Source organism: Deinococcus arcticus, from assembly GCF_003028415.1.
Lineage (GTDB): Bacteria > Deinococcota > Deinococci > Deinococcales > Deinococcaceae > Deinococcus > Deinococcus arcticus.
This window is the reverse complement of record NZ_PYSV01000001.1, coordinates 397210-453073: the sequence shown is the minus strand read 5'-3', so window position 1 is coordinate 453073 and position 55864 is coordinate 397210. Positions and strand designations below refer to the sequence as shown.

Sequence of the window (55864 nt, the reverse complement as noted above, 5' to 3'; positions counted from 1 at the left end):
CGACGCCGAGCGCGCCGCCCGCGACGTGCCGGCTGGCGTGCGGGTGTATCCCCTGAGCCGCCGAGACGCCAGCGTGGCCGATCTGGCAGGCCGCGCCGACCTGATTGTGCTGACGGCCGGTGAACTGCCCCACGGCCTCGTGCAGCCCTACCACACGGTCATTGACCTGACCGGCCACGCCAACGTGAGCGGCACGGGCGCCAGCAGCCTGGACCTGCGCCCCCTGCCCCTGCGCCGCCTGGCCCGCCAGCTGGCCCACGCCACCGGGCAGCGGTTTCACCCCCAGGAACTGGAAGGCGCGCTGCACGCGCTGGAATAGGGCTGTGGGAAAAGAGAAAAGCGTCGCCCCCTCCGCACTGTCGGGAGGGGGCGAACACTTGCGGCGCTTCTTGAGCGCCTACTGGGTGCTCCTGGGGTCCAGCACGTCGCGCAGGCCGTCGCCCAGCAGATTGAAGCCCAGCACCGTCAGGAAAATGGCCAGCCCCGGGAACACCATGGTCCACGGCGCGTCAATGTAGTACTGGCGGCTGTCGCTGATCATGGTGCCCCATTCCGGCAGGGGCGGCTGCGCGCCAATGCCCAGGAAGCCCAGGGCCGCCACCTCGATGGTTGCCGTGGCGATACTCAGGGCGCCCTGCACAATCAGCGGCGAGAGGCTGTTGGGCAGCACGTGCCGGAAGATCATGCGGCCCTGGCTGGCGCCCAGCGCCCCGGCGGCCTGCACGAATTCGCGTTCGCGCACCGAGAGCACCACGCCGCGGGCCAGTCGCAGATACACCGGCACCTGCACCAGCGACACCGCCAGCATGGCCGTCACCAGTTGCGGGCTGTTCAGGGCAAACAGCCGGTCCAGGCCCGCAATCAGCAGCGGCGGGTTATCGCTGGAAAAGATGCTGGCAAACCCGATGGCCAGCAGAATGCTGGGAAAGGCCAGCATCACGTCGGTCAGGTAGCCCAGCACCGAGTCCAGCCAGCCGCCAAAGTACCCGGCCAGCACCCCCAGCAGCGAGCCGATGACCAGCGCCAGGACCGTGCTGACCACGCCCACCTTCAGGCTGATGCGCGTGCCGTGCAGCACACGGGTCATGATGTCGCGGCCCAGATTGTCGGTGCCCAGCGGCGCGGCCCAGATGTTGACCTGACCGGTCACCGGGTCGGTGTAGGTTTCGGCCACCTCCTTGTTCCACAGCGCCGTCACGCTGGGGGGTTTCAGGGTCATGCGGTAATTACGGTCGGTGGTGGGGTCGTAGGGCTTGATGACGCTGGCAAAGACGGCCAGCAGCACGAAAACGGCCACGATGAGGGCGCCCACCTTGCCGGGCACGGAACGGCGGAAGCGCCGCCAGAAGATGCTGTCCGTTTTGCGCTTGGGAACGGGAACGGTTGCGGTTGTCATCTCTCCCAGCTCCTTTAGCTGTACTGAATGCGGGGGTCCAGCGCCGCATAGCTCAGGTCCACGATCAGGTTGGCCAGGCTGACCACCAGCGCCGCGAAAATCACGCCGCCCTGAATGATGGGATAGTCGCGCTGACTGATCGCGTCGTACACCCACGAGCCGATGCCGGGCCACGAGAAGATGGTCTCGGTCAACACGGCGCCGCCCAGCAGCGCGCCTGCCTGCAGGCCAATCACCGTCACGACCGGCAGCAGGGCGGTGCGCAGGGCGTGGCGCAGGGTCACGTTGCGGCTGGTCAGGCCCTTGGCGCGGGCGGTGCGCACGTAATCCTGCCCTAGCACGTCCAGCATGGAGGAGCGGGTAATCCGGGCAATGATGGCCAGCGGAATGCTGCCCAGCGCGATGGCCGGCAGAATCAGGTGGCGCAGGGCGTCCCAGGCGGCGGCCGGTTGCCCACGCAGCAGAGCGTCCAGAATATTGAAGCCCGTGATGGGCTGAATGTCATAGTCCGTGCCCAGGCGGCCACTGGGGGGCAGCCAGCCCAGCTTGACTGCAAAGAAATACGACAGCAGCAGGCCCAGCCAGAACACGGGCATGCTGACCCCCACCAGCGAAATGGTGGTGGCCAGGTTGTCCCACATGCTGTTGCGCCGCAGCGCCGCCACGATGCCGGCAGGCATGCCAATGAGCAGCGCAAACAGCAGCGCCGCGATGCTCAGCTCGGCGGTGGCGGGAAAGCGGGCCCTCAGGTCCTCCCAGACTGGAATGTTGCTTTTCAGGCCCGAGCCCAGGTCGCCCTGCAGCAGCGCGGCCATGTACTTGGGGTACTGGGCGTCTAAGGGATTGGCCGGATTGAAAAACCACGGCTTGTTCAGGCCCAGCTGCTCGCGCAGGGCCGCCGCCGCTTCTGGCGTGGCGCGCTCGCCCAGCATGGCGACCGCCGGGTCACCGGGAATGGAACGCACAAACACAAACACCACCAAGCTGATGCCCAGCATGACCAGCAGGGTCCGCAGCAGGCGGCGAATCAGGTAACTGCCCAAAGCAGACCTCCAGAGGGAAAGGGGGCGAGGAGAAAGGCGCGCCTGGAAAGAAGCTGTGGCACGGACGAACAGGAAAAGCAGTATTGGCGCACAGTGTAGCGGGAATCACACCTGGGGCGCCCAGACGCGGACCGCCCACTGTCCGACCAGCAAAGACCGCGCCCCAGACAGGAGGCGCGGTCGGTGGAAAGCGGCTGATACGGATTCCGTGCGTTTCCGTCACATCCGGGAAGAAGGGGGATGTTGCTCGCCTTCGGCGCTGTTCCAGTCCAACTCCCGGAACTCCGTCTCTTTTCCCTCTCCCTGCGGAAAGCGGCTTACTTCTTGCCGGTAATGGAAATGGTGTTGAACGCCTCGCTGCCCAGGGGGCTGGGAATCCAGCCACGGACGTAGGTGCGTGCGGCGGCCAGCGGGTTGGAGTGCACCATGGGAATGCGGTAGGCCGCGTTGTAGGTGATTTCGTGCAGCTGCTGGTACACCTTGGCCTTGGCGGCCTGGGTCGCGGCGGCGCGGCCCTGCTCCAGCAGGCTCTGCACGTTGGCCGGGTTCCAGTTGATGTCGTCCGAGGCGTTGGCGCCGTAGTAGGCCCCGTAGAAGTTGTCGGGGTCCCCGTAGTCGCCGGTCCAGCCGATCATGTACATGTCGAAGCCGGGTTCCTTGTTGCGCTCTTCCAGGTACTTGGCCCAGTCCTGCGTTTTCAGGTTCACCTTGATGCCAATGGCCGAGAGGTCAGCGGCAATCGCCTCGGCAATGGGCTTGGGCGTGGGGAAATAGGGGCGGCTGACGGGCATGTACCACAGGTCAATGGTAAAGCCGTTGGGGTAGCCGGCCTCGGCCAGCATGCGCTTGGCGGCCTGCGGGTCAAACTTGTAGTCGGCCGGGACCTTGGGGCTGTTGGCCCAGCTCATCACGGGCGGCAGGAAGCTGGCGTTGCTGACGCCCAGGCCGTTCCAGAAGGCGTCCACGATTTCCTTCTTGTTGATGGCCATGGAGATGGCCTGACGCACCTTGTCGTTTTTCAGGTACTGGTTGCGGTTGTTCAGCGCCACGAAGCCCACGTTGAACGAGGGGCGCTTGACGGCCACGAGGTTCTTGTCAGCCTGGATGTTTTTAAGGCTGTCGGGAGTCAGCTCGTTTGCAAAGTCAATGGTGCCGGCCTTCAGTTCGTTCAGGCGCTGGCTGGCATCCTTGATGTTGCGGATGACGAGCTGATCCACCTTGGCCTTTTCGCCCCAGTACAGCTTGTTGGGCAGCAGGGTCACGCGGTCGCCGGTGCGCCAGCTCTGGAAGATGAAGGGGCCGGTGCCCACGGGCTTGCTGGCCGGGGTGCCGTACTTGGCGCCTTCCTTGCGGATGGCCGCCGGGCTGGCAATGCCGAAGTACCCGGCCGCCAGCACGTTGGGCAGAATGGAAGACGGCTTGTTCAGTTCCACGCGAACGGTGGAATCGTTCACCTTGACGATGTTCTTGATGACGGCCGTGGCGTCGCCCTTGTAGCCGCCCAGCAGCTCGCCCATGATTTCAAAGGTGCGGCCCTGGTCGCGGAAGCCGTAGGGGTGCGCCTTGTCCCACCAGCGGCCCAGGTTGAACACCACGGCGTCCGCGTTAAACGGGGTGCCGTCGTGGAAGCGCACACCCTTGCGCAGCGTGAAGGTCCACTGGGTGTTGTTGGCGTTGGGCGTCCACTTGGTGGCCAGGCCCGGAATGAGGTCCGTGGTGCCGTTCTTGAAGTCCACCAGGGTGTCGTAAATCTGGCGCTGCACAAGAATGGAAATGCCGTCGGTGATGTTGCCGGATTCCAGGCTGACGGGTTCACCGTTCCCGCCGAACACCAGGGTCGCGGCGGAAGCGCCGCTGAGGGTCGAGAGCAGGGCAGTCAGAAGCAGTTTCTTCATGGAACCTCCGTCACGGGCCAGTGTCTGCGGGTGCCCCTGGCATCCGCCCACACGCCGTGATGAAAAACAGTCAAACGTGCGTTCAGGGTAGGGGCCGCCCTGTAGGGTGTCAAGCGCGCGCCTTCTGTCTGTTCACGGTCTCGGGACCGCCGGGCCCCCGGCGCGCTGGATTTCGCGTGGCCCTTGGGCGCTCACCCGGATCACGCGCCGGAGGGTCATACGGATTCCGTTCATTTCCGTAACATCCGGGAAAGAGCCGGATGTTCCTCCAATTCCCGGAAATCCGCATCTTTTCCTGCTCCCTTCGGTCGAAAAAATTCCGTAACTCGTTACGGAATTTTTCGGAACCCGTATCAGTTGCGGGCTTTCCCCCCGAGGCTGGCCCCCCCTGGCCCCCGCCTGCCGTACGCTGCAAGCTGTGACCCCTTTGCCCCTGCCCGGCGAACTGCTGATGGTGGACATCCCCGGCCCTGGCCTGGACGACGACACCGCCGCCCACCTGAAGCGGCACGGCATCCGCAGCGTGTGCCTGTTCGGCAAGAACATACAGAGTGAGGCGCAGCTGCGCGCCCTGTGCGCCGATCTGCGCGCGGTGATGGGCGACCGTGCCCTGATCGCCATGGACCACGAGGGGGGCGCCATCCTGCGCCCGGCCTTCTGGCCCTTTGCCCCGGCGGCCATGGGCCTGGGGGCCGCTGACGACCCCGCCCTGACGCAGACCGTGAACGCGGCCCTGGCCCGGCAACTGCGCCGGGTGGGGCTCAACTGGAACTTTGCCCCGGTGCTGGACGTGAACGTGAACCCAGCCAATCCGGTGATTGGCGAGCGGGCGTTTGGCGACGACCCGGCGGCGGTCACCCGGCATGGCCGCGCGGCGCTGCGGGGCCACGCCGGGGCCGGGGTGGCCGCCTGCGTGAAGCACTTTCCCGGTCACGGCGACACGGTCCTGGACAGCCACCTCGCCCTACCCACCGTGCACAAGACCCGCGCCGAACTGGACGCCACCGAACTGGCCCCCTTCCGCGCCCTGCTGCCGGAAGCCCCGGCCCTCATGACTGCCCACATCGTGTATCCCGCCCTGGACCCCGAGCGGCCCGCCACCCTGTCGCGGACCATCCTGACCGACCTGCTGCGCCGCGACTGGGGCTATGACGGCGTGATTGTGACCGATTCCATGGGCATGCAGGCCATAGATGGGCATTACGGGCGCGGCGAGGCGGCGGTGCTGGCCCTGAGCGCCGGCGCCGATCTGGTGATGGCCCTGGGCCGCCGTGAAGCGCAGGACGCCACCCTGGCGGCGGTAGACGGGGCCCTGGCGGGTGGCCGCCTGGACCCCGCGCAGATGGCCGCCAGCCGGGAACGCCTGCGCGCGCTGGCCCAGGCGTTCCCGGCCCAGGCTGTGCCCACGCCTGACCCCGCCGCCGACGCCGCGCTGTTCTCCCACGCCTGGGCGGCTGGCCTCACCGCCTACCGCACGCCCCAGCCCCCGCCGCCCGGCTCGCGCGTTCTGCTGGTCGCGTGGCGCGCCCCCGAGCGCCACAACGTCAGCGAGGCCGGCGCCGACGCCGAGACTCTGGCCCGTGAACTGGGGCAGGTCTACGACGTGGCGCTGCACCCCTTCGAGCGCCCCGAGGACCTGGACTGGGCTGCGCTGCGGGCCGCTGGCCGGCCAGTGATTCTGGCCACCACCGCCCGCCACCGCTCGCCCGCTCTGGTGGGTGTGACGCCGGATCTGCACCTCGCGCTGTACAACCCCTACGCCGCGCTGGATGTGGACGCTCCGGCCCTGATCACCTACGGCTTTCGCCCGGAAGCGCGCCGGGCCCTGCTGGCATGCCTGCGCGGCGAGCAGGCCGCCGGTGGGAAAGCACCGTTCTGACAGGCCGGGACGTGAAGGCGCCCTTCTGCCCCGTTCACGTCCCGGCCTGTCCGCTCACCTACGCTCGCGCCATGAAGATTTCACCGTTCATGCCCCTGGAACCCATTCTGGACCGCATGGGCGCCCAGACCACCACCGACCGCGAGGCCCTCATCATGCGCGAGCTTCTGAGTGAGGCCCACGGTGGCCATGCCCTTGATGAGCTGCCCGAAGAGGAATGGCTGCGCCTGATGGGCCTGATGGAGCAGCGCAAACTGCAGGCCGACCCCGGCATGAAATAAAGGGCCGCAGACTGCCCTCAGCGCAGTTCCAGCCCGTTCATCGCCTCAATCAGTTTCAGCGCGGCGGTGTGATCGGCTTCTGGGCCCACCACGCCCGCCGCCCCGCGCATCAGGGCCGCCACCTGCGCCAGCACGGGCGCACTGCCCTTCACCGTGGCGGTCAGTTCGGCGGCAATGCCGGCGTCCTTGGCCAGCAGACCCAGGGCGAAGGTGGCCGGAAATTCACGGCTCAGCACCCGCTGCCCGATCAGGTTCTCGGAGGCGTTGCTGCGCCCACTGCTGGCGTTGATCACATTCAGGGCCGCGCCCAGGTCCACCCCCGCGCGCCCCAGCACCGCCAGTCCCTCGCCCGCCGCCCACAGGTTCACGGCCAGCAGGGCGTTGTTCACCGCCTTCACGGCAAAGCCTGTGCCGCTGCCCCCCACATGTACCACCTTGCCCGCAAAGGCCAGTTCGCCTTCTACACGCCGCAGGGCCGCCTCGTCCCCACCCACCATGACGGTCAGGGTACCTGCCTGCGCGCCGTTCGTGCCGCCGCTGACCGGGGCGTCCAGAAAGGTCACACCCACTTCGGCCAGCAGGGCACGCTGCCTCGCCGCCGCTTCCGGGTGCCCACTGGTGCAGTCCACCCACACGGTGCCGGGCCGCAGGTGAGGCTGCAGCGCAGCCAGCACCTCGTCCACCTCGGCGCTGGTGGGCAGGCAGGTCAGCAGCACGTCGGCCTGGGCCGCGGCCCCCAGGTCCACGGCCTCGCTGCCGTGCCGGGCGGCGTGGTCGGCGGCGCGCGCGGCCGTGCGGTTCCACACCAGTGCGCGCCCCCCCTGCGCCGAGGCCCGCCGTGCCAGATGTGCTGCCATGGGAAAGCCCATCGCGCCCAGTCCCAGAAATGCCGTGGTCGTCATGCCCGCAGGCTACGGCATGGCGCGGGAACAGGCGGTCGGTTCGCCGCCTTCAGGGCTCGCCCCCGGGCAGGCGCAACTCGTGGCCCTCACTTCCAAAGCGCTCACGCAGAAACCGGCCCTGGGTCAGCAGGCGGTCGGCGGCGGCGTGGTCGCGCCTGACAGCCTCGCGCACGCCGTCGTCCAGCAGGGTCAGCTGTTCGTGCAGCAGCACCTCGGCAGGCTGGCCCTGGCGCAGCAGGGTCCCCCGCGCTTCCGGGGTCAGGTGCAGGTAGGCGCGCAGCGTCTCGGGCAGATAGTGCTCGCGCGTCTGGGTCAGCAGGAAACTGGTGCGGGCGTCGCTGCCCTCGGCCCCCAGGGCGTCGGCCACCCGGCACAGCAGCGCCCACGCCTGGGCGCGGGCCGGTTCGGGCAGGCGCAGCGCCAGCGTCTCGGCGGCGTCGGGGATGGGGGCGGGCAGGGCAGGGGCCGCCCCCGGCTCCGGCCGGGCCGGGCGGCCTCCCGGCGGCAGCGCCCGCCCCCGCTTCGTGGTGTTGTCCACGTACACGATGCCCATAACCCCGGCAAAAATCACCATCAGAATCAGCACGGCGGTCATGGGCTCAGTTGCCGCTCTTCGGCTTGGTCAGGTTTGCCACGTCCAGCAGAAAGTTGCCGTCGCTGGGCAGCATGACGGTCTGAATCCCGGGGGCCAGCTTCTCGGCCACCGTCAGCTGAATCAGTTGCGGGTTCTCGCGCAGGGCCCGTCCGCGCAGCGACAGCGCCTCGGCCTCCCCGCGCGCCTTGGCCACCGACGCCTTGGCTGCGCCCTCGGCCTCCACCACAGCCCGCTGGGCGCTGATGTTGGCCTGCTGCAGCCGGTTTCTCTCCACCGCCACCTGCTGCTCGGCCGCCTGCTTTTGCTCAATGGCCTTGGCGATGCTGTCCGGAATACGCAGTTCACGCAGCAGCACGCTGTCCAGGACCAGATTGTTGCGCTCGAACACCTGCCGCAGCGCGCCCGTGATGCTGGCTTCTACCGCCCGGCGTTCGGTGCTGATGATGTCGGCCGCGCTGAACTGACCAATCGAGTCGCGCACCTTGCTGCGCACCTGCGGGCGAATCACGGTCTGCAGGTAGTTGCGCCCCAGTTCCTTGTGCAGAATGGCCGCCTTGTTCCGGTCAATACGAAACTGCACCGTCACGTCCGCCGTGATGTCCAGGCCCTCCTTGCTGCGCGCCCGGATGGCCCCCTCGTCCCCGTCGCTGACCGTGTGGGCCAGCGTCACCTCCTGCAGGCGGGCGTCGTAGAGGTTCACCCGGTCTACAAACGGCACCAGAAAATGAATGCCTTCTTGCAGCACCCCGCTCTTGACGCCGCTCAGGGCACTGAACACCACGCCCACGTAGCCGGCCGGAATGATCTTCACGCTCTGGCCCACCAGCAGCGCGGCGGCCAGCAGGCCGCCTATGGTCAGAGCCACCCGCCGGCTGGGGGGGCGCACCTGCAGCGGCGTGCCTGGGCGGGCCTTGGCCTTCACGTCTTGGTCGGTCATGCCCCCTGCTACGGTGTGGCGCGCTCGCCCGTTCCCGCTCCGGCCGTCTGGGCTTCGCGCAGATAGAACCACTGCCCGCCCTCCTGCTGGAACACGCTGCGCTCGCGGAAGCTGTAGCGTTCGCCGTCAGGCAGCTTCAGCTGCGCCGTGAATTCCACCTCGTCGCCCCCGGCGCGGTGAATGCGCAGCCCCACGTAGCGGGTGCCCGGCTGCAGCGTCAGGGTGCCCGGGCGCGTATCTGGGTGCCAGGTGCGCAGCACATAGCCGGCGTCTCCCAGCGCGTAGGCGCAGTAGCGCGAGCGCATCAGCGCTTCGGGGGTCTGGGCCCACCCGCCTGCGTGCAGCGGCGAGCAGCAGTGCGCGTAACTGCGCCCGGAGCCACACGGGCACGACTTGAACGGGGGATACACCAGCGCCATGCGCCCACCCTAGAGCATTTCCCGCAGGGGGCTTTGCGGGCGCGGGCGACGCCCCGGCTGCATAATCAGAAGCCATGACGGCGCCCGCACCCATCACCTCCCTGCAAAATCCGCAGATCAAGCGGCTGGTGCGTCTGCGCGAGCGGCGCGAACGCGAACGCAGCGGCACCATCCTGATCGAGGGCGCGCGCGAACTGGCCCGGGCCCTGCACGCCGGGCTGGCCCCCGAGGCTGTGTTTTCCTGCCCGGCTCTGCACAGCCCCGAGGCCGCCGCCCTGGCCCCCACCCTGGGCCTGGTGACCGAACTGAGCCGCGCCGCCTTTGAAAAAGTGAGCGCCCGGGAAAACCCCGATGGCCTGCTGGCCCTGGCGCCCACTCCGCACCCTGCCCTGCCCGAGCCCGGCCCCCAGGCGGTCACCGTGGTGCTGCACGGCCTGGAAAAGCCCGGCAACGTGGGCGCCATCCTGCGCAGCGCCGACGCGGCCGGGGCACACGGCATCCTGGTGCTGGGCCGGGGCGCCGATCCCTACGGCCCCAACGTGATCCGGGCCTCGCAGGGCAGCGTCTTTGCCCTGCCGGTGGCCGTGATGACCGAGGCCGACGCCCTGGCGTGGCTCTCGGCGCGCGGCTTTACCACCTTCGCCTGTACCCCGGACGCCCCGCGCACCTACTGGGACGCGCCCCTGACCGGCCGCGTGGCCCTGCTGCTGGGCACCGAGCACCAGGGCCTGCCCGTGGAGTGGCGCGGCGCCGACCACGCCCTGAGCATTCCCATGCAGGGCCGGGGCGCCGATTCCCTGAACGTGGCCACCGCCGCCGCCCTGATGCTCTACGAATGCGTCCGCCAGCGCCGCGTGCAAGGGAAGGCCATATGAGCGACCCCTACCGCGACTGGCTGAAAGCCCGCCTGAGTGTGGAACTGGGCGTGCGTGAGGCCGAGCAGGCCGTGCAGGGCGCCATTCAGCGCCGGGGCTGGCCCGCCATGCGCACCCTGGGCCCCCGCGACGTGGTGGCGGTGTTGCAGGACGTGTACGCCCTGATGCAGGGCACCTACGGCGACGCCCGCGCCGACAAGTGGCTGGAAAGCACCACCCTGGACCTCGCGCGCTTTGCCGAGACGGTGCCGGTGCCGGCCCAGCCCACCCCCGGGCCCATCGCGCCGGCCCCGGGCCCGGTGAAATGGGGCCGGCGCGCCCACGACCTGCCGCTGCTGCTGGCCCGCTCGCACGCCGAGATTGCCGGGCGCAGCCTCTCGGCCATTCGCCAGAACCCGGACCTGCGCGCACTGGAACGCGCCGCCGAGTGGGACGTGCAGGCCACCCAGGCCGAGGTGCGGCGCTGGGAAACCGAGGAGATGCTGAGCAAGCTGCGCGCCGACCACGCCCGCGTGGAGGTGGCCGATCAGGTGGCGGCGGCCGTGGCCCAGAGCGAACTGCTGCAGCTGAATGTGGCCGAACTGGAAGAGGCGTCGCGCGCCGGGCAGCCGGTGGCCGGACAGCTGGCCCACACCCGCCTGATGGCCAGCCAGACCGCCGCCTTTCTGGACGCCTTTACGCCCCTGATTGACCTGGGCGACGCCGACACCCCGCTGACCATGCTGGACATTGATCTGAACACGGCCCGCTTCTCGCTGGGCGTGCCGCTGCACCCCAACGTGCTGCGCGCCCGCCACACCCTGAACTACGCGCTGTGGCAATCCGGCGAAGCCGGGGAGAGTGCGCCCCAGGTGGCCCAGGCGCAGCGCGCCCTGCACGCCGCCCAGCAGGAAGCCCAGGCCCAGCTGGACGCCACCCTGGGGGCCGCCCGCGCCCATCAGGTTGCCCTGCGCGACCTGGCCGCCAAGGTCGAGATCCTGGAGCGGCGTGCCCTGCAGGTCTCGCAGCTGGGCGCCGACGACCTGAGCCTCGCGCGCGTGCGCCTGGAATGGCGCCAGACCCGCAGCGCCGCGCGCGTGCAGGCGCACCGCCTGGAAGAAGCGGTGCGCCTGCTTGAAGCGCTGGTCAGCGAGGGCTGGGGCTCAGGCTGAGCGGCGCCCGCCGGGCTCGCCCGGGCCCGGCACCCGCACAATCGTGACCATGTACCGGCCCAGCGCCTGAATGGCCGAGTAAAAGCGGTCAAAATCCACCGGCTTGACCACGTAACTGGCGGCAAAGGCCTCGTAGGAGCGCAGAATGTCTTCCTCGGCCTCGCTGGTGGTCAGCATGATCACCGGAATGGTCATCAGCTGGGGGTCGCGCTTGATCTCGCGCAGGAATTCCAGACCGTTCATGCGGGGCATGTTGATGTCCAGCAGAATCACATCGGGCCGGGGCATGGCGCCGGGCGTGCGCAGACGTTCCAGCGCCTCGACGCCGTCGCGGGCCACAGACAGCTCGTTGGTAATCCCCGCCTCGGCAAAGGCTTCCTGGGTGAGCAGGATGTCCGGCTCGCTGTCTTCGACCAGAAGAATCTGGATGGCGGTGGGGGAGGGGAAGGGGGCGTGCGTCATGGGTAGGAACCTCAGAGAAAGACTTGGGCGAAGCGCGGGGCGCTTCTGTCTTTCGTAGTGTGGCAGCGCCCTCTGAGCCCTGGCCCCAGCCGGGCTTTAGGCTCCGGCGACATGCCCTTGAGGCACCCTTGAAGCCTTCGTCAGCTTGCGCCACTTCCCATAGGCTCAGAGCCCATGACCACGCCTCCCCTGAACGTGCTGCAGTACGCCCTGGTGGGCGGCGCCGCTTTTCGCCGCCCCGACGACCTGCTTGCTGGCCTCACCTGGGCCGAGGCCACGCGGTCTGTGCCGGGCGCACCCTACACACTGGCCGAACTGCTGTTTCATCTCGCAGTCACCAGCCGCGCCAGCCTGGACCTCGCCTCTGGGCGTGCCCAGAGCTGGCCTGGGGAACTGAGTGTCTGGCCCACTGAAGCCCTGACCGAGGCCCAGCTGGCCCAGATCGTCACCGACCTGCAGGTGGCCCTGGCCGAGGCCCAGGTGCTGGCCCAGGACCCCTCTGGCCGCGCCCGCGACGTGCTGACCGATCTGGCCGCGCACAGTGCCTATCACTGGGGACAGGTGGCCCTGCTGCGCCGCCTGCACGGCACCCTGCCGCCCCCAGTGGTAGGCGCCAGCTCCACCAGTTCAACAAACGTCTGTTAGCCTGCGCCCCATGACCTGGCATCAAGAGCGGCAACTGGGCGACGTGCGCGTGCATTCCCTGACCGACGGGCAGTTTCGTCTGGACGGCGGCGCCATGTTTGGCAGCGTGCCCAAAGTCCTGTGGGACCGCGTGGCCCCCGCCGACGACCTCAACCGCATCCGGCTGCGCATCAACCCGCTGCTGATTCAGCTGGGAGACGAGAACATTCTGGTGGAAACCGGCTTCTGGGACCAGGGCGGCGAGAAGTTTGAAGGCATGTACGCCCTGGAGCGCGATGAAACGGTGTTCCGGGGCCTGGACGCCCTGGGCCTGGGCCCCGGGGACATTCACCTTGTCATCAACACCCACCTGCACTTTGACCACGCCGGGCGCAACGTGACCCTGACGGGCGAGCCCACCTTTCCGAACGCCCGCTACGTGGTGCAGGCGCAGGAGCTGCGTGACGCCCGCCACACCCACGAGCGCAACCGCGCCAGCTACGTTCCGGCCACCATTGACCCCATTGCCGACGCGGGCCTGTTTGAGGTGGTGGACGGCGAACACGAACTGCGCCCCGGTCTGAGCGTGCTGCCCCTGCCCGGCCACAACCTGGGCCAGCAGGGCGTGGTGCTGCGCGCAGGCGGGCAGATGCTGGTGTACGTGGCCGACCTGATTCCTACCCTGGCCCACGCGCCCACGCCGTACATCATGGGCTACGACCTGTACCCCGTGACCACCCTGGAAACCCGCAAACAGTACCTGGGCCAGTGGTTTGAAGAGGGCGCGCTGATCTGCACCCCCCACGACCCCGACGCGGCCTTTGCGAAGTTGCGGGCGAATCCGAAGGGGGGCTTTGTGCTCGAAGGAGTGTAGGACGTGGGGTGTGGGAGGTAGGGCCAGGAGTGCCCAAATTCCACACCCCCCTACGCCGGATGCAGCCCTGCAAACTCCAGACCCATCGTCTCCGGCCAGTCGAGGGCGACATTCAGGCTCTGAATGGCGTGGCCCGCTGTGCCCTTGACCAGATTGTCAATCGCGCTCATCAGGACCACGCGGCCAGTGTCCATGTCCATTTCAAAGCCCAGGTCGCAGTAGTTGGTGCCGTCCAGCAGCATGGGATCGGGGTAGCGGTGGATGCCCTTGGCCACCTTCACAATGCGGATAAACGGCTCCTGGCTGTAGACCTCGCGGTAGGCGCTCCAGACGTCGCGGTCGCTGTAGCCATCGGGAATCCAGGCGTGGGCCGTGGTCAGGATGCCGCGCACGCGCGGGGTAGAAATGGCGGTCAGGTGCAGTGGAAAGTGCCCGGGCAACTCCTGCTGCGCCTCGGCGGTGTGGCGGTGGCCCACAGGCTTGTACACGCGCAGGCTGCCCGCGCGCTCCGGGTGATGGCTGCTGTCCGTGGCGCTGGCGCCCGCCGCACTGGACCCCACCAGCCCGGTGGCAATGATGTCCCTGGGCAGCAGTACCCCCAGTTTCAGCAGCGGATACAGAGCGAGGATCACGCTGGTGGCAAAGCACCCCGCGCAGGCAATCCGGGTGGCGCCGCGCAGCTCTTCCCGGCGCAGTTCCGGGTTGCCGTACACCCATTCATGCAGCCGCTCTGGCGTGGGATGGGGCTGGCCGTAGGTGGCCTGATACGTGGCCGGGTCCTTCAACCGGAAATCTGCCGACAGGTCCACGATCACCTGCGCCTTGCCCTCAAACTCGGCCAGCCGCCCCGCCGCGTGCCCGTGTGGCAGCGCCAGCACCAGAATGTCGGCCTCCTCCAGCTCGGCGGCCCGGCGGAACTTGAGGTTGGTGCGCCCGCGCAGGTTGGGGTGAACCAGACCCACGGGGGTGCCTGCCTGGCGTTCGCTGGTCACCTGCGTGACCCTCAGCTGCGGGTGCCCCAGCGCCAGGCGCAGGAATTCGCCCCCCGCATAGCCGCTGCCGCCCACAATGGCGACTGTTTTCTGCTCATGCATGTTCATCGCCCCGCAGCATAGCTGAAGCCAGTGGGCCTTCCAAGTGAGAACCAATGCAGCCGGTTCTTCTGCCAAACGAAAAGCCGCCCCGGGGGTGGGGCGGCAGGCGAAGAAGGGCGGTGTTCAGGCCTTGGCTGGCATGCCCGTCTTGCGGCGCTGCTTCCATTCTTCCAGGAAGACCACCAGCGGCGAGACGATGTACATGCTGGAGTACGTGCCCACCAGGATGCCCACGAGCAGCACGAACGCGAAGTCGCGCAGCACCGGCCCGCCGAAAATCAGCAGGGTCAGCAGCGGCAGCATGGTGCACACCGAGGTCATCAGGGTGCGCGAGAGCGTCTGGTTGATGCTGGCATTCACAATCTCGCGGTAGGACTTGCCCCGCATCTCCTTGAGGTTCTCGCGGATGCGGTCCGAGACGATAATCGAGTCGTTGAGCGAGTAACCGATCAGGGTGAGCAGCGCGGCCACGCTGGCAATGGAGAATTCCAGGTTCAGCAGCGTGTACAGGCCCAGCACGATGCCCACGTCGTGCGCCACGGCCAGCACGCTGCCGATGCCCATGGTCAGGTCGAAACGGAAGGCCACGTACACCAGAATCAGGCCCAGGCCCAGCAGCATGGCGTAGATGGTCTTCTCGGTCAGCTCGCGGCCCACGGTGGGGCCCACGGTCTCAAAGGACTGCACCTCACCCTGCGGCAGCGCGGTGATGCCGGCCGACAGGCGCTTGATCTGATCGGTGCCCAGTTCCGGCACCTTCACGGTGTAGGCCGCGCCCTCGATCCCGGGCACCACCACGCGCTGAATGGTCGCGTTCTGCGCCGTCACCTGGGCCACGCCCGCGCCTGTGACGGCGGCGCGCACCTGTTCAGTGGTGGTGGCGGCGCTGGTTTTCACGGTCAGGGTGGTGCCGCTGGTGAAGTCCACGCCAAAGTTCAGGCCCTTGGTCAGCAGCAGAGCGCCGCCGCCGATGGCCAGCAGCACGCTCAGCGTGGAAATGATCGGCGCCGGCTTGATGAAGTCAAAACGCGGCTCGCGGAACCACTGCGGCGCGCTCATGTTGGGCCGGCGCTGCGCCAGCCACTGGATAAACCACTTGCCGAATACCAGGTTCGAGAAGGTGGAGGCCACCACGCCAATCATCAGCGTGACCGCAAAGCCCTTCACGGCGCCCGTGGAGTAGTTGTACAGCGCCAGCGCCGAGAGCAGCTGCGCGGTGTTCACGTCCAGAATGGCCGACGTGGAGTGGTTGTAGCCCCCGCCAATGGCATTCTTGATGCCCTTACCCCGGCGCAGCTCTTCCTTGATGCGCTCGAAGGACAGCACGTTGCCGTCCACCGCGCCGCCGATGGTCAGCACCAGCCCCGCGATGCCCGGCAGGGTGAGTGTGGCGCCGAAGCCTGCCAGCAGGCCCAGGATGATGATGGCCGAGAAGATCAGGCCCAGCGCGGCCACCAGACCGAACCAGAAGCCGTAGTACACGAACAGCAGCACAAAGATCAGCGCAATCCCCGCCAGCGAGGCCAGCGCGCCGCTGCGAATGGCGTCGGCGCCCAGGGTGGGCCCAATCGAGCGCTCGGCCTCGGTGCGGATCTTGATGGGCAGCGCGCCTGACTTGAGCACCAGGGCGAGCTGATTGGATTCCTCGGCGCTGAAGTTGCCGGTGATCTGCACGTCGCGGAAGAGGCGCTGCTGAATGGTGGCCACCGACTGAATCTGGTCGTCCAGCACCACGGCCATCAGCTTGCCCACGTTCTTGCCGGTGAAATCGCCAAAGGTCTGCGCGCCCTTGTCGGTGTTCTGGAAGGTCACCACCCAGCGCCCCGACTGCGGATCGGTGGCGGCCTGCGCGTCCCGGATGACCTCACCGGTGGCCTGCACCGGCCCCAGCTGCGCCAGCGTGTAGCCCCCGCTGCGCGGGTTGCGCTGCAAGAGCGCCTGATCCGGCTGCACGCCGTCTTGCACGATGCGGAATTCCAGCCGCGCCGTCTGCTTGATGATGGTGCGCGCCCGGTCCTGCACGGCGGGGGTGGCGCCCGGGATCTCCACGACCACGCGCTTGCCGCCTGCAATGGTCACGGTGGGCTCGGCCACGCCCAGGGCGTTGATGCGGTTCTCGATGACCGTTTTCACGCGGTCGAGTTCTTCACGGGTGGCCGCGCCACTCTCCGGGGCCAGCTCAATGCGCAGGCCGCCCTTGAGGTCCAGCCCCAGCGTCATGAACTGAAACTTGTCGTCCCACAGGCTCCACAGGTTGTCCTGGTGCTCCCAGGGACGCCAGATGTACAGCAGGCTGGCCAGCAGGGTCAGCACGAGCAGCAGGCCCGTCCAGGGGTTGGGCCGGCTGGCGGTGGGGGCGCGTTTGGCCGGGGGGCGGCGCCCATCTTTGTTGCGGTTATTGCCGTAGGTCACAGAAAAAACTCCAGAAGGGTCAGACCAGAGTGGTCAGAGAAGAGACGAGGCGGTGAAGGGGGCACAAAGCCCGGAGCGGCCAAGCAGGTGGGGCGCTACCCGCCGTCGGTCTGGCGGCGGCCCAGTTCGCTCAGCCCGGGGCGGCGCGCGGGCATGTCCCAGACCGGCGCTGCTGGCGCGGGCGCCGGTGGCACTGGTGGCAACCACACCGGCTCCGGCGGCGTGCCGGCGGTCATGGGCACCGGCGCCCCGGGTGCGGGGGCCGGGCGCAGTTCGGGCAGGGCAGAGGTCACGCGCCCGGCCGCGCTCAGGCCGCCGCTGTCGGGGGGCGGCGGCGGCGCCGCCCCCAGCAGCACCGCCAGCAGGGACAGCAGCGAGACAACCCCGGGCCACGCGCGCGCCGCCGGGCGCCACGTGCTCAGAAAGGTCATCGGGTCTCGCAAGGCGACCCAGGATAGCGCAACGGGCCTTTAGCCGCGACTTAACCGCCCAGCTGCACACTGCGCCCGTGGTGAACCGCCCAGGGCCACCACAGCCGCTCTTGTTGATTCCCCCTCTCTTCCTGTGCCAAGGAGCCTGACATGAAACGAATTCCCCTGATCGCCCTCGCTGCCCTGCCCCTGACCGCTGGCCTGGTCCTGGCCGGCAGCGGGAGCACTGCCCAGACCCCGCCGACGTCCCAGAGCACCCAGTCGGCCCCTGCGCCGCGCACTGCGTCCGGCACGGCGTACCACACCGTTTTTCTGCAGAAGCTGGCCGCGCAGCTGGGCATCACAGCGGAGAAGCTGCAGGCCGCCGCTGTAGCCGCCGGCAACGCCACCATTGACCAGGCCGTGAAAGCCGGCGATCTGCCCAGTGACCACGCCGCCGAGATGAAGCGCCACCTCCAGGAGCGCCCCCTGGGCTTTGGTGGGCGGGGCTTCGGTGGGCCCGGCGGCCGGGGCATGCGCGGCCACGACCATGATCACGGCCCGCGCGGCGCCCTGCCCGGCACCCAGGGGCAGGCGGCCCCCATCACCCAGTCCCCCAGCGGCACGTAGCGCCCTGACCAAACAGGAGAGCGGCGGCGGGGCACAAGCCCTTTGCCGCTGCTCTCCTGTTCCCGGCTGATACGGACTGCCGTCCATTTCCGTACCATCCGGGAAGAAGGGGGATGTTCCGCTCCTACGGAGCCTTTCAGGTCCAATTCCCGGAAATCCGCCTTCTTTCCTGCTCCCTCTGGTCGGAAAAGTTCCGCAACGTGTTACGGAACTTTTCGGAACCCGTATTACTTCAGCAGCTGCCGGCTGATCACCACACGCTGAATCTCGTTGGTGCCCTCGTAAATCTGATTGAGCTTGACGTCGCGCAGCAGCTTTTCCACGGGGTACTCGCCCACGTAGCCGTAGCCGCCGTGAATCTGAATGCCCTCGTTGGCGGCACTGAAGGCCATCTCGCTGCAGTAAGCCTTGGCAATGGCGCTTTCAAAGCCGTGCGGCAGGTCCTGGTCCACCAGCCACGCGGCCTTCTGGTACATCAGCCGCCCGGTTTCGATGCCCATGGCCATCTCCGCCAGCTTGAACTGAATGGCCTGAAAGGTGGCAATCGGCTTGCCGAACGCCTCGCGCTCCTTGGCGTACTTGATGCTCTCTTCCATGGCCCGCCGCGCAATGCCCACCGAGCCGGCGGCCACTGGAATACGGGTTTTGTCCAGCGTCTTCATGGCAATCTTGAAGCCGTCGCCCAGTCCGCCCAGCTGGTTGGCGCGCGGCACCCGCACGTTCTCGAACACCAGTTCACTGGTCAGAGAAGCGCGCTGGCCCATCTTGTGTTTAATCTTGTTCCACGAGAAGCCCGGCGCGTCCCTGGGCACCACCAGCGCCACAGTCGCCCGGTGCCCCCCCTGCTTGTCGGTGGTGGCGAAGACCACAGTGAAGTCAGCCAGCCCGCCGTTGGAAATCCACATCTTGGTGCCATTGAGCACCCACTCGTCGCCGTCCAGCACAGCGGTGGTGTGCATCCCGGCTGCGTCCGAGCCGTTGTTGGGCTCGCTCAGGGCAAAGGCAGCCAGCCCGGCCTTCTCGGTCAGCGGCCCCAGAAAGCGCTTCTGCTGCTCCTCGGTGCCGCCAATGAGCACCGGGGCAATGCCCAGCTCAGAGGCCATCAGGACGGTGTAGATGCCCATGCAGCCGTAGGCCAGTTCCTCGCCAATCAAGCACTCGTCGAACATGCCCAGGCCCAGGCCGCCCGCGTGCTCGGGAATGCTGGGGTTGAGCAGGCCCACTTCAAAGGCCTTTTCCACGACCTGCCAGGGCAGTTCTTCCTTCTGGTCGTACTCGGCGGCAATCGGAATGATCTCCTTGCGCGCAAAATCGCGGGCCAACTGCTGCAGCTGGCGTTGTTCATCGGACAGGGTGAAATCCATGCGAGGCTCCTTGCACGCGGCGCCCAGGCGCGGGCACCGGAGGGTTTGAACTGGGTTCAATCTATCAGGGAAGGGCCCGGGGCGGCAGCTGGCAAGGAGCCACAAAATTCACGTACAGGCAAAATCGTGAATCTCTTCACTTACTGACACTGAGAAAAGGGGCGGAGTCTAGTCCGCCCCCGGGTGGCTTACGCCTGGGGTTGCTGCATCTGGGGCACAAAGCCTTCCAGCGCCGCGTAGTCGTCCTGGAAGTGCATCAGCACGCCGCCAAACAGCGTGTCGAAGGTTTCCTGGGGCATCTCGGCCAGGGTGGGGTAGAAGCCCACGTACTCCAGCCACACATTGCCGTCGGCGTCAATGCTGCGGGCAAAGGCGCGCTCGCGGTTGCGGTCGTTGAGCATGTTCACAACTTCCGTGCGGCGTTCGGCGCCGTACTGCTTCTGGGTCACGCAGGTGATTTCCAGACGGCTGGTGTTGTTCGGGCCGTCGTTCACGCTGACCAGCACGGCCGCGTCGCCCATCTCGAAGCGCCAGCCCATGCGAATGAAGCGCTGGCCGTTGTTCTCTTCCATGTCCAGCTGGACTTCCTTGTCCTTCAGGTACTTCGCCAGGGTGTCCAGGGTCAGCAGCGCCGTTTCCATCGTCATTGAAACCATCCTCCTCGGTGGGTGAAGCACATCAGCAAATCGTCTGTCTGTGGTTGAAACCCGGCGCGATTCTAACACCCGCCCGGGGCCGGCTGGGGCTCAGGGCCGGCGCAGCACCGTCAGGGTGACGGGCGCCACGCCCTCACTCAGAATCCCCAGCGCGGCGGCTGCCTCGTCCGAGAGGTCAATAATTCGCGCGCTGTTGCCGAAGGGCCCCCGGTCATTGATCAGCACGTCCACTGTGCGCCCGGTGCGGGCATGGGTCACCCGCACCCAGGTGCCAAACGGCAGGGTCAGGTGCGCGGCGGTCATGACCGTGCGGCTGTCGCGCCGCCCGCCGTAGTACACCGCCTGCCCACGCTGAAATACCGCCGCCGGGGCCGGCGTGCTCTGTGCGCTGGCTGGCCGCGCCGGAATCTGGGCCACTGCGCTGCCTGCTGTGTTGAGCCCCGTTCCGGGCAGCTGCACCGTGGCCCCGGCCCGCAGGAGCCCGCCGCCCCCGTTCAGGGCCTGCAGGGCCGCCACGCTGACGCCGCTGCGCCGCGCGAGGCTCCACCACGTGTCGCCCGGCTGCACCCGGTAGGGCAGGGCCCCCGCCGCCCCCAGCAGCGCGCACGCCAGCAGCGCCGCCGCTCTCAAAGCCGCTCCTTCTCGCTGTGGCTCAGTACCTCGTACCCCTCGTCGGTCACCAGCACCAGATCCTCAATGCGCACGCCGCCCACCCCGGGCAGATACGCGCCGGGCTCAATGGTGATCACCATGCCTGAGCGCAGCACGTCCTCGCTGACCTTGCGCAGCCCGGGCCCTTCATGCACGTTCAGGCCAATGCCGTGGCCCAGCGAGTGCGCGAACGCCTCGCCCAGCCCATGCCCGGTCAGCAGGTCGCGCGCCAGTGTGTCCAGGTCGGCCGCCCGCACCCCGGGGCGCACGGCGGCCACCGCCGCTTCCTCGGCTTCCAGCACCGCGCGGTACACGCGGCGCAGTTCCTCGCCGGGTTCGCCCACCGCCACCGTGCGTGTCATGTCACTGTTGTAGCCGCGCAGGCGCGCGCCCATGTCCACCGTCACCAGCTCGCCGTCCCCGATGATGCGCGCTGAGGCCACCCCGTGCGGCATCGCCCCGCGCGGCCCGCTGGCCACGATCACGTCAAACGCCACGGTGGCCCCCGCCCGGCGCAGCCGCGTTTCAATCTCAATGGCAATGTCCAGTTCCCGCACGCCAGCCCGGATAAGGGGGCGCACCTCCGCGAACACCTGATCGGCCAGGGTCTGCGCGTCGCGGATCGCTTCAATCTCCACCGCTGTTTTCACCATGCGCAGCTCGCGCAGCAGCGGGCCCAGCGGCTGCAGTGTGGTGTCCGGCCAGGCGCCGCGCAGTTCATCCAGGGCCGCCACTGTCAGGTGCTCGGCCTCGAAGCCCAGGCGCAGCCCCGCCACCTGTGCGGCGGCGTGTTCCAGCGTCTCCGGCGGGCGCGCGATAAAGGTGGGCAGGCGCGTTTCCTCGCCGGCCTGCACCTCATAGCGGGCGTCGGTATAGAGCGTCACGCCGCCCGGGGTGAGCAGCAGCTTGGCGTCGGCGCCGCTCGTAAAGCCGCTCAGCAGCCGGATATGGGCCGGATCGCTGATCCACGCGCCCTCTAAACCTGCCCCCGTCAGCGCCAGGCGCATCTGTTCCAGTTGAGTCATGACCGGCCCACGGTAACACGGCCCGGCGCCGCCGCCAGTTGTCCCCGGTCAGGGGACAGCCGGGCCGGGGCAATGCACACTGCGCTTATACTCATCTCTTGGGACAAACGAATCAGGGCTCACAGTCTGGGCCCCCACGCCCCCAAGGAGGGATCAGTCGTGAAACTTCACGAATACCAGGGTAAGGAAATTCTGCGCCAGTTCGGCGTGAACGTTCAGGAAGGCAAGGTCGCCCGCACCCCCGACGAGGTGCGTCAGATCGCCCGTGAATACGGTCAGCCGGTAGTCGTCAAGGCCCAGGTGCACGTGGGCGGGCGCGGCAAGGCGGGCGGCGTGAAGTTCAGCCCCACCGAAGACAAGGCGTTCGAGAACGGCGAAAAGATTCTGGGCATGGACATCAAGGGCCTGACCGTGAACAAGGTTCTGGTCACCAAGGCCGTGGACATTGACGCCGGCACCGAGTACTACGTCGGCATGATCGTGGACCGCAACGTCCAGAGCTACACCCTGATGGCCTCCGCCGAGGGCGGCATGGAAATTGAGGAAGTGGCGGAAGCCACCCCCGACAAGATCATCAAGCACCGCGTTGATCCCGTGACTGGCCTGCGCCCCTATGAGGCGCGCGAAGTCGCCATCAAGGCCGGCTTTAAAGGCAACCTGAACAAGATTGCCGACATGATGGTCAAGATGAGCGAGGCCGCCCTCAAGCGCGACGCCGTGCTGGTCGAGATCAACCCCCTGTTCGTGGGCCCCGACGGCAACCCGCTGGCCCTGGACACCAAGTTCGAGATTGACGACAACGCCATGTACCGCCACAAGGACCTGGCCGACTGGCGCGAACTGGAAGCCGAGCACCCCCTGGAAATTGAAGCCAGCAAGTACGGCTTCGCCTACGTCAAGCTCGACAACGGCAACGTGGGCGTGCTGGGCAACGGCGCGGGCATCGTGATGACCTCGCTGGACGTGGTCAACCGCGCCGGGGCCAAGCCCGCCAACTTCCTGGACATTGGCGGCGGCGCCAAGGCTGAAGTCGTGTACAACGCGGTCAAGCTGGTCAGCAAGGACACCGATGTCAAGGCTATCTTCATCAACATCTTCGGCGGCATCACCCGCGCCGATGAGGTGGCCAAGGGCGTGATTCAGGCCCTCAAGGAAGGCATCCTGACCAAGCCGGTGCGCATGCGCATCGCCGGCACGGCCGAGGACGAGGCCAAGGCGCTGCTGGCGGAAGTGAACAGCCCGCTCATTCAGATGTACCCCACCATGTTCGAGGCCGCCGATGAGGCTGCCAAGGAAGCCAACGCTGCGGAGGCCAAATAATGGGCATTCTCGTTGACAGGAACTCCAAGGTCATTGTGCAGGGCATGACCGGCCGTGAGGGTGCGAGCCACAGCCGCGCCATGAAAGAATTTGGCACCCAGGTCGTGGCGGGCGTGACCCCCGGCAAGGGCGGCACCGACTTTGAAGGCTGGCCCATCTACAACTCGGTGGCCGAGGCCAAAGAGAAGCACGGCGCCAACGTGTCCATTATCTTCGTGCCCCCGGCCGGCGCCGCGGACGCCGTGCTGGAAGCCGCCCACGCCGGTATGCCCCTGATCGTGCTGATCACCGAGGGCGTGCCCACCGTGGACATGATGCGCGCCGTGCAGGAAGTCAAGGCGCTGGACGCCGATAACCGCGCCGCTGGTGGTCAGGGCATTCGCCTGATCGGCGGCAACTGCCCCGGCCTCGTGACCAACGGGGAAGCCAAGATTGGCATTATGCCCAACAAGATCTACGCGACCCCTGGCCGCATTGGTCTGATCAGCCGCTCGGGCACCCTGACCTACGAGGCCGCCAAGCTGCTGAACGACGCCGGCATGGGCACCAGCACCACCGTGGGCATCGGCGGCGACCCGGTGATCGGTACCACCTTTGCTGACGTGCTGCCGCTGTTCGAGGCCGACCCGGACACCGACGCCGTGGTGGTCATCGGTGAAATTGGCGGCGCCGACGAGGAAGCCGCCGCCGAGTACATCGCCTCCAGCATGAAAAAGCCCGTTGTGGCCTTTATCTCAGGCCGCAGCGCGCCTGCGGGCAAGCGCATGGGCCACGCCGGCGCCATCATCATGGGCAACGTGGGCACCCCCGAGAGCAAGCTCGCCGCCTTTGGGGCCGCGAACGTGCCGGTGGCGGATACCATGCCCGAGATCGTGGAACTGGTCAAGCAGGCGCTGAACAAGTAAGTCGCTCGCTGTTGATCTTGAGATCAACCGAGCGGGCTGGAACAGCTGCGGCGCAGAGCGAGTCTCGAAAAAAGGACGTTGCACCGGGAGTGGAGACTTTGCGGTGCTCTCCTGCAAAGTCGTAACGTGAGGTGCAACGTCCTTAACTGCGCTGGGTGGGGAGGCGAGCCGGGGTCCGTTCCTGGCTCGCCTCCTCCCTTTTGCCCCTCCATCCGGTGAAGGGCCCGTCAGCTTGCGTCACCCGTCCGTCAGCCCGGCGCGTACACTGAAGGCATGACCCCGCGTGCTCTTTTCTCTCTGACTCTTCTGCTCGCGGCCCAGGCGTCGGCCCTGACCATCCAGGGCACCGTCGAGGGCGCGGCGGGCAGTGACCTGCGCGTGGCGGCCGTGGTGGTTAACCCCTTTGGCCAGGCCGTGCAGGAGGTGTCCAGCGTGCCGGTGGAGGGGGGCCGCTTCCGCCTGGAACTGCCCACCACCGCCCCCACCGCCCGCGCCCAGGTGGCCCTGAGCCCCCAGAACGTGAACTGGCCCGGCGTAATTGACCCCATTCAGGTGAGCGGGCAGGCCCAGGTGGCCGAGCTGAAGTTCTACACCTACCGCGACCTGAACAACAACGGCCGCCGCGATGAGAACGAGGCCCTGCGGGACGTGACCCCCGAAACGCCCCGTGGCAACCTCTTTGTGGCCTGGGTCAACACCGACGTGACAGTCAAAGCCAACCGGGGCTATGAAGCCGCCTTCAAACGCGGCTGGAACGCCTTTCTGGTGGATGTGGGCCGCGCCGTGAAGGTGCAGCCCTTCACCGATACCACGGTGGTCACTGTGAGACTGGCCCGGTAGAACGTGGGGCCAGAACAACTCAGCCGGGGCGGCCGATGAATGGCCGCTTTTTGCTGCGGGGCCTGTGCCCCATCCTGGCTTCTTGAAAGAAGAGGGAACAAATAAAAACCTCACGATCTGGAATAATCGTGAATCTATTCACTAGTAATTCTTTGATCTTCCTTTCTTCGACAGGGGACACAGCATGCATTGACTGGTCCCCTGTCCCGCCACCACACGCCAGCCCCTCTACTGTGCGGTTCGCTCGTAGGCCTGCAGGTATTGCGGCACGATCAGGCGGGGGTGAAAGCGGTTGACCGCCGCGTGCCGCCCGGCGGCGCCCATCTGCCGGTACACTTCCCGGTTGCGCAGCACCCGCAGGGCCGCGTCAGCCATGTGGTCCACATCGCCTACCTCGGCCAGGAAGCCGGTCACTCCCTCTTCCACCACCTCGGGAATGCCCCCGGCGCGCGCTGCCACCACCGGCACCTCACAGCTCATGGCTTCCAGCGCGGCCAGCCCGAAGCTCTCCTGCTGACTGGGGAGCAAAAAGAGGTCGCTGATGCCCAGCACCGTCTCCACATCGGGAAAGGAGCCCAGGAAGTGGGTGCGGCCAAGGACGCCCAGCGCCTGCGCCAGTTCAAAGGCGCGCGGGCGCTCCGGGCCGTCACCGATCATCAGCAGGCGGGCCGGGATCTCGCTGGCCACCCGGGCAAACACCTGCACCACGTCCGCCGCGCGCTTGACCGGGCGGAAGTTGCTCACATGTACCAGCAGCGCCTCGTCGGGGTGGGCAAAGCGGGCCCTCACGGCAGGGTCTGTCACGCGCACGAAGCGGTCACTGTCCACGAAATTGTGAATCACCTCGATGTCGCGGTCCACCCCGAACACCTCGCGCGTGTGTTCGGCCAGATAGTGCGACACCGCCGTGACATGATCGCTGCGCTCGATGGCGTGGCGCGTGGTGTGCCGGAACGCCGGTTCCAGGCCCACCAGGGTCACGTCGGTGCCGTGCAGCGTGGTCATCACCCGCGAGCGCCCCGTGATGGCGCGGGCGTGAATGGCCGCCGTGGCATGGGGAATGGCGTAATGCGCGTGGGCGAGTTCCACGCCCTGCTCCAGAATCACCTCGGTCAGGGTGTTGGCGGCGGCCAGTTCCGGGTAGGGCTGGTCAAAGAGCGCGTAGGCGTACCCACTGACCTGATGAAAATACGGCCCGCGCAGGCCGCCGTGGCCCGTCAGGCGAAATGGCTGGGCCGAGCCCACAAAATGCACCTCGTGCCCGGCGCGCGCCACCTGCAACCCCAGTTCGGTGGCCACCACCCCCGAGCCCCCGGCGCTGGCATGACACAGCACGGCGACTTTCACAGGCGCTCCAGACGAACAGGCGAGCAGGCAGAAACGAGCAGGTTCATGGGTGCGAAGTATAGTCGCCGGTTCACCGGCCTATCGTCTCAGGTCTCGCCCAGCACCGTCCAGCGCCTCACCCCGAAAAAGACCCTCTGACACAACTCTGACAGAAATGCGCGGCCCCGTTAAGACGCGGGGGGCAATCAGGGGCAAAGGGAGATACTTCACAACGGCGCGGGTATGAAGCGCCTAAAACAGGGTTCATGATTGCCGTCGTCACCGATTCCACCTGCGATTTGCACCCCGACCAGGCCAGAGGACTGGGCATCCATGTGGTGCCGCTGCAGATCACCATGCAGGGGCGCACGCTGCTCGACTGGCAGGAGATTGACCCCGACGCGGTGTATGACCATATGCGCGCTGGTGGCGAGGCCACCACCACCCCAGTGCCGGCCACCACCTTCGCTGACCTGTACCGCACCCTGCTCAAAACCCATGATTCGGTGCTGAGCGTGCATCTCTCGGGGCAGCTGTCTGAAACGTTCAAGCACGCCCAGCAGGCGGCGGCCAGCCTGGGCGAGGGCGGGCGCGTGCTCGTGGTGGACACCGAGGTGGCTGGCGCGCCCCTGGCCGAGATTGCCATGGCGGCCAGCGCCGCAGCCCAGGAGGGCGCCGACCTGAAAACCGCTGCGGCCCGCGCGCAGGCGGTGGGGCAGTCCCTGTACGCTGAGATGAGCGTGGCCTCGCTGGAATACCTGCGCCGGGGCGGGCGCATCAGCCGCGCGCAGGCGTTCTTTGGCAACATGCTGGGGGTGCGCCCCATTCTGGAATTTGACCAGGGCAAACTGAAAGCCGCTCGCCGCGCCAAGGTGGATCAGGCCGCCGGCGATATGCTGGCCAGCCTCAAGGCCCGATTTGGCGATACTCCGGTCAGCGCCACCATCATGCACGCGGGGCGCGACTCTGCCCGCATCAGCGCCCTGCGCAGCGCCATGGCTGCCAGCGGCCTGAACGTGCAAAAGGGCCGCGTGCAGCTGATGGGCCCCGTGATCGGCGCCCACGTGGGCCCCGGCACCTTCGGCTTCTTGGCCGTGCCTCTGAGCTAAGGATCTCGCCCCTCCCATCGCAACGGTTCAGAAGGGCGCAGTAACGTCTCCATTCCCGGGGCGAAGCACTTATTTCGAGACTCGCTCTGCGGCGCCGCTGTCCCAGCCCGCTCGGTTGATCGGGGGCTTGGCAGTGAACGACTGAAAGGCCAGAATTTGAGAGGAGGAAGCGGTGGCTTTCCTGCCGTTTCCTCCTCTGTTTGCACGGTCCAAGAGGATCGGCCTCATGTTCGCGCCTTCGGGCCGGTCCAGGTTATCCTGAGTTCGTCCCGCTTGGTCCCTCCCAGATCGGCTGTGCTTCGCGGCAGAACATTGAGCCTACTGAGCGGTGTCTTGCTCCTGCCGCGCGCCCACGATGACCGCCAGGCCCAAGACAGGCAGGCCCACCAGTAAAGTCGCGGTGATCCAGACCGCTGCGGGGGCAAGCAGACTGGCCAGCATCACCAGGGCGCCCAGCAGCGTCCAGGCCTGACCCAACCGCCGCAGGGTGGCCCGGCTCAGGCGCGGTCCATTCAGCGCTGAGGGCCCGGACGCCCCCAGTGCTGGGCCCACCAGCAGGAACAGCAGCCCCAGGGTGCCCATCGTGACCCGGAAGCTGTTCCACCCAAAAGCCTGCGCCGCCACGTCGCCCAGTGCCATCAGGCCCAAGCCCAGTACCACTGCCTTCAGCAGCGGCTGGCTGGTGGACCCGGCCCGGGCCGCCGCAAGCACCACCAGCGCCCCAAACAGCAGGCTCCCGGGCAGGACCAACAGGGCTTGCGCAGGACTGCCCCAGCGGTCAGGCTGGCCCGCGGCGTTCCAGTGCACCGGCACCCGCTCCGGTTGGCGCGGCAGGGCCCAGGCGGCCAGTGCGAAACTGACTCCAAAGGGCAGGAGGAGCAGCCACAGGGGAAGAGCACCCAGAAGCCTGGGCAGTCCAGAGGCGGGTGGCGTCCGGTCAGGTCGCGTCATGCCCCCACCCCCACACCAGCCGCACTGCGCCGCTCATCCTGGCCCCACGGGCGACCGCAACTCGCTTCTGGGCGCTGCCATCCGGGCCTGCACGGTGTCGGCAAAGGGGCGGGCGGCCAGAATCTGAAGCACATCGCCGGCCTGAAGGCGGGTGTCGCCACGGGGAATGATGTACTCGTCCTCGCGGCAGATCAGCACGATCAGGGCCTCGGCGGGCAGCCCCAGGTTCAGAATGCGGCGCCCCACAAAGCCAGAGGTTGCGGGCACGGTGATTTCAATCAGGTCGTTCTTGCCCGCGCCGGTCGGCGTATATTCCAGGGGCATGACCGAGGGGCCGTCCAGCGGCGCGCCAACCCCCAGCCAGCGCGCCACAAAGGGCAGCGACGTGCCCTGCACCAGAATGGACACCAGCACCAGAAAGAACGCCACGTTCAGCAGCAGCGGCGCTCCAGGCACGCCCGCAATCACGGGGAAGGTCGCCAGCACCACCGGCACGGCGCCGCGCAGACCCACCCACGCCACCATAGTTTTGTGCGCCAGCGGCATCCGCACGCCCAGCAGGCTGAGATACACCGCTGCCGGACGGGCCACGAACACCAACACCGCCGCCAGCAGCAGAGAAGGCGCGGCCACCGCAGGCAGCTGTGTGGGAAAGACCAGCAGGCCCAGCAACAGGAACATCCCCACCTCCAGCAGATACGTCAGGCCCTCGTGGAAATGCCGCAGCGAGCGCTTATGAACAAAGTCGCTGTTGCCCAGCACCACCCCGGCGATGTACACCGCCAGCAGGCCGCTGCCGTGCACGGCCGCCGTCAGGCCGTAAATCACTGCCACGATGGCCACTGTCAGCACCGAATACAGCCCTTCCAGGGGCAGGCGCACGCGGTTGATGAGGGGAACCGCCAGCCGTCCCAGGCCGTAGCCAAGCACGCCGCCCAGCGCCATCTCCTCGGCAAACTTGACCAGCAGGTCCAGAGGCGATTTCTCGGGGTGCAGCGCCATCGCGGTCAGGCCAATGACCAATACAACAGCGGTGGGGTCGTTGATGCCCGACTCGAACTCCAGCATGGGCCGGATGTTGCCCTTCAGCCCCAGGGCCCGCTCCTTGAGCACCGAGAAGACGGCGCTGGCGTCAGTGGGAGCCACAATGGCGCCCAGCAGCAGGGCCACCACCCAGGGCAACCCGAAGAGGGAATGGGCCGCCGCCCCCACGATGCCCGTGGTCAGGACGACCCCCACTGTGGCCAGTGAAATCCCGGACCACAGCACCGGCCGGGTGGTGCGCCAGTTGGTTTCCAGCCCCCCGGTAAACAGAATGAAAGCCAGGGCGATGATGCCCACGAACTGGGTGACTTCGTAATTTTCAAACGCGATGCCGCCTGGGCCGTCACTGCCCGCCAGCATGCCGATAATCAGAAAAAGAAGCAGCCCGGGCAGGCCCAGGCGGCCACCCACCTTGCTGGCGATCAGGCTCAGCAGCAGCAGGCCGCCTCCTACAAGCAGAATCAGTCCAGTGTTCAAAAGGATCGTCTCCTTGAAAAAAATGTCAGCAGGCGAAAAGGAAAAATCAGAAAAAGAAGGGCAAAAAGATGAGACAGGAGGGCAGGGAAAGACCCCCGATCAGGACTGGGATTTTTCAGGCTCGGCGTGAAACTCACGCTCGATAAATGCCTGAAGCGCTTCTCGAAAGGCGTCGCCTTCAGTGGGCAGCTTGGCGGTCTGGGCCGCGTCGCGAATGGCGGCAGACAGCAGCTGCGCGGCGGCGCGGGTTCGCGTGGCGTCCATCAGTTCGGCCAGTTGCGCCAGCCAGAACGCGTCGGGCGCACTCAGGCGCAGCGTCACCTTGCTTTCGGGCAGATCGCCCTCGATGCCGCGAGCGGCCCTCTCCTCCAGAACCGTCTGAATCAGGGTCTGAACCCGGGACATGCTTCGTGTGGCCATAGAACCTCCTGCCAACAGATTACCATTTTGCTGGCAACTTGCCATTTCTTAGGTAAATCTTGCCAGCAAAAACTGTTCAGTGTTCTGTTTATTTGCTGGCTCTGTCTTGATGGGCTCTGCGCCGACAGAGCCTGGCGATGACCTGAAAAAACCGCCCAGGCTCTTCGCCGGGCGGCTCCAACAGGCAGAGGTGTTGGCTGTGCTCGGGCGGGGTGGGGAGCAGCCAATCCTGCTTCCCACCCCGCCCTCACACTCAGTTGTGGCTGACGACCTCCAGCTTCTCCAGGTAGGCCGTGCCGCCTTCAACCTCGGCCGCAAAGCCATCGGCCACGCCAAACACCAGCGTTTCCGCCAGCGTCTCACTCATCAGGTATTCCTGCCACGCCTCGGCGGCTTCGCGGGCGTCGCCGCTCAGCTCCAGATGCAGGGCAATGCGGTCCTGCACCTCAAAGCCCGCCTTCTTGCGCGCGTCCTGCACGCCGCGCACCAGGTCGCGTGCCAGCCCTTCCAGTTCCAGCTCGCGCGTCAGTGTGGTGTCAAAGGCCACCAGGTAGCCGGCTTCCTCCTGGGCGGCAAAGCCCTCTGGCGACTGGGCGTCCACCAGCACCTCGTCCGGCCCCAGCTCAAAGCGCTCGCCGGTGGGCGCCACCACCTCAAACTGCTTGCTGTCACGCACAAAGCGGGCGACTTCACTGGCGTCCGCTGCCCCCAGGGCGGCGCGCACCTGGGGCACGGCCTTGCCAAATTTCTTGCCCAGCACCGGCAGATTCGGGCGCAACTGGTAGCGCACCAGTTCCGTGAACTGGTCCATCAGCTCGACCTCTTTCACGTTCAGCTCTTCCTTGATCTGCTCGGCAAAGCGGCCCAGGGCCGCTGTCTGCTCGGCGGTGCGCGCCCGCACCATCACCTTGGGCAGCGGCTGGCGCTGGCGCAGCCCGGTCTGCCCACGCACCGCCCGGCCCAGGCTGACCACGCGCAGCACGGCGTCCATTTCATTCACCAGCGTCGGCGCCGAGAGGGCCTCGTCCACCACCGGCCAAGCGGTCAGGTGCACGCTGTCCGGCGCCCCGGGGTCCAGCGAGCGCACGAGGTTGCCATACAGCGTCTCGGCCAGGAACGGCGTGAAGGGGGCCGTGAGCGTGGTCACCGTCACCAGCGCAAAGTGCAGCGTGGCGTAGGCGTTGTGGTCCACCTGTCCGCCCTCGCCCCAGAAGCGCCGGCGGTTGCGCCGCACGTACCAGTTGCTCAGGTCTTCCACCACAAAGTCCTGCAGCGCGCGGCTGGCCCCGGTGGGATCGTAGTTCTCCAGGCGTTCGGTCACCGCAGCGATCAGTGCCTGCACCTTGGCCACCAGCCAGCGGTCCACCTCCGGGCGCTCGGCCACGGGGGCGGCGGCCCCCAGGTCCGGGCGGTCCAGATTCGCGTACAGCACGAAAAAGGAGTAAGTGTTCCACAGCGTCAGGAAGTAGCTGCGGAAGGCCTCGCCCACCAGATTCATGCCGAAGCGGCGGCTGAGTTCGGGCGGCGCACTGACATACATGTACCAGCGCGCGGCGTCGGCGCCGTACAGCTCGAACACATCCCAGGGGCTCACGATGTTCCCCTTGCTCTTGGACATCTTGGCGCCCTTCTCGTCCAGAATGTGCCCCGAGCAGATCACAGACTTGTACGCCACCGAGTCAAAGACCATGGTGCCGATCTGGTGCAGGCTGTTAAACCACCCCCGCGTCTGGTCAATGGCCTCCGCGATGAAGTCGGCGGGAAAGCCGCCCGCCTCGAACTTCTCCCTGTTCTCGAAGGGATAGTGGTGCTGCGCAAAGGGCATGGCGCCCGAGTCGTACCACACGTCCATCACGTACGGTACGCGCCGGAAGGTCTTGCCGCTGACCTCAAAGGTGATGTCGTCCACAAACGGGCGGTGCGGATCAAAGTCGGGGCCCGTCACCTCCGGGCGCCCACTCAGCTCACTCAACTCGGCGTAGCTGCCCACCACGCGGTACTCGCCGTCCTCGGCCTCCCACACCGGCAGCGGCGTGCCCCAGTAGCGGCTGCGCGACACGTTCCAGTCAATCAGGTTCTCCAGCCAGCCCCCGTAACGCCCATTGCGGATGTGCGGCGGGTGCCAGTCAATGGTCTGGTTCAGCTCGATCAGCCGCGCCTTGAGGCGGGTGTTGTTCAGATACCAGCTCTCGGTGGCGTAGTACATCAGCGGGGTGCCGCAGCGCCAGCAGTGCGGATAGGCGTGCAGGAAGTTCTTTTCCCGCCACATCAGGCCCCGGGCGCGCAGATCACGCACGATCTCGGTGTTCGCGTCGCGGAAGAACACCCCCTTCCACGGCCCGAATCGGTGCTTGCCCTCGCTGTCCACGCCCACGACCACCGGAAAGCCGTAGTTGCGCGCCAGGCGCATATCGTCCTCACCGAAGGCCGGCGCCGTATGCACGATGCCGGTGCCGTCGGAGTCGCTCACATAGGTGTCCAGCCCGCTCAGCCACACCGGCTTGCCCTCGCCCTCGGCCTCGTAGGCTTCGGTAAACAGCGGCTCATAGGCCACACGGTCCAGCTCGCGGCCCACGAAGGTCTTCACCACCTCGGCGGCCTCGCCCAGCACCTCATTTTTCAGGCTGGCGGCCAGGATGAGAACAGCGCCTTCTTTATCCTTCGCCGCCACGTACGTAAAGTCCGGGTGGATCGCCACGCCCACGTTGTAGGGCAGCGTCCATGGGGTGGTCGTCCAGACCAGGAACGCGGCGCCCTCCGGCAGATCCAGGCGGGCAGGGTCCTTCAGCCGGAACGGCACGTACACGCTGGGGTCCTGAATATCCCTGTAGCCCTCACTGACTTCCGCATTGGACAGCGTGGTGCCGTCTTTGGGACAGTACGGCGCCACCCGGAAACCCTTGTACAGCAGCCCCTTCTCGTCCAGCCCCTTGACGCTCCACCACACGCTCTCGATGTAATCCTTGTGAAGCGTCAGATACGCGTCGTCTAAGTCCACCCAGTAGCCCATGCGCTCGGTGAAGCGGCGCCACTCGGCCTCGTACTCGAACACGCTGGCGCGGCACTCGGCGTTAAAACGGTCAATGCCGTAGGCTTCCACCTCACGCTTGGAGTTCAGGCCCAGCTTCTTTTCCACGCCCAGTTCCACCGGCAGGCCGTGGGTATCCCAGCCCGCCTTGCGCGGCACATGGTGGCCCTGCATGGTGCGGAAGCGCGGAAACAGGTCCTTGAAGCTGCGGGCCTGCACGTGGTGCACGCCGGGCTGCCCGTTGGCGGTGGGCGGCCCCTCGTAGAAGGTAAAAACCGGCCCCCCCTTGGTCTGTTCCAGCGAGCGCTCAAAGATGCGCCCCTCCTTCCAGAAGGCCAGGATGTCGCCTTCCATGGCGGGAAAATTCGGGTTTTGCGGCACGGGTTTAAAGGTGGTCATAGAGGCTCCGAGGAAAGGGGAGAGGTGAAGGGGCACTGGGCGGGAAAAGCGGGGATCACCCGCGTCCGAATCTGCACTTGAAGCTGCGCTGTGGTCATGCCTTCACCTCCAGGAACAAGCAAAAAATCAGAACAAGCCAAAAACGGCGCGTCTCAGCTGATGTGCTGGGACGCGCCGCTCAGAGCGTGTGCGTGGTACCACCCAACTTCGCCGCCGGGGGCGGCCTCGTTGCGGCCCTCTGCCGGGGGGTGTCCGGGTGGGTCTAGTTGGCCTTCGTGAATTGCCGTGAAGGGCCTTTCTTCCACCGGCGCGGGAGGTGATCTTCGGCGGTGCGGCTGGCTGCCCAGGCTCTCACCGTCCCTGGCTCGCTGCGTGCTGCCCTGCACCCCTACTGTCCTCTCGGTCGCCCTTGCATGTCTCCACCCCACTGCTGGCGGTGGCCTCTCATGGTAGGCCGCGGCAGGGGGCGTGGTCAATCTGGCCGGCCGGCCGCGCCGGGACAGGGTATGCTCGACCCCTGCGCTCCTCTTGACCGCCCCACCTTTCTCACCCCGCGCATGTGTTTTTCGCCCGCAGGTGTATACAATCGCTTTCAGGGAGAACGGTTTATGGAATTCTTTATCGATACGGCCATCACGGACGAGATCCGCGAAATCAACCAGTGGGGCGTCCTGGCGGGCGTCACCACCAACCCCAGTCTGATCGTGGCCTCCGGGCGCGACTTCCGCGAAGTGGTGCAGGAGATCGCGGCCCTGGTTGGCGGCGCCATCAGCGCTGAAGTCACGGCCCTGGATGCGGAGGGCATGATCACCGAGGGCCGCGACGTGGCCCAGTGGAGTGAGCACGTTGTGGTGAAGCTGCCCCTCACGCCCGCTGGCCTGCAGGCCTGCAAGACGCTGACGAACGAGGGCATCCGCACCAACGTGACCCTGTGTTTCAGCGTGCCCCAGGCCCTGCTGGCCGCCCGCGCGGGCGCCACCTACATCAGTCCCTTTGCCGGACGCGTGGACGACATCGGCTGGGACGGCACCGAGCTGATTCGCCAGATCAAGGAAGCCTACGTGCTGGGCGGCATTGACACCAAGGTGCTGGCCGCCAGCATCCGCCACCCCACCCATGTGGTGCAGGCCGCCCTGGCCGGCGCCGACGTGGCCACCATTCCCTACAAGGTCTTTACCCAGATGATCAAGCACCCCCTGACCCAGGCGGGGCTGGACGGCTTCATGAAAGACTGGGCAAAGCGCGCCGGGGCCAGCCCGGAAACGCCGGCCAGTGAAGCCGGCACCAACCCGGCCAGCGGCGGCGTGACCGAGCAGGGAGGCCGCAAGCAGTGACGGAACCGAGTGGGGTCTTGCCCTTCCACGAGTTGCAGCAGAAGATTCTGCCTGAACTGCACCTGCTGGCGGCTGGGTACGGCATCGAGAATTACCGCAAGCTGAAAAAAGACGCCCTGGCCTTTGCCATCATGGAGCGCCAGGCCGACGCCGAGGGCCAGCTGCTGGCGCGCGGCTACCTGGAAATCAGCGCCGACGGCTACGGCTTCCTGCAGGCCGATCTGCTGGACCCGCAGAGCCGCACGGTGCTCGTCACGGCCGGCATCATCAAGCAGTTTCACCTGCGCACGGGCGACGAGATTATTGGCCGCGCCCGCAAGCCGCGTGAAAACGAACGCTACGGCTCGCTGGTGCAGGTCGAAGCCGTCAACGGCCTGGACCCCGACACCGCCCGCCGCCGCCCCCGGTTCGACGACCTGACCCCCACCTTCCCTGAAGCCCAACTGGTGCTGGAAGACCCTGCCATGGGCGAGGGCCTGTCGCTGCGTGTGGTGGACCTGCTCGTGCCCATTGGGCGCGGGCAGCGCGCCCTGATCGTGGCGCCGCCCAAGGCCGGGAAAACCACGCTCCTCAAGAAGATTGCCAATTCCATCGTCAAGAATTACCCCGACGTGACGGTGATGGTGCTGCTGGTGGACGAGCGCCCCGAGGAAGTCACTGACTTCCGCGAGAGCGTGCAGGGCGCGCAGGTCATCGCCAGCACCTTTGACGAGCCCCCGCAGCACCACGTGCGCGTGGCCGAGTTCGTGCATGAACGCGCCCGCCGCATCGTGGAAGAGGGCGGCCACGTGGTGATTCTGCTGGATTCCATCACCCGGCTGGCCCGCGCCAACAACCTCGTGACCCCGCCCACCGGGCGCACCCTCTCGGGGGGTCTGGACAGCAACGCGCTGCACTGGCCCAAGCGCTTTCTGGGCGCGGCGCGCAACATCCGCGAGGGCGGCAGCCTGACCATCCTGGCCACCGCCCTGGTAGAAACCGGCAGCCGCATGGACGACGTGATCTTCGAGGAGTTCAAGGGCACCGGCAACGCCGAACTGGTGCTGTCGCGCCGCCTGGAAGAGCGCCGCATCTTCCCGGCCCTGGACATCCTGAAATCCGGCACCCGCCGCGAGGAACTGCTGCTGCAGCCCGACGTGCTGAAGAAGATGTGGCTGCTGCGCAAGGTGATCAGTGATATGGACCCGGCCGACGCCATGGAAATGCTGCTGTCGCGCATGGGCAAAACCCGCAACAACGTTGAATTCCTGCAGGGTCTGGCCGGCGGCTAGTCCCAGCTCTCGTTTCTCTCCGGAGTCTGCTCTTGTTTCGATCCCGTTTTCCTGGTGGCCTGCGTGTGGCCGCCCTGTGTGCCCTGCTGGGCCTGGCCAGTGCCCAGAGCACGCCCCTGCTTCCCCCCCTGGGCGCTCCACTGACCCCGGTGCTGGCGCCCGCCCCCGACGTGGTGCTGACCCGCGACACCGGCGAGCGCGCCCTGCAACTGGTGACGGACGGCCGCACCACCCCCGCGCAGCTGGCGCGGCGCTACGGCGTGCCCCCCGCCCACCTGACCCTGGTTGGCCGCCACCCGGGCGCGCGCACCTGGCACCTGGCCCTGCCCAGCGCCGTGGCCGAACGCGCCCCCGAGCGCCCAGATTCGGTTCTGAGCTACCGCGTGCGCCCCGGCGACACCATGGCGGGCGTGGCCGCACGCTTTGGCCTGCCGCTGGTGGACCTGCTGGGCATGAACCTGGACCGCACCAGTCTGGACCGTCTTGTGCCCGGCACCCGGCTGAACGTGCCCACCGGTCCCCGGGGCCTGCTGGTGCGCATCAAACCCGGCCAGAATGCGCTGTCCCTGATTGCCGGCTACCGCGCCGATCTGGTCGAAACCGCCCGCGCCAACGACGTGCTGCCCACCGAGTTGCAGGTGGGCGATGAGCTGCTGCTGCCCGGCATCCGCGCGACCGGCTTCGCCCAGCAACTGGCCCAGCGGCGCGAGGCCGAACGCCGCGCCGCCCTGATCGCGCAGCGGCAGGCCCAGTACGAGCGCTTTCTGACCTGGAAAAAGGGCCGCGAGCGCGCCCGCCTGGAAGCCCGCTACGCCGCCCAGGCGAAATACGAAGAGTACCTGGCCTGGAAAAACAGCCCCGAGCGGCAGGCCCGCATTCAGGCCTACGAGCGGCAGGCCCAGTACGAGGCCGCGCAGGCCGCCGCCCAGGCCCGTGCCCGCGCGGCGGCCACTGCCCGCGCCGTATCGGCTGCGCCCACCACCCGCGCCGCCGCCACCGGCAGCCGCTCGCTGGTGTGGCCCATGCGCAACTACCGACTGACCAGCCGATACGGCGAGCGCGACATCGAATTCCACCGGCAGGTGTTCCACGGCGGCATTGATCTGGCCGCACCCTACGGCACGCCCATTTACGCCGCCGCCGACGGCACCGTCTCGGAAAGCGGCTACGGGGACTACGGCCTGAATGTGTACACCCGCAGCGGCAACAGTCTGCTCATCTACGGCCACATGAGCCGCACGGCCGTGGCGGCCGGGCAGCAGGTCCGGCAGGGCGACCTGCTGGGGTATATCGGCTGCACCGGCATCTGCACCGGGCCCCACCTGCATTTCGAGGTGAGAGTATCCGGGCAGACGGTGGATCCGCTGGCGATCCTGCCATGACCGCACCCGGGGCAGCTCCCCTGCGCCTGCTTGTCGTGGATGACGAGGCGCAGATTCTGGAGTTGCTGGACCTGACCCTGAGCCTGCAGGGCTTTGACGTCACCACCGCCCCCAACGGCCCGGCGGCGCTGGAGGCCCTGCCGGGCTGCGCTCCGGACGTGATCGTGATGGACGTTCTGATGACCCCCTGGGACGGCTTTGAAACGGTGCGCCGCATGCTGGCGGCCGTGGGCCACACGCTGCCGCCCGTGGTGTTTCTGTCGGGCCTCGCGCGGCCCACCCCGCCCGACCTGGGCCCGCGCATTCAGGAGCATTACCTCCTCAAGCCGTTTCGGCCCTCGCAGCTGGTCGAGGCCATCCGGCGCGCCCACGCCGCCGGTGCCGGCTGGTCCCAGAACTGACTCTACCCCTCCCAAAACTGACCCCACCGTGCAGGCGCATCTGGCCCTGGCGATGGGGTCAGTTTTTCGCCATACTGGCCCCATGAGCGACATGCAGACTGGAACCCCCGCCCTGAAGCAGGGCTTTGCCGAGATGTTCAAGGGCGGCGTGATCATGGACGTGGTGACCGCCGAGCAGGCCCGCATTGCCGAGGCCGCCGGCGCCACCGCCGTGATGGCCCTGGAGCGCGTGCCCGCCGACATCCGTGTGGACGGCGGTGTGGCCCGCATGAGCGACCCCAAGATGATCAAGGAGATCATCGCAGCCGTCAGCATTCCCGTGATGGCCAAGGTGCGTATCGGGCACCTCGTGGAAGCGCAGATTCTGCAGGCCCTGGGCGTGGACTTTATTGACGAGTCCGAGGTGCTGACCCCCGCCGACGACCAGTTTCACATCCTGAAAAGCGACTTCAAGGTGCCTTTCGTCTGCGGCGCCAAGAACCTGGGCGAGGCCCTGCGCCGCGTGGGCGAGGGTGCGAGCATGATCCGCACCAAGGGTGAGGCCGGTACCGGCAACGTCGTGGAAGCCGTGCGCCACGCCCGCACCGTGCTGGGCGAGATCCGCGCCGTCCAGGCCCGCCCCGCCGAGGAACTGATGACCGTGGCCCGTGACCTGCAGGCCCCCTACGAACTCGTGAAGTACGTGCACGCGCACGGCAAGCTGCCGGTCGTGAACTTCGCGGCGGGCGGCGTGGCCACTCCCGCCGACGCCGCCCTGATGATGGCCCTGGGCCTGGACGGCGTGTTTGTGGGCAGCGGCATCTTCAAGAGCGACAACCCCGAGCGCCGCGCGCAGGCCATCGTGAAGGCCGTGACCCACTACCAGAACCCCGAAGTGTTGGCCGAGATCAGCGAGGACCTGGGTGCGCCCATGACGGGCATCAACATTGACGACCTGATTCCTGCCGAACGCCTGGCCACCCGGGGCTGGTAAGCATGCTGGCCCCCCGCCCACGTGTGGGCGTGCTGGCCCTGCAGGGGGCCTTCCGCGAGCACCGCGCGCGCCTGGAAGCCCTGGGCGCCGAGGTGACCGAGGTGCGCCTGCCGGGCGATCTGGCGGGCCTGAGCGGCCTGGTGCTGCCCGGCGGCGAGAGCACCACCATGGCCCGCCTGATGGGCGAGTTCGGCCTGTGGGCCCCGCTGCGTGACTTTCACGCCGCCGGGGGCCACCTGTGGGGCACCTGCGCGGGCGCCATCCTGCTGGCCCGGGAGGTGCAGGGCGCGCCGCCGCAGTTCGGCCACCAGGACAGCCTCGCCCTGCTGAACGTGACGGTGCAGCGCAACGCCTTTGGCCGCCAGATCGATTCGTTCACCACCGACCTGCAGGTGCAGGGCCTGGACGCCCCCCTCCCCGCCGTTTTTATTCGCGCGCCGGCCTTTGCCCGGGTGGGGGAGGGCGTGACGGTGCTGGCCACACACCAGGGACAGGTGGTGGCCGCGCAGCAGGGCCGTGTGCTGGCCACGGCCTTTCACCCGGAACTGACCGGCGACCTGCGTCTGCACGAGCTGTTCCTGAACAGCCTGAGAAGGTTAGAGACAGCCTGACAGGGACGAAAGAAGGCGCCGCCCACAGGAGGGGCGGCGCCTTGGCGCTCAGGGAGACAAGACCGCACGCTTTTCCTGGGAGGTCCAATCAGACGAAAGGATCGTTGACCAGACAAGAATTTCACGTTCTGGCAAAATCGTGAAGATATTCACTTACTATTCTTATCTGGCTTCCAGTTCCTCAACCTTTGCTCAGAGCCGTTGCGCCGCACCTGCCCTATGCTGCAGCGATGGCGCACAGCGTATTCGAGCATCAGGGTGCGCGGCTTCATGTGGAGCACAGCGGCACAGGGGAGAGGCCGGTGGTGCTGATTCACGGGCTCAGTGGCTCGGGGCGCTGGTGGCGCTTCAACGTGCGGGGCCTCAAGGCACACCACCACGTCTATACCCTGGACCTCAGCGGCTATGGCCGCGCCCGGCGCCAGCGGGCCCTCGGCGTGCGCGAGGCCGCCGCGCTGGTGGCCGCGTGGCTGGAGCACGAGAACCTGCAGGACGTGGCCCTGGTGGGGCACTCCATGGGCGGCCACGTGAGCATGCACGTGGCCTCGCGCTGCCCCACGCGGGTGAGCCGACTGGTCCTGGTCTGCGCCAGCGGGCTGCTGCGGGCCAGCGCGGCGCGCACCGCCCTGCACCTGCCGCGCGCCGCGCTCATGGGCAACCGCCGCTTTCTGTCCACCATTCTGCTGGACGCCGCGCTGGCCGGTCCCTTGAATCTCTGGCGCAACGCTGTGAATCTGCTCAACGATTCGGTGCAGGACGCCCTGCCCGGCATCCGCGCCCGCACCCTGATCGTCTGGGGCGAACGCGACGTGCTGGTGCCGCTGGCCCTGGGCAAGCTGCTGCACGAGGCGCTGCCCGGCTCCCGCCTGGAGGTGATTCCGCGTGCCGGCCACATTGTGATGGTGGACGCCCCCCGCGCCTTTAACCGGGTGCTGCGCGCCTTCCTGGACGAACCGCTGGCGCCTCCCCCGTCCGGACCCGCGTGAAGGGCACCCGCGTCTTCTGCACCGTCGGCGGCCTGCGCACCCACGCACGGCGCCTGGGCCAGGGCCCGCCCCTGGTGCTGGTGCCTGGCCTGGGCTGCGCGGCCTGGATGTACCACCGTGTGGGCGAGGAACTGGCCCGCGAACGCACGGTCTACCTGTACGACCCCCCAGGCCACGGCCTCAGCGAGGGGCGCCCGGAATTTCCCGTGTGCATCGAGCACCTCACCGACCATCTGGCCGCGTGGCTGGACGCCATGAACCTGCGCGGGGCGCCGGTGTTCGGCCATTCGCTGGGCGGCGAGGTGATGTTTGACCTTGCCGCGCGCTACCCGGGGGCCACCTGCGCCCTGATTGCCTGCGCCCCCACCGGCATTCCCGAGAATCCCAGCGTGCGTGTGCAGTTTCTGCGCCTCTTGCTGGACCTGCCCCGCGAGCGTCTGGGGCTGCTGCTCCCCGGGCTGCGCGCCTACACCCGCTGCGGCCTCCGGCGCATGTACCGGCTGGCCCGCGACCAGGAAGCGCATATGACCGGCCCGCTGCTGGGCCGCGTGGAGGTGCCCACCCTGCTGCTGGACGGCCTGTCGGACCCGGTCGTGCGCTCCTGGACCATCTGGCAGATTCACGAGACCATTCCCCATACAGTCATCCGCCAGTTGCCCGGTGCCACCCACGCCATGACCGATACCTTTCCACGCACGGTGGCCCGCTTCACCCTGGATTTTCTGAACCACAGACGCCTATGAAACGAAAAATTCACGATCCAGAATAATCGTGATACTTTTCACTTAGCGTTAGAGAAAAGAATGGGCTCTCAAGCCCACCTTTTCCTTACACTTCTGCTACCTGTAGCCCCACCTCGGCCAGCTGCGCGCTTTCGACAGGGGAGGGGGCCAGCGCCAGCAGGTCCACGCCCCGGTTGTTCTTGGGAAAGGCAATGACTTCGCGGATGCTGGCCGCGCCGCTGAGCACCATCACGAGCCGGTCAAAGCCCCAGGCAATGCCGCCGTGGGGGGGCGTGCCGTATTCCAGGGCGTCCAGAAAGAAGCCGAACTTCTCGCGTGCCTGTTCAGGGCTCAGGCCGATGGCAGCGAACATCTGGGCCTGCACGGCCGGGTCGTGAATGCGCACGCTGCCGCCGCCGATCTCGAAGCCGTTGAGCACGAGGTCGTACGCCTGGGCACGGATCTCGCCCTGCCGCGCGGTGCCGAACAGGGGCAGGTCGTCCGGGTGCGGCGCGGTGAAGGGGTGGTGCATGTAGGTCCAGGTCCCCGAATCCTCGTCGAATTCCAGCTGCGGGAAGTCGGTCACCCAGCTCACGTGGAACCGTGGGCCATGTGCGGCGAGGTCGAACAGGTCGCGCAGCGCCAGCCGCACCGCCCCCAGCGCCGAAACGGCCTTTTTCCACTCGCCCGCCGCGAACAGCAGCGTGCCGCCCTGCTCTACGCCTGTGCGCTCGATCAGCGCCGCTGCCTGCGCGCCCACGAACTTGCTGATGCCGCCACTGAAGCCCTCGCCGTCGCGCTTGAGCCACGCCAGCCCCCGGGCGCCGTTCTGCTTGGCCACCCGCTCCAGCTCGTCAATCTGCTTGCGCGTCAGCTCCGGGGCCGCGACCACCTTCACCGTTTCGGCCTCGGCAAATGCCTTGAATTCGCCGCCCCGAAACAGGTCGGTCACCTCCACGAACTCCAGGCCGAAGCGCTGGTCCGGCTTGTCGGAGCCGAAGCGGTTCATGGCGTCGTGGTAGGACAGGCGCGGAAAGGGGAGAGGCAGCTCGGCGCCCACGGTTTCGCGCACCACATGGGCCAGCAGCTGTTCTTGCAGCGCCAGCACGTCGTCCTGCTCCACAAACGACATCTCCATGTCCAGCTGGGTGAAGTCCGGCTGGCGGTCGGCGCGCAGGTCCTCGTCGCGGAAGCAGCGCGCCAGCTGGTAATAGCGGTCAAAGCCCGCAATCATCAGCATCTGCTTGAACAGCTGCGGGCTCTGCGGCAGCGCGTAGAACTCGCCGGGATTCTGGCGGCTGGGCACCAGAAAGTCGCGCGCGCCCTCTGGCGTGGACTTGGTGAGCATGGGCGTTTCCACCTGCACGAAGCCCTGGGCGTCCAGAAAGGCCGTCACGGCGGCCACCGCCCTGGAGCGCAGCAGCAGGCCGCGCTGCATCTCGGGGCGCCGCAGGTCCAGATAGCGGTACTTCAGGCGAATATCCTCTGACACCTGATCGCCCTTATCCAGCTCAAAGGGCGGCGTCTTGGCCGGGTTCAGCACCCGCACCCGCGTGGCCAGCACCTCGTAATCGCCCAGTCCCCCCTTGCGCTGGCCCTCGGGGCGCAGTTGAAAATGTCCCTCCACCTCGGCCACGTACTCGGCGCGCAGGCGGTCGGCATCGGCAAAGGCGGGGGAATCCGGCTCCACCTGCACCTGCACGGTGCCGCTGCGGTCGCGCAGTTCGGCGAAAATCAGCCCGCCCAGGTCGCGGCGGCGGCTGACCCAGCCCTGCAGGGTGACGGTCTGCCCGGCGTGCGTGTCGTTGAGGTGGCCAATCATGGCGGTGCGTTTCATGCGTGCTCCTGCGGATTCTGGGTCAGCTGGCCCTGTAAGAAGGTGTGCAGGTCGCGGGTGTGCACGCTCGTCTGCGTGCCCGTGACCAGATTTTTGATGCTGAGGGTGTCCCCCTCGACTTCCTGCGAGCCGATGAGGGCCACGAGGTGCGCGCCCCGGCGCTCGGCGTCGCGGAAGGCGGTGCCCGGCTTCAGGGCGCGGTAGGCGAATTCCGCCCGGCCCACCCGGCGCGCCCCCAGGGCCACCGTGGCGGCGTAGCCCACGTTCTGCTCGTCCAGTGCGGCCACGTACAGCAGCGGCCCTTCGGGTGCCGGCAGTGCCCGGCCCTCGGCCTCCAGCGCCAGCAGCAGCCGCTCCACGCCAAACGCCCAGCCAATGCCAGGCACGGGTTCCTTGCTGCCCAGCTCCTGCGCCAGCCCGTCGTAGCGGCCCCCGCCGCCCAGCGCGGACTTGGCCCCCACGCCCTCGTGGTGCAGCTCCCAGGCCGTGCGCCGGTAGTAGTCCAGCCCCCGCACGATGCTGGGGTCGAGGTCATACGCCACGTCCCAGGTGTCCAGGTACCGCTGCACCGCCTCAAAGTGGGTTCTTGCTTCCTGACCCAGGAAGTCCAGCATGGGCCGCACGCCCAGCCGGGCCATCAGGGCCTGATCGTCCTCACTCTTGGAGTCCAGAATGCGCATGGGGTTGCGGTTCAGGCGGTCCCTGGAATCCTCGGACAGGGCGTCCAAGTGCGGCGTGAACACCCCGCGCAGATACTCGTTGTAGGCTTCGCGGTCCTCGGGGTCGCCAATGCTGCCCAGCTTCACGCGCACGCCCTGGAGGCCCAGCGCCTGCACCACCTGCACCATCAGGGCAATCGCCTCGGCGTCCACCAGGGCGTCGGCGCTGCCCAGCACCTCGTAGTCCACCTGATGAAACTGGCGCAGCCGCCCGCGCTGCTGGCGCTCGGCGCGGAACATGGGCCCGTGGGTCCAGAGTTTGAGCGGCGTGGGCAGCTGTTTCAGGCCATTCTGCAGGTATGCCCGGACCAGCCCCGCCGTGCCTTCCGGGCGCAGGATATACCCGCCGTGATCCCCGAAGTAATAGACGGTGAACATCTCCTTGCGCACGATGTCAGTGGAGCCGCCCACGCCGCGCTTCACCAGTTCGGCCTCTTCAAACAGCGGCGTGTCCATGCGCTGCGCACCGGCGCGTTCCAGCACGCCGCGCGCGGTCTGCACCAGCCAGGCGTGGGCCTGGGCCGAAACATCAAGCGTGAGTTTCGGACTGCCGGCAGGCAGGTGGTCTTCGGTGCCCTTGGGGCGTTTGATCGCCATAACAGAGCGGAGCATAGCGCGGGGCGCCGGGGCACATGGGCCAGGGCAGAGCCCGGCGCCCCCCTCAGGCCGGCGCCGGCTCCAGGTCGAACACCACCACCTCGGCCGGGCAGGCCCAGCGCAGCGGCACCCCGGTGACCCCCAGCCCCTGCGACACGAAGCCCAGCGCCTCGCCCGCCTGGGCCTGGGTGGGCTGGCCCTCGGCGGGTGACTGCACGATGCGCGTGCCGCGCACCCAGCCGCGCAGTACGTTCAGCAGCGTGGAACGCTGTTTCAGGGCCCCGAACAGCGGCAGCCGCACCTGCCCGCCGTGGGTGTGCCCGCTGAGGGTCAGGCCCACCCAGGCCGGCACCTGGGTGAGGTAATCGGGGTTGTGCGAGAGCAGCACCACCGCGCCGCCCGCCCTTCCCTGCAGCGCCGCGTCCAGGTCCTGGGTGCCGAACCACCAGTCGTCCACGCCCGCCACATACAGGTCGTCACGCAGCTGCACCCCGGCGTTGTTGATCAGGCGCACGCCAGAGAGCCGCAGGCGCTCGGCAAAGGTGGTGCGCGCGGCGTTGGTGTTCAGGCTGGTCCAGTCGTGATTGCCCCACACACCGTAGACCCCCAGCGGCGCGTGCAGCCGCGAGAGTTCGTCCAGCAGCTTGCGGTGGCGCCGGGTGCCCACCCCACTGTCCAGAAAATCGCCGGTAATCACGATCACGTCGGGCCGCGCCTCCAGCACCGCCGAGACCCAGCGCCGCACCGAGCGGTGGCCCACGAACAGGCCGTAATGCAGGTCACTCAGCTGCGCCACGCGCACGGGACGGGTCAGCCCCGGCAGCGCGACCCGTTGCTGGTTGATCACGAAACGGTACGAGTTGGACACCGAAGCGGCACTCAGGGCCAGCGAACTCCAGCCGGCGGCGCGCAGCACACGAAAGACACCCATGCCCCTGAGCTTATGCTGAGCGGCCTGCAAAAGACCGCCGGCGTGGCCAGCGGTCTTGCGAATGAAGGCTGTGGTGAGGGGGCCCTTACTGCCGGATGCTGAACGGCAGCCCCGTGGACTGCCGCCCCGCCACTTCCACGAACAGCCAGCTGCCGCCCACCGGGGCGTCGGCCGGCACCGTCAGCACGATTTCGCTGTCGCTCCAGGACCGCACAGCCGTGGCCGGGAAGAGGTAGCCGCCCTGGCCACGCTCGTCGGCGCCCAGGCGCACGCGGCCGGTGCTGGGGCCGCCCAGATAGCGGCCCTGAATGGTCACGGTGCCGCCGCGCGCCGCCGCTTCCGACACCTTGATGAGCATGGGGGTCACCGTCACCATGGCGGTTTGCTGCGCGGGCGCGCAGGCCACCAGGGGCGCGGTCAACACTAAAGAAGCAACCAAGAAACGCAGCATGCTTGAACCTCCGTGCCCGCAGTGTAATACAGGCGATGACCCTTTCTGTCGCTCCCCTCACGCCCCAGGGTCCGCTGCGCGCCAAACGCATTCTGGTGGTCTTTAACCCCAGAAGCGGCAGCGGCGACAGCCAGTTGCCCCTGTTTCTGTCCCTGCTGCGTGCCGAAGGCGCCGAGGTGACCGAGCGCGAGCTGAAGCCCGAGACCCCCATGCGCGAGTATGTGGGCGATCTGGAGCAGTTTGACGCCGTGGTCGCGGCCGGCGGCGACGGCACCGTGAGCAGCCTCGCCTACGCCGCGCGCCACACCGACCTGCCGCTGCTGGCCTTTCCGGCGGGCACCGCCAACCTGATCGCCCTGAACCTCGAACTGCCCCACGACGCCGCCGCGCTGGTGGACATCATGGCCCAGGGTCACACCCTGCGCCTGGACATGGGCGAGGTGGAGGTCAAGGGCGAGACCAGCGGGTTTTGCATGCTCGCCGGGGCCGGCGCCGACGCCAGCATGATCCGCGACAGCGAGGAGCTGAAAGCCCGCTACGGCGAACTGGCCTATGTGATCAGCGCCATGAAGCAGCTCAACCCCAAGAAGACCACCTTTCACCTGGAAATTGACGGCGTACCCCGCACCTTCGAGGGCATTGGCGTGATGGTCGCCAACTTTGGCATGGCCAACTACCGCCTGCCCATCACCAGCGACATCAGCCCCGCCGACGGCCGCTTCACCGTCATTCTGATGAAGGCGGGCAACATCCTGCGCCTGGTCCCCAACCTGATTGATTCGGTGCGCGCCAAGCTGAACCTGGGCGACCCGGTGTTCAGCGGCAACCTGGAGACCCTGGAGGCCCGCACCGTCAAGGTAGATGCCGACGAGCCCTTTCCCCTGCAGTACGACGGCGAGCTGCACGTGGAAACCACCCCCTTCGAGGCGCGCATTCTGCCCGGCGCGGTGCGCTTTCTGACCCCCGCCAAACGCACCGATCTGGAAACCTGAAAAGAACCAGTCTGATACGTGTTCCGAAAAATTCCGGAACATATTCCGGAATTTTTCCGACCGGAGGGAGCAGGAACAAAGACGGAGTTCCGGGAATTGGGCTGGAACAGCGCCGAAGGCGGGGAACATCCGGCTCTTTCCCGGATGTTATGGAAATGAACGGAATCCGTATGAGAGGGCAAAAAACAGGCAGGCTCACAGGAAGGCCAGGAAGGGGCCTCGGCGCGCGGCTGAGGGGTTAAGGTACTGCGGATGAACAGCGAGACCCGGACCTGCCGCGTCTGTCGGCGCCCCCTGTCCATAGAAAACTTTCCCAAAAACCGCCCTGATGGAAGTCGGCACTACCGTTGCCTTGACTGTCAGGCAGCGGCCTATCGTCAGCGCTACGGTCAAGATGATCGGCGCCGCGCCTTTCAGATTGCCTATAGCATGAACGGCAGTGTGCTCCGGCGCTTTCCTCACTTGCAGGCCGTGGAACCAGGCTGGCTGGCACAGTTGTTTTGGGCAACGCCGGCCTGTGCCTACTGTGGCCTTCCGAACGAGCAAAATGGTCTGGGCTTCCAGATTGATCATATTCAGCCCCTGAGCCGAGGTGGCCGCCATGAGCCGCAGAACCTGGTGCTGGCCTGCGCGCAGTGCAACCGCGCCAAATGGAACCTGACTCGTGCGGAGTTTGAGGAGTGGTTGGCGCGCGCGGCCCAACGCTTGACGCAGAAGCCTCCTCCACCTAATGTTCTATAATTTCACTTATGAAACATAAGAGGTATCGGTGAACAGTACGGCGCTGGTTCTGGCCTCACGCTGGGCCAGTGCAGCTAACCGCCGGCGTGAGGGCCTGCGCGCGGCACACACCCAGGACGCAGCGGCGCTCACCGACCTCCTCCACACCTATATGCGTCTCAAATCCAGTCGAGGCGGCCGCATCAGCGACCTGACGCTGGCGCATTATGCGGAGAGCGTGCGGCGTTTCCTGACGTTTACTGGACCACCTGAAGCACCCACGCAGGCGCTCAATCAGCTGTCTAACGAGGTGTTCGAGCTGTGGCTGCTGCACCTCCAGACTGAAGGGCTCTCTGCGGCCAGTGTGAAACGCCACCTGTACGGGGTACGCAATCTGATGAAGGCCCTGGTCTGGGCCAGGGTTCTGGACCACGATCCCAGCGCCGGGGTTCGGCCACCCGGGGACACGACCCCCGCCCACGCGCGCAAACGGGCTATCGAAACGGGCGCTTACGCAGCGCTGTTGCAGCTGCCCGACGCACTGCACCCAAGCTCTCCCACCCGGGCCACGCGGGACAGGCTGCTCCTGTTGCTGGGCGGCAGTGTGGGGTTGCGGGCAGCCGAAATTGTGGGGCTCAATCTGGGCGACGCCGATCTGACCACAGCGTCTTTGCATGTGCGCGGGAAAGGCGGCAAAGAGCGCCGGATTCCGCTGACCGCAGGTGTCAAAGCGGCCGTGCAGGCGTGGCTGCTTTGCAGGGTGTCAGTCGCGACCACCACGGCCCCTGACGCGCCGCTCCTGGTGTCCTTGACCCCCAGGAATCTGGGGGGACGCCTGACCACCAAAGGCGGGCGGGATATCGCGGCCAGCTATTACAAGGCGCTGGGATTGCCCACCGACATGTGGGGCCTTCACACCCTGCGCCGCACCGCTGGCACCCATCTCTACCGCGCCACCCGCGACCTTCACGTGGTGGCCGATGTCCTGGGCCACGCCTCGGTGAACACCTCGGCGATCTACGCCAAGATGGATACTGAAGTCCGCAGGGAAGCCATGGAGGCTATGGAGGCCCTACGCGAGAAGCCCAAGTCCTAAAGCCACCGCGCCCGCCGCTGCCAGCCATACAGCAGCATTAGAAGCGCCAGCGCCAGGGCCGGGCCGTCGCCCACACGCACAAACACCGTGGTCCCGCTCAGCAGCCTGGGGCGCACATCAAGCACCTGTACGCTGTCGCCTGTGTCCACCGTCTGCACCGGCTGGCCCAGATCGTTCACGCTGCCAGCCACACCCAGGTTCACGCTGCGCACCAGCCAGCGCCGGGTTTCGATGGCGCGTACCCGGCCCATCTGGAAATGCTGCTCCACACCCCAGCCCTTGTACCAGCCGTCGTTGCTGGGGTTGACCAGCAGCTGCGCGCCCTGACTGGCCAGCGTGCGCGCCACCCAGGGAAACACGCTGTCGTAGCAGACATAGGTGCCGTACTGAACCCCGTTCAGCGTGAGGGGCACCAGGGTCTGGGCGGGCTGAATATCACCCAGGCTCAGGCCCAGCACCCGCTCCAGCAGGCCATAGAGGGGCGAGAGCACGGCGTCGAAGGGCCGGGTTTCTCCAAACGGCACCGGGCGCGCCTTGGCGTTGGCGCTCTGAACCTGCCCCTGGGCGTTGAGGCTGGTGACCTGATTGAAGCGGCGCGCCGTGAGGCCCCCATTGGAGGTGGGAATAAATTCGGTGCCCCCAATGCCGCTGATGCCGGGCCCGGGAAAGTTCGGGACTGGCAGGCCGGGGGCGGGCGCTGGGCCCCCCGGCAGCTCAATGGCCCCCTCGCTCCAGACCACCACGCTGCCGGGGGGACGCTTCAGACTGGGCTCACGGAACAGCCCAAACAGGGTGTCCGCCGGCAGCGTGCCCGCTGCCCGGTCAAAGCCGTTGATGGTCACCCGCAGCACCCGCATGGGCTGCTCAGGACCCTCGCCGGGCACGCGGGTCAGGCCGTAGCCCAGGGCCCCGCCCCAGGCCAGGGCGGCCAGCAGTGCCGGACGCAGCCAGCCTCTTCCCCACCGCTCCAGCCACCCGTGGGCCAGGGCCGCCGCACTCAAGGCCACGAGCACGCTGCCCAGCAGCACCCCGCCCAGGTCCGCCACCTGAATCGCTGGCGTGGGCAGCAGCGTGTACCCCAGGGTCGGCCAGGGAAAGGCCAGAGGCCCCAGCATGCGCAGCCATTCCAGCAGCACCCAGCCGCCCGCCAGGGTCCAGACCCGCCCGGTGGCTGAAGGCGTCAGGCGGGTGGCGAGCAGGGCCATAGCCCCCAGGAAGGCGCCCTGGAGGGCAAACAGCAGCCCGGCCAGGGCACCCATGGGCACGAAGCCCCGGAACAGGTCCACCAGAAAGGCCCCCAGCCACCACAGATGCAGCCCCATGTACCCAAATCCCGCCCAGAACAGGCGCCCGGCCGCCTGCCGGGGGCTCTGAGCGCGGGCGGTGAACACCAGGATGGCGGCCAGAGGCAGGGCGCTCAGCACACTCCAGGGCAGCGGCAGACCGCAGGCGCCCAGGGCCAGGCCCAGCAGCAGGGCGGTGACGGGAACAGGCATGGAAGCCATGATAGAGCCGCGCCCGGGGCCCGCTTCCTGTGCCCCCAGCGGCGAAGGGCAGGGCAGTGACCGGGGCCCCCCGTGGGTGCGCACCCACAGAGGGCGGAATGTTCTAGGATAGGTGCACCTTGCGAGTGGCCTTTATCAGTGACATACACGGCAACATTCACGCCCTGACGGCGGTGAAACGCTTCCTGAGCGAGAACATTGTCAATCAGGTGATTGTGGTGGGCGACCTCGTGGGCTACGGCGCCAGCCCGGGGCCGGTCATTGACTTTGTGCGGCGTGAGGGCTGGATCACCGCTCTGGGCTCCAGCGACATGCGCGTGGCCATTGACCTGGGGGACCGCAACGACCGCAAGGGCGTGGCCGATCAGGTGCTGACCTGGACGAAAAAAATCCTGACCCCCGAGCAGCTGGACTTTCTGCGCCGTCTGCCGCCGGGCGGGCGCATCACGACGCCCATTGGCCGGGTGCGCTTCTTTCACGGCAGCCCGCACGCCCCGGACCAGCGCCTGGATCTGATGGCCCCCGAGCGCGAACTGGAAGCACTGGCTGATTCGCTGGGTGCGCGCGTGATCGTGGTGGGCGGCTCACATGTGCCGTTTGTGCGCGTGCTGGGCGACACCACTTTCGTGGACCCCGGCAGCGTGGGCCTGACGCTGAACCACGAACCCGGCGCCGACGTGGCGATTGTGGACTGCGTGGGCCGCAAGCCCAAGGTATCGCTCCACAAGGTGACCTATGACTTTGCCTCCAGCGCCTTTGACATCATGGCCTGGAACCTGCCCCCGGTGATTGCCGACGTGATTCGCACCGGGCGGATGGGGTAGGAAAGTTCAGGCGCGGCGGACCCACACACAGGTCCGCCGCGCTGTTCTGGGCTCAGGCCGGCACAGGGGCCAGCGCGTCCAGGAAGCGCTCGGCCAGACCGCGTTCGCCCAGCAGGTCTTCCAGGGCGCGCAGCAGGGTCAGGTACGGTGCAGGGCGGGCCGTCTCGCCCATCAGGCCCAGGCGCCAGATCTGGCCGGCGGTGGGGCCCAGGCCGCCCGTCACGCTGATGTGGCGCTCGCGCAGGCGGCCGCGCACACCCGCGTCGTCAAAGCCGGGGGGCAGCCGCAGGGCCAGCACGGTGGGCAGGCGGGCTTCGGGGCGGGCCACGTAGGGCGTAAACCCCAGGGGCGCCAGGGCCCGCTGCAGCGCGCCGCCAATCTGCGCGGCGCGGGCCTGCCGGGCGTGCAGCCCCTCGGCCAGGGCGGCGCGCAGGGCCGCGTGCAGGGCGTAATGCAGGTTCACCGGCACGGTGTGGTGGTAGCTCTGGCGGTCCCAGTAGTCGCGCAGGCCGTCAAAGTCGCAGTACCACAGCGGCGTGGGGGTCCGCCGCGCCGCAAAGCACTCGAACGCCCGCGCACTGATTGCCACCGGGGCCAGTCCGGGGGGGGCTGACAGGCATTTCTGGGCGCCGGTATAGGCGTAGTCCACCCCCCAGTCCTGCATGAAGAAGGGTTCCATGCCGGCCGTGGTCACCGCGTCCACCGTCAGCAGGGCGCCGCTGCCCCGCACCAGGGCCGCCAGGGCGGGCACCGGGTTCAGCACACCGGTGCTGGTTTCGCCGTGCACCACCGCCACCAGCCGCGCGCCGTCCAGCTGCGCGGCCACCGCCGCCGGTTCAATGGGCTCGCCGTGTGGGGCCTGCACCACGCGCACGCGGGCGCCGTAGCGGGTCGCCATCTCGGCCATGCGGGCGCCGAACGAACCGTTCACGCACACCAGCACCTCGTCGCCCGGTTCCACCAGATTGGCAAAGCCCGCCTCCATGCCCAGACTGCCGGTGCCGGCCAGCAGGGCGGTGAAAGTGTCGGGGGCCGCGCCGTACATGACGCGCAGATCAGCCTGAATCTCCCGGTTCAGGGCGAAGACTTCCGGGTCCATGTGGCCCAGCATGGGGCGGGTCAGGGCCGCGAGCGCGTCCGGGTGAATCGGGGTGGGGCCGGGCGTCAGGAGGGTGTGCTCGGGCAGGGAAACGGCCATGCGCCCCAGGGTAAGGGAGTGGGGGGAGTTTGGCAATAGGATTGCGTGAAGCTGTGGAATCCCTGAGCCCAGCAGGGCAAGATTGCTTATGATGAATCTTTCGGAGACTGGGATTGCTCGAATTTCAGAAAATGCCCCTTCGCTGGTGCGTCCTGGCCGGCAGGGCGGTCGGGGCACCTGGGGCGCGCAGCCTCTAGCATGGGGAGCATGAGTGAGCCCACCCTGCGTGCGGTGCTGTTTGACCGGGACGACACGATTGCCTACACCGACCCGGACGTGTACCGCGAGGCGGCCGCCTGGATTGCCCAGACCTTTGGCCTTGGGCCAGACGCGGCGCTGCACGCCCTGCGCGACCAGTGGCGCGCGCGCGCCCTGACGTGGTGGGACCTGCGCTCGCAGGCGCAGGAAGACGCCTTCTGGGCCGACTACGGCACCGAGCTGACCGGGCGCCTGGGCCTGCCGCCCGAGGCCGCTGCGCAGCTGATGGCCACCTATCCCTACGAGGTCTACATGAAGCCGGTGCCGCACGCCCGCGAGGTCCTGCTGGAACTGCGCGCCCGGGGCCTGAAGGTGGGCGTGCTGAGCAACACCCTGCCCAGCATTGACCGCACGCTGAGGGCGGTGGGCCTGGACGATCTGGTGGATGTGGCGGTGGCCACCTGCGTGGTGGGGGTGCACAAGCCCGATGCCGGCGCCTACCTGCACGCCGCCGGGGCCCTGGGGGTGGCGCCCGCCGAGGTGCTGTTTGTGGATGACAAGGCCGAGAACGTGGCCGCCGCCCAGGCCCTGGGAATGCAGGCGGTGCAGATTGACCTGCGCGGCGAGGTACGCGGCGCCATCCACGACCTGCGGGCGGTGCTGGACCGGGTGCCGGGGCCGCCCCGCGCGCGGTGAGGCCGCTGCGCATTGACGGGCACCTGGACCTGGCCATGAATGCCCTGGACGGGCGCGACCTGACGCTGGACCTGGCCGCGCTGCGTGCCGGCGACCCGGTGGCCGGGCAGACGGCGACCGTCACGCTGCCGGAGTTGCGGGCCTCGGGGGTGCGCGTGTGCCTGGGCACACTGTTTGCCCTGCCGCGCACGCCGGGCAGCCCGCAGGGGTACGTGGACCATGGGGGCGCGCGCGCGCAGGCTCTGGCCCAATTGGAGGTCTACCACCGCTGGGCCGACGCCGGGCTGGTGCGGCTGCTGACCAGCCGGGCCGAGGTGGCCGCCCATCTGGCCAACCCCGACGCGCCGCTGGGGGTGGTGCTGCTGATGGAAGGGGCCGACCCGGTGCAGGACGCGGATGATCTCCCCTTCTGGGTGGCGCGGGGCGTGCGCCTCATCGGGCCGGCCTGGGGGCGCACGCGCTACGCCGGGGGCACGGGCGCGCCGGGCCCGCTGACCCCCGCCGGGCGGGAACTGGTGAGCGCCATGCGCGAGTTGGGGTTGACGCTGGACGCCTCGCACCTGGACGACGCGGCCTTCTGGGACGCGGCGGAACTGGGGGTCTCCATGATCGCCTCGCACGCCAATGCCCGCGCGCTGGTGCCGGGCAACCGCCACCTGAGTGACGAGATGGCGCGCGCGGTGGCGCAGGCGGGCGGCGTGATCGGGCTGGTGTTCCTGAACCGCTTTATTCGCCCGCTGCCCGAAGGCCGCCTGGACCGGGTGCCGCTGAGCGAACTGGCCGACCATGCCCGCCATTACGCCGGGCTGGTGGGCTGGCATCATGTGGCCCTGGGCAGCGATCTGGATGGGGGCTTTGGAGCGGAAAAGGCGCCGGCCGGCGTTACGCGCCACCGCGACATCTGGGGGCTGCTGGACGACTTGCCCCCCACAGCGCGCGCCGGCGTGGCCGGCGGCAACTGGGCGCGCTGGCTGACCACGCGGCTCTGAGGGCCTGTGGCGGCTCCGTTCGGCGTAGGCTGGGGCGCGTGACGGACTTTGTTCTGGACCCCCGCATTCACGCCTTCGACGAGGCGGCCCGCGTGGCCGACAGCGCCCTGCGCGGCCAGCTGCCCGGCGAGGGCTGGCGCTACCTGGGCACCCGGCCGCAGTGGGCGGGCCCCGGGCGACTGAGCCTGCTCGGTGACCCCGAAGGCCGCGCCGAGCAGGTGACCGAGGCGCTGCCCGGCGAGCCCCTGGCCCTGCTGTGGGAAAACCGCGAGGGCTGGGCGCGGGTGCGCACTGCACACGACAGCTACCTGGGCTGGGTGCGCGCGGGCGACCTGCAGCCCCAGCCGCCCGGGGCGGAGCGGCTGCCGGTCACGGCCCTGCGCGCCCACGCCTACGCGGAGCCGGGCATCCGGCACGCGCTGGTGGGCGAACTGGCGCTGGGGGCCCAGGTGGGCACGCGGGCCGGTGAGGTGGTCGAGGAGAACGGGCGCCGCTGGGTGCCCGTCACCCTGGCCGGCGGCGCCGACGCCTGGGTGCAGGCGGCCGCCTTCGCCCCGGTGCCGGGGGATGTGGCGGACCTCGCCCTGCGCTTTCTGGACGCGCCGTATGTGTGGGGCGGGCGCAGCGCCTGGGGCCTGGACTGCTCGGGGCTCACGCAGGTGGTGTATGCGGCGCACGGGCGGGCCCTGCCGCGCGACGCTGATCAGCAGCAGGCGGCGCTGCAGGCCGTCGACACGGCGCAGCGCGGCGACCTCGCCTTCTTTCCCGGGCACGTGGGCCTGATGCTGGACGACCGGCGCATGGTGCACGCCAACGCCACGCACATGCGGGTGACGGTGGAGACGCTGGGCGAGGGCGAGTACGGCACGCGCCTGCAACAGAGCCTGGAGGGCTTTGGGCGGTGGGCGCCTTGAGCCTGAGCTGGGAGACGCTGGAGCTGCACACCGCGCAGCCCTTTGGCATTGCCCGCTGGACCCACAGCGTGTATCCGCGCACCTTCGTGACCTTCACGCAGGACGGCGTGCGGGGGCAGGGCGAGGCGGCCCCGAATGCCTTTTACGGCGAGACGCGCGCCACGGTGGAGGGCGTGCTGCCCCTGCTCTCGGGGGCGCTGGAGGACCCCTGGGACTGGGACGGCCTGGGCGCACGCCTCGCGGCCCGGATGCCGCAGGGGCACCCCAGCGCCCGGTGCGCCCTGGAGATGGCGGCGGTGGATTGGTGCGCGCGGGCCGTGGGCCGCCCGGCGTGGCAACTGCTGGGCTTGAGTCCGCTGCCGTTGCCAGAAAGCAGCTACACCGTCAGCATTGCCGCGCTGGACGACATGCGCCGGCAGGCCCGCGAGGCAGCGGCGCGTGGGCACAGGGCCCTGAAGGTAAAGCTGGGCACCGACCACGACGAGGCGATTGTGGAGGCCCTGCGGGGGGAAGCGCCCGGGGTGGCCCTGCGGGTGGACGCCAACGCCGCCTGGACGCGCCCGCAGGCCCGGCGCATGCTGGACGTGCTCGCGGCGGCGCGCGCCGAACTGGTGGAGCAGCCCCTGGCGGCGGGCGACCTGGAGGGGCACGCGGCCCTGCGCGGGGTCTCGGCGGTGCCCATCGTGGCGGATGAAAGCCTGCACCATGTGGGGGATGTGCTGGCCCTGGCGCGGGCCTTTGACGGCGTGAACCTGAAACTGGCCAAGCTGGGCGGGCCGCTGCAGGCCCTGCGCGCCCTGCGGCTGGCGCGGGCGGCGGGCCTGCAGGTGATGATGGGCTGCATGATTGAAAGCAGCCTGGGCATCGCGGCGGCGGCGGCCCTGGCGGGCGCGTGCGACTGGGCCGATCTGGACGGCGCCCTGCTGCTGGCCGACGATCCGTATGCAGGGCTGGAGTGGACGGCCGGGCAGCTGGCGCGCCCGGTGGGCCCCGGCTGGGGCGTGGAGCGGCGGTGAACGAGCGTGGACTGCTGGCGGCGCTGAGGACGCGGGTGGCTGAGCGGCCCACCGATGAGGGTGACGCTTGCCTGGAGTGGCTGGGCCAAGACCGGGGCGCTGACCCA

General features: G+C 68.0%; 55 protein-coding genes (2 of these 55 running past the window's edge). 29 read left to right on the top strand and 26 right to left on the bottom strand.

All coding sequences use genetic code 11. The features are described 5' to 3' along the window. On the top strand, window positions 1–319 hold the 3' end of the coding sequence (locus C8263_RS02110) for a shikimate dehydrogenase (RefSeq protein ID WP_107136416.1). 431 nt of this gene lie to the left of the window's left edge; the window shows 319 of its 750 coding nt (coding positions 432–750); its start codon lies beyond the left edge, outside the window; its stop codon occupies window positions 317–319. Window positions 320–397: 78 nt separating this feature from the next. Here the strand turns inward: C8263_RS02110 and C8263_RS02105 are convergent, their stop codons facing one another. The 3 genes from C8263_RS02105 to C8263_RS02095 all read right to left on the bottom strand — a co-directional run bounded on the left by C8263_RS02105 (window position 398) and on the right by C8263_RS02095 (window position 4334). Further along, the gene (locus tag C8263_RS02105) at window positions 398–1396 is read right to left on the bottom strand and encodes an ABC transporter permease (RefSeq protein ID WP_107136415.1); all 999 of its coding nucleotides are present in this window, start codon (window positions 1394–1396) and stop codon (window positions 398–400) included. A gap of 14 nt (window positions 1397–1410) precedes the next feature. Next, window positions 1411–2439: an ABC transporter permease gene (locus tag C8263_RS02100; RefSeq protein WP_107136414.1), complete on the bottom strand. Its 1029-nt coding sequence runs from the start codon at window positions 2437–2439 to the stop codon at window positions 1411–1413. Window positions 2440–2756: 317 nt separating this feature from the next. Then, complete coding sequence (locus C8263_RS02095; RefSeq protein ID WP_107136413.1) at window positions 2757–4334, bottom strand: ABC transporter substrate-binding protein; 1578 nt, start codon at window positions 4332–4334, stop codon at window positions 2757–2759. Window positions 4335–4752: 418 nt separating this feature from the next. Between C8263_RS02095 and nagZ the strand changes: the two genes are divergently transcribed. Beyond that, complete coding sequence (gene nagZ, locus C8263_RS02090) at window positions 4753–6213, top strand: beta-N-acetylhexosaminidase (RefSeq protein WP_332888911.1); 1461 nt, start codon at window positions 4753–4755, stop codon at window positions 6211–6213. A 71-nt stretch (window positions 6214–6284) separates the two neighbouring features. After that, window positions 6285–6494, top strand: coding sequence for a hypothetical protein (locus C8263_RS02085; protein WP_146160552.1), 210 nt, complete (start codon window positions 6285–6287; stop codon window positions 6492–6494). Window positions 6495–6511: 17 nt separating this feature from the next. On the opposite strand, the gene C8263_RS02080 is transcribed toward C8263_RS02085, so the two are convergent. From C8263_RS02080 to C8263_RS02065, 4 genes are read right to left on the bottom strand one after another with little or no spacing between them, the layout of a single operon-like run. Further along, complete coding sequence (locus C8263_RS02080; RefSeq protein ID WP_107136411.1) at window positions 6512–7396, bottom strand: NAD(P)-dependent oxidoreductase; 885 nt, start codon at window positions 7394–7396, stop codon at window positions 6512–6514. A 49-nt stretch (window positions 7397–7445) separates the two neighbouring features. Then, window positions 7446–7991: a hypothetical protein gene (locus C8263_RS02075; protein WP_107136410.1), complete on the bottom strand. Its 546-nt coding sequence runs from the start codon at window positions 7989–7991 to the stop codon at window positions 7446–7448. Window positions 7992–7995: 4 nt separating this feature from the next. Beyond that, window positions 7996–8928 carry a prohibitin family protein gene (locus C8263_RS02070; protein ID WP_107136409.1) on the bottom strand — a complete coding sequence of 311 codons (933 nt, stop codon included), beginning with the start codon at window positions 8926–8928 and terminating at the stop codon, window positions 7996–7998. An 8-nt stretch (window positions 8929–8936) separates the two neighbouring features. Continuing rightward, complete coding sequence (locus C8263_RS02065) at window positions 8937–9347, bottom strand: YchJ family protein (protein ID WP_107136408.1); 411 nt, start codon at window positions 9345–9347, stop codon at window positions 8937–8939. A gap of 74 nt (window positions 9348–9421) precedes the next feature. On the opposite strand from C8263_RS02065, the gene C8263_RS02060 reads away from it, so the two are divergent. Together C8263_RS02060 and C8263_RS02055 are read left to right on the top strand one after the other, a co-directional pair. After that, a complete protein-coding gene (locus tag C8263_RS02060; protein WP_107136407.1) occupies window positions 9422–10222 on the top strand; it encodes a TrmH family RNA methyltransferase in 801 nt (266 codons plus the stop codon). Further along, window positions 10219–11373 (top strand): hypothetical protein, encoded by a 1155-nt coding sequence (locus C8263_RS02055; protein ID WP_107136406.1) that lies wholly within the window; start codon window positions 10219–10221, stop codon window positions 11371–11373. The genes C8263_RS02060 and C8263_RS02055 overlap by 4 nt, the downstream gene beginning before the upstream one ends. Here C8263_RS02055 and C8263_RS02050 read toward each other — a convergent pair. Continuing rightward, window positions 11365–11835, bottom strand: coding sequence for a response regulator (locus tag C8263_RS02050; protein ID WP_107136405.1), 471 nt, complete (start codon window positions 11833–11835; stop codon window positions 11365–11367). The two genes, C8263_RS02055 and C8263_RS02050, sit on opposite strands and share 9 nt — an antisense overlap. A gap of 174 nt (window positions 11836–12009) precedes the next feature. Here C8263_RS02050 and C8263_RS02045 point away from each other — a divergent pair, with 174 nt between their 5' ends. Then, window positions 12010–12480, top strand: a complete 471-nt coding sequence (locus C8263_RS02045; protein WP_233218580.1) for a DinB family protein — start codon at window positions 12010–12012, stop codon at window positions 12478–12480. Between the two features lie 10 nt (window positions 12481–12490). Further along, complete coding sequence (locus C8263_RS02040; RefSeq protein ID WP_199188266.1) at window positions 12491–13333, top strand: MBL fold metallo-hydrolase; 843 nt, start codon at window positions 12491–12493, stop codon at window positions 13331–13333. A gap of 50 nt (window positions 13334–13383) precedes the next feature. Here C8263_RS02040 and argC read toward each other — a convergent pair whose 3' ends face one another. From argC to C8263_RS02025, 3 genes are all read right to left on the bottom strand, one after another. Further along, window positions 13384–14427, bottom strand: a complete 1044-nt coding sequence (gene argC / locus C8263_RS02035) for an N-acetyl-gamma-glutamyl-phosphate reductase (protein ID WP_107136491.1) — start codon at window positions 14425–14427, stop codon at window positions 13384–13386. 123 nt (window positions 14428–14550) lie between these two features. Continuing rightward, on the bottom strand, window positions 14551–16839 hold the full coding sequence (gene secD / locus C8263_RS02030) for a protein translocase subunit SecD (protein WP_107136404.1): 2289 nt from the start codon (window positions 16837–16839) through the stop codon (window positions 14551–14553). A gap of 95 nt (window positions 16840–16934) precedes the next feature. Further along, window positions 16935–17282 carry a hypothetical protein gene (locus tag C8263_RS02025; protein WP_146160551.1) on the bottom strand — a complete coding sequence of 116 codons (348 nt, stop codon included), beginning with the start codon at window positions 17280–17282 and terminating at the stop codon, window positions 16935–16937. Between the two features lie 138 nt (window positions 17283–17420). Here C8263_RS02025 and C8263_RS02020 point away from each other — a divergent pair, with 138 nt between their 5' ends. Beyond that, window positions 17421–17879, top strand: coding sequence for a hypothetical protein (locus C8263_RS02020; protein WP_107136402.1), 459 nt, complete (start codon window positions 17421–17423; stop codon window positions 17877–17879). A gap of 227 nt (window positions 17880–18106) precedes the next feature. Here C8263_RS02020 and C8263_RS02015 read toward each other — a convergent pair whose 3' ends face one another. From C8263_RS02015 to C8263_RS02000, 4 genes are all read right to left on the bottom strand, one after another. Continuing rightward, complete coding sequence (locus tag C8263_RS02015; RefSeq protein ID WP_107136401.1) at window positions 18107–19243, bottom strand: acyl-CoA dehydrogenase family protein; 1137 nt, start codon at window positions 19241–19243, stop codon at window positions 18107–18109. Between the two features lie 188 nt (window positions 19244–19431). Continuing rightward, window positions 19432–19890 carry a YbjN domain-containing protein gene (locus C8263_RS02010; protein ID WP_107136400.1) on the bottom strand — a complete coding sequence of 153 codons (459 nt, stop codon included), beginning with the start codon at window positions 19888–19890 and terminating at the stop codon, window positions 19432–19434. A 99-nt stretch (window positions 19891–19989) separates the two neighbouring features. Next, on the bottom strand, window positions 19990–20529 hold the full coding sequence (locus C8263_RS02005) for an RlpA-like double-psi beta-barrel domain-containing protein (RefSeq protein WP_107136399.1): 540 nt from the start codon (window positions 20527–20529) through the stop codon (window positions 19990–19992). After that, window positions 20526–21575 carry a M24 family metallopeptidase gene (locus C8263_RS02000; protein WP_107136398.1) on the bottom strand — a complete coding sequence of 350 codons (1050 nt, stop codon included), beginning with the start codon at window positions 21573–21575 and terminating at the stop codon, window positions 20526–20528. Before C8263_RS02000 ends, C8263_RS02005 begins: the two co-directional genes overlap by 4 nt. A gap of 159 nt (window positions 21576–21734) precedes the next feature. Here C8263_RS02000 and sucC point away from each other — a divergent pair, with 159 nt between their 5' ends. The 3 genes from sucC to C8263_RS01985 all read left to right on the top strand — a co-directional run bounded on the left by sucC (window position 21735) and on the right by C8263_RS01985 (window position 24640). Beyond that, a complete protein-coding gene (gene sucC / locus C8263_RS01995) occupies window positions 21735–22895 on the top strand; it encodes an ADP-forming succinate--CoA ligase subunit beta (protein ID WP_107136397.1) in 1161 nt (386 codons plus the stop codon). Continuing rightward, window positions 22895–23800, top strand: a complete 906-nt coding sequence (sucD, locus tag C8263_RS01990) for a succinate--CoA ligase subunit alpha (protein WP_107136396.1) — start codon at window positions 22895–22897, stop codon at window positions 23798–23800. The genes sucC and sucD overlap by 1 nt, the downstream gene beginning before the upstream one ends. Window positions 23801–24073: 273 nt before the next feature. After that, window positions 24074–24640 carry a hypothetical protein gene (locus tag C8263_RS01985; RefSeq protein WP_107136395.1) on the top strand — a complete coding sequence of 189 codons (567 nt, stop codon included), beginning with the start codon at window positions 24074–24076 and terminating at the stop codon, window positions 24638–24640. 228 nt (window positions 24641–24868) lie between these two features. Here the strand turns inward: C8263_RS01985 and bshA are convergent, their stop codons facing one another. Beyond that, window positions 24869–25987: an N-acetyl-alpha-D-glucosaminyl L-malate synthase BshA gene (gene bshA / locus C8263_RS01980; RefSeq protein ID WP_199188265.1), complete on the bottom strand. Its 1119-nt coding sequence runs from the start codon at window positions 25985–25987 to the stop codon at window positions 24869–24871. Window positions 25988–26232: 245 nt separating this feature from the next. Between bshA and C8263_RS01975 the strand changes: the two genes are divergently transcribed. After that, window positions 26233–27075 carry a DegV family protein gene (locus tag C8263_RS01975; protein ID WP_107136393.1) on the top strand — a complete coding sequence of 281 codons (843 nt, stop codon included), beginning with the start codon at window positions 26233–26235 and terminating at the stop codon, window positions 27073–27075. A gap of 318 nt (window positions 27076–27393) precedes the next feature. Here the strand turns inward: C8263_RS01975 and C8263_RS01970 are convergent, their stop codons facing one another. The 4 genes from C8263_RS01970 to ileS form a co-directional block, all read right to left on the bottom strand. Then, the gene (locus tag C8263_RS01970) at window positions 27394–28026 is read right to left on the bottom strand and encodes a DUF1648 domain-containing protein (protein WP_233218579.1); all 633 of its coding nucleotides are present in this window, start codon (window positions 28024–28026) and stop codon (window positions 27394–27396) included. A 33-nt stretch (window positions 28027–28059) separates the two neighbouring features. After that, window positions 28060–29547, bottom strand: coding sequence for a potassium/proton antiporter (locus C8263_RS01965; protein ID WP_107136392.1), 1488 nt, complete (start codon window positions 29545–29547; stop codon window positions 28060–28062). Window positions 29548–29646: 99 nt separating this feature from the next. Further along, window positions 29647–29967: a hypothetical protein gene (locus C8263_RS01960; protein WP_233218578.1), complete on the bottom strand. Its 321-nt coding sequence runs from the start codon at window positions 29965–29967 to the stop codon at window positions 29647–29649. A gap of 253 nt (window positions 29968–30220) precedes the next feature. Then, complete coding sequence (ileS, locus tag C8263_RS01955) at window positions 30221–33394, bottom strand: isoleucine--tRNA ligase (protein WP_107136391.1); 3174 nt, start codon at window positions 33392–33394, stop codon at window positions 30221–30223. Between the two features lie 608 nt (window positions 33395–34002). On the opposite strand from ileS, the gene fsa reads away from it, so the two are divergent. From fsa to C8263_RS01915, 8 genes are all read left to right on the top strand, one after another. Next, on the top strand, window positions 34003–34728 hold the full coding sequence (gene fsa / locus C8263_RS01950) for a fructose-6-phosphate aldolase (RefSeq protein ID WP_107136390.1): 726 nt from the start codon (window positions 34003–34005) through the stop codon (window positions 34726–34728). Continuing rightward, window positions 34725–35999: a transcription termination factor Rho gene (gene rho / locus C8263_RS01945; RefSeq protein ID WP_107136389.1), complete on the top strand. Its 1275-nt coding sequence runs from the start codon at window positions 34725–34727 to the stop codon at window positions 35997–35999. The genes fsa and rho overlap by 4 nt, the downstream gene beginning before the upstream one ends. 32 nt (window positions 36000–36031) lie before the next feature. Continuing rightward, the gene (locus C8263_RS01940) at window positions 36032–37381 is read left to right on the top strand and encodes a peptidoglycan DD-metalloendopeptidase family protein (protein WP_233218577.1); all 1350 of its coding nucleotides are present in this window, start codon (window positions 36032–36034) and stop codon (window positions 37379–37381) included. Beyond that, window positions 37378–37782 (top strand): response regulator, encoded by a 405-nt coding sequence (locus C8263_RS01935; protein ID WP_107136387.1) that lies wholly within the window; start codon window positions 37378–37380, stop codon window positions 37780–37782. Before C8263_RS01940 ends, C8263_RS01935 begins: the two co-directional genes overlap by 4 nt. 82 nt (window positions 37783–37864) lie before the next feature. Continuing rightward, window positions 37865–38755 (top strand): pyridoxal 5'-phosphate synthase lyase subunit PdxS, encoded by an 891-nt coding sequence (gene pdxS / locus C8263_RS01930; protein ID WP_199188264.1) that lies wholly within the window; start codon window positions 37865–37867, stop codon window positions 38753–38755. A 2-nt stretch (window positions 38756–38757) separates the two neighbouring features. Beyond that, the gene (pdxT, locus tag C8263_RS01925) at window positions 38758–39366 is read left to right on the top strand and encodes a pyridoxal 5'-phosphate synthase glutaminase subunit PdxT (RefSeq protein ID WP_107136386.1); all 609 of its coding nucleotides are present in this window, start codon (window positions 38758–38760) and stop codon (window positions 39364–39366) included. Between the two features lie 230 nt (window positions 39367–39596). Then, on the top strand, window positions 39597–40352 hold the full coding sequence (locus tag C8263_RS01920) for an alpha/beta fold hydrolase (RefSeq protein WP_107136385.1): 756 nt from the start codon (window positions 39597–39599) through the stop codon (window positions 40350–40352). After that, entirely contained in the window at window positions 40349–41095 is a 747-nt protein-coding gene (locus C8263_RS01915; protein WP_107136384.1) for an alpha/beta fold hydrolase, read from the top strand. The genes C8263_RS01920 and C8263_RS01915 overlap by 4 nt, the downstream gene beginning before the upstream one ends. A gap of 85 nt (window positions 41096–41180) precedes the next feature. On the opposite strand, the gene aspS is transcribed toward C8263_RS01915, so the two are convergent. The 4 genes from aspS to C8263_RS01895 form a co-directional block, all read right to left on the bottom strand. Beyond that, entirely contained in the window at window positions 41181–42911 is a 1731-nt protein-coding gene (aspS, locus tag C8263_RS01910) for an aspartate--tRNA ligase (protein WP_107136383.1), read from the bottom strand. Continuing rightward, window positions 42908–44227 (bottom strand): histidine--tRNA ligase, encoded by a 1320-nt coding sequence (hisS, locus tag C8263_RS01905; protein ID WP_107136382.1) that lies wholly within the window; start codon window positions 44225–44227, stop codon window positions 42908–42910. The genes aspS and hisS overlap by 4 nt, the downstream gene beginning before the upstream one ends. Before the next feature lie 64 nt (window positions 44228–44291). Continuing rightward, window positions 44292–45158 (bottom strand): metallophosphoesterase, encoded by an 867-nt coding sequence (locus C8263_RS01900; RefSeq protein ID WP_107136381.1) that lies wholly within the window; start codon window positions 45156–45158, stop codon window positions 44292–44294. 85 nt (window positions 45159–45243) lie between these two features. Continuing rightward, window positions 45244–45609 (bottom strand): IPT/TIG domain-containing protein, encoded by a 366-nt coding sequence (locus tag C8263_RS01895; RefSeq protein WP_107136380.1) that lies wholly within the window; start codon window positions 45607–45609, stop codon window positions 45244–45246. 35 nt (window positions 45610–45644) lie between these two features. Between C8263_RS01895 and C8263_RS01890 the strand changes: the two genes are divergently transcribed. The 3 genes from C8263_RS01890 (at window position 45645) to C8263_RS01880 (ending at window position 48417) form a co-directional block, all read left to right on the top strand. Then, window positions 45645–46601: a diacylglycerol/lipid kinase family protein gene (locus C8263_RS01890; protein WP_107136379.1), complete on the top strand. Its 957-nt coding sequence runs from the start codon at window positions 45645–45647 to the stop codon at window positions 46599–46601. 252 nt (window positions 46602–46853) lie between these two features. Next, window positions 46854–47342 carry an HNH endonuclease gene (locus C8263_RS01885; RefSeq protein ID WP_107136378.1) on the top strand — a complete coding sequence of 163 codons (489 nt, stop codon included), beginning with the start codon at window positions 46854–46856 and terminating at the stop codon, window positions 47340–47342. A 28-nt stretch (window positions 47343–47370) separates the two neighbouring features. Then, on the top strand, window positions 47371–48417 hold the full coding sequence (locus C8263_RS01880; RefSeq protein ID WP_107136377.1) for a tyrosine-type recombinase/integrase: 1047 nt from the start codon (window positions 47371–47373) through the stop codon (window positions 48415–48417). Here C8263_RS01880 and lnt read toward each other — a convergent pair. Continuing rightward, complete coding sequence (gene lnt, locus C8263_RS01875; protein ID WP_233218576.1) at window positions 48414–49913, bottom strand: apolipoprotein N-acyltransferase; 1500 nt, start codon at window positions 49911–49913, stop codon at window positions 48414–48416. The two genes, C8263_RS01880 and lnt, sit on opposite strands and share 4 nt — an antisense overlap. Window positions 49914–50041: 128 nt before the next feature. On the opposite strand from lnt, the gene C8263_RS01870 reads away from it, so the two are divergent. Next, window positions 50042–50746 (top strand): metallophosphoesterase family protein, encoded by a 705-nt coding sequence (locus C8263_RS01870; RefSeq protein WP_107136375.1) that lies wholly within the window; start codon window positions 50042–50044, stop codon window positions 50744–50746. 52 nt (window positions 50747–50798) lie between these two features. On the opposite strand, the gene C8263_RS01865 is transcribed toward C8263_RS01870, so the two are convergent. Then, the gene (locus C8263_RS01865) at window positions 50799–51944 is read right to left on the bottom strand and encodes an aminotransferase class V-fold PLP-dependent enzyme (protein ID WP_107136374.1); all 1146 of its coding nucleotides are present in this window, start codon (window positions 51942–51944) and stop codon (window positions 50799–50801) included. 207 nt (window positions 51945–52151) lie between these two features. Here C8263_RS01865 and C8263_RS01860 point away from each other — a divergent pair, with 207 nt between their 5' ends. The 5 genes in view from C8263_RS01860 to C8263_RS01840 are tightly spaced (at most 60 nt apart) and all read left to right on the top strand, a layout consistent with a single transcriptional unit that may run on beyond the window. Further along, window positions 52152–52838: an HAD family hydrolase gene (locus C8263_RS01860; protein ID WP_233218575.1), complete on the top strand. Its 687-nt coding sequence runs from the start codon at window positions 52152–52154 to the stop codon at window positions 52836–52838. 35 nt (window positions 52839–52873) lie between these two features. After that, window positions 52874–53827 (top strand): dipeptidase, encoded by a 954-nt coding sequence (locus tag C8263_RS01855; RefSeq protein WP_233218589.1) that lies wholly within the window; start codon window positions 52874–52876, stop codon window positions 53825–53827. Between the two features lie 38 nt (window positions 53828–53865). Continuing rightward, the gene (locus C8263_RS01850; protein ID WP_233218574.1) at window positions 53866–54741 is read left to right on the top strand and encodes a C40 family peptidase; all 876 of its coding nucleotides are present in this window, start codon (window positions 53866–53868) and stop codon (window positions 54739–54741) included. Beyond that, window positions 54738–55757, top strand: a complete 1020-nt coding sequence (locus C8263_RS01845; protein WP_408608022.1) for an enolase C-terminal domain-like protein — start codon at window positions 54738–54740, stop codon at window positions 55755–55757. Before C8263_RS01850 ends, C8263_RS01845 begins: the two co-directional genes overlap by 4 nt. A gap of 60 nt (window positions 55758–55817) precedes the next feature. Continuing rightward, a protein-coding gene (locus C8263_RS01840; RefSeq protein WP_146160549.1) for a hypothetical protein crosses the window boundary here: on the top strand, window positions 55818–55864 show its beginning. 226 nt of this gene lie beyond the right edge of the window; the window shows 47 of its 273 coding nt (coding positions 1–47); it begins with the start codon at window positions 55818–55820; its stop codon lies off the right edge, out of view.

Excerpts from the sequence above, each read along its gene's own strand:
- C8263_RS02105 (WP_107136415.1), bottom strand. The coding sequence starts at position 1,396 with ATGACAACCGCAACCGTTCCCGTTCCCAAGCGCAAAACGGACAGCATC.
- C8263_RS02095 (WP_107136413.1), bottom strand. The coding sequence starts at position 4,334 with ATGAAGAAACTGCTTCTGACTGCCCTGCTCTCGACCCTCAGCGGCGCT.
- C8263_RS02085 (WP_146160552.1), top strand. The coding sequence starts at position 6,285 with ATGAAGATTTCACCGTTCATGCCCCTGGAACCCATTCTGGACCGCATG.
- C8263_RS02080 (WP_107136411.1), bottom strand. The coding sequence starts at position 7,396 with ATGACGACCACGGCATTTCTGGGACTGGGCGCGATGGGCTTTCCCATG.
- C8263_RS02075 (WP_107136410.1), bottom strand. The coding sequence starts at position 7,991 with ATGACCGCCGTGCTGATTCTGATGGTGATTTTTGCCGGGGTTATGGGC.
- C8263_RS02070 (WP_107136409.1), bottom strand. The coding sequence starts at position 8,928 with ATGACCGACCAAGACGTGAAGGCCAAGGCCCGCCCAGGCACGCCGCTG.
- C8263_RS02065 (WP_107136408.1), bottom strand. The coding sequence starts at position 9,347 with ATGGCGCTGGTGTATCCCCCGTTCAAGTCGTGCCCGTGTGGCTCCGGG.
- C8263_RS02060 (WP_107136407.1), top strand. The coding sequence starts at position 9,422 with ATGACGGCGCCCGCACCCATCACCTCCCTGCAAAATCCGCAGATCAAG.
- C8263_RS02055 (WP_107136406.1), top strand. The coding sequence starts at position 10,219 with ATGAGCGACCCCTACCGCGACTGGCTGAAAGCCCGCCTGAGTGTGGAA.
- C8263_RS02050 (WP_107136405.1), bottom strand. The coding sequence starts at position 11,835 with ATGACGCACGCCCCCTTCCCCTCCCCCACCGCCATCCAGATTCTTCTG.
- C8263_RS02045 (WP_233218580.1), top strand. The coding sequence starts at position 12,010 with ATGACCACGCCTCCCCTGAACGTGCTGCAGTACGCCCTGGTGGGCGGC.
- C8263_RS02040 (WP_199188266.1), top strand. The coding sequence starts at position 12,491 with ATGACCTGGCATCAAGAGCGGCAACTGGGCGACGTGCGCGTGCATTCC.
- argC (WP_107136491.1), bottom strand. The coding sequence starts at position 14,427 with ATGCATGAGCAGAAAACAGTCGCCATTGTGGGCGGCAGCGGCTATGCG.
- C8263_RS02020 (WP_107136402.1), top strand. The coding sequence starts at position 17,421 with ATGAAACGAATTCCCCTGATCGCCCTCGCTGCCCTGCCCCTGACCGCT.
- C8263_RS02015 (WP_107136401.1), bottom strand. The coding sequence starts at position 19,243 with ATGGATTTCACCCTGTCCGATGAACAACGCCAGCTGCAGCAGTTGGCC.
- C8263_RS02010 (WP_107136400.1), bottom strand. The coding sequence starts at position 19,890 with ATGACGATGGAAACGGCGCTGCTGACCCTGGACACCCTGGCGAAGTAC.
- C8263_RS02000 (WP_107136398.1), bottom strand. The coding sequence starts at position 21,575 with ATGACTCAACTGGAACAGATGCGCCTGGCGCTGACGGGGGCAGGTTTA.
- sucD (WP_107136396.1), top strand. The coding sequence starts at position 22,895 with ATGGGCATTCTCGTTGACAGGAACTCCAAGGTCATTGTGCAGGGCATG.
- C8263_RS01985 (WP_107136395.1), top strand. The coding sequence starts at position 24,074 with ATGACCCCGCGTGCTCTTTTCTCTCTGACTCTTCTGCTCGCGGCCCAG.
- C8263_RS01975 (WP_107136393.1), top strand. The coding sequence starts at position 26,233 with ATGATTGCCGTCGTCACCGATTCCACCTGCGATTTGCACCCCGACCAG.
- C8263_RS01970 (WP_233218579.1), bottom strand. The coding sequence starts at position 28,026 with ATGACGCGACCTGACCGGACGCCACCCGCCTCTGGACTGCCCAGGCTT.
- C8263_RS01960 (WP_233218578.1), bottom strand. The coding sequence starts at position 29,967 with ATGGCCACACGAAGCATGTCCCGGGTTCAGACCCTGATTCAGACGGTT.
- ileS (WP_107136391.1), bottom strand. The coding sequence starts at position 33,394 with ATGACCACCTTTAAACCCGTGCCGCAAAACCCGAATTTTCCCGCCATG.
- fsa (WP_107136390.1), top strand. The coding sequence starts at position 34,003 with ATGGAATTCTTTATCGATACGGCCATCACGGACGAGATCCGCGAAATC.
- C8263_RS01935 (WP_107136387.1), top strand. The coding sequence starts at position 37,378 with ATGACCGCACCCGGGGCAGCTCCCCTGCGCCTGCTTGTCGTGGATGAC.
- pdxS (WP_199188264.1), top strand. The coding sequence starts at position 37,865 with ATGAGCGACATGCAGACTGGAACCCCCGCCCTGAAGCAGGGCTTTGCC.
- pdxT (WP_107136386.1), top strand. The coding sequence starts at position 38,758 with ATGCTGGCCCCCCGCCCACGTGTGGGCGTGCTGGCCCTGCAGGGGGCC.
- C8263_RS01920 (WP_107136385.1), top strand. The coding sequence starts at position 39,597 with ATGGCGCACAGCGTATTCGAGCATCAGGGTGCGCGGCTTCATGTGGAG.
- aspS (WP_107136383.1), bottom strand. The coding sequence starts at position 42,911 with ATGAAACGCACCGCCATGATTGGCCACCTCAACGACACGCACGCCGGG.
- hisS (WP_107136382.1), bottom strand. The coding sequence starts at position 44,227 with ATGGCGATCAAACGCCCCAAGGGCACCGAAGACCACCTGCCTGCCGGC.
- C8263_RS01900 (WP_107136381.1), bottom strand. The coding sequence starts at position 45,158 with ATGGGTGTCTTTCGTGTGCTGCGCGCCGCCGGCTGGAGTTCGCTGGCC.
- C8263_RS01895 (WP_107136380.1), bottom strand. The coding sequence starts at position 45,609 with ATGCTGCGTTTCTTGGTTGCTTCTTTAGTGTTGACCGCGCCCCTGGTG.
- C8263_RS01890 (WP_107136379.1), top strand. The coding sequence starts at position 45,645 with ATGACCCTTTCTGTCGCTCCCCTCACGCCCCAGGGTCCGCTGCGCGCC.
- C8263_RS01885 (WP_107136378.1), top strand. The coding sequence starts at position 46,854 with ATGAACAGCGAGACCCGGACCTGCCGCGTCTGTCGGCGCCCCCTGTCC.
- lnt (WP_233218576.1), bottom strand. The coding sequence starts at position 49,913 with ATGCCTGTTCCCGTCACCGCCCTGCTGCTGGGCCTGGCCCTGGGCGCC.
- C8263_RS01865 (WP_107136374.1), bottom strand. The coding sequence starts at position 51,944 with ATGGCCGTTTCCCTGCCCGAGCACACCCTCCTGACGCCCGGCCCCACC.
- C8263_RS01860 (WP_233218575.1), top strand. The coding sequence starts at position 52,152 with ATGAGTGAGCCCACCCTGCGTGCGGTGCTGTTTGACCGGGACGACACG.
- C8263_RS01855 (WP_233218589.1), top strand. The coding sequence starts at position 52,874 with ATGAATGCCCTGGACGGGCGCGACCTGACGCTGGACCTGGCCGCGCTG.